39 protein-coding genes and 2 pseudogenes are annotated in these 42,041 nt (G+C 61.5%); 26 read left to right on the forward strand and 15 right to left on the reverse strand.

The features are described from left to right. Window positions 1-41: 41 nt before the first annotated feature. The 6 genes from VLA07_RS19575 to VLA07_RS19600 form a co-directional block, all read right to left on the reverse strand. Entirely contained in the window at window positions 42-221 is a 180-nt protein-coding gene (locus tag VLA07_RS19575) for a hypothetical protein (protein WP_097087152.1), read from the reverse strand. A gap of 157 nt (window positions 222-378) precedes the next feature. Then, window positions 379-1,554: a lactonase family protein gene (locus VLA07_RS19580; protein ID WP_333990720.1), complete on the reverse strand. Its 1,176-nt coding sequence runs from the start codon at window positions 1,552-1,554 to the stop codon at window positions 379-381. Continuing rightward, window positions 1,551-1,853, reverse strand: coding sequence for a DUF5629 family protein (locus VLA07_RS19585; protein ID WP_330206136.1), 303 nt, complete (start codon window positions 1,851-1,853; stop codon window positions 1,551-1,553). Before VLA07_RS19585 ends, VLA07_RS19580 begins: the two co-directional genes overlap by 4 nt. Window positions 1,854-2,022: 169 nt before the next feature. After that, window positions 2,023-3,603 (reverse strand): aldehyde dehydrogenase (NADP(+)), encoded by a 1,581-nt coding sequence (locus VLA07_RS19590; protein ID WP_333990721.1) that lies wholly within the window; start codon window positions 3,601-3,603, stop codon window positions 2,023-2,025. Between the two features lie 9 nt (window positions 3,604-3,612). Continuing rightward, on the reverse strand, window positions 3,613-4,605 hold the full coding sequence (gene araD1 / locus VLA07_RS19595; RefSeq protein WP_333990725.1) for an AraD1 family protein: 993 nt from the start codon (window positions 4,603-4,605) through the stop codon (window positions 3,613-3,615). A gap of 146 nt (window positions 4,606-4,751) precedes the next feature. Next, window positions 4,752-6,074, reverse strand: a complete 1,323-nt coding sequence (locus VLA07_RS19600; RefSeq protein ID WP_007968618.1) for an MFS transporter — start codon at window positions 6,072-6,074, stop codon at window positions 4,752-4,754. Between the two features lie 194 nt (window positions 6,075-6,268). Between VLA07_RS19600 and VLA07_RS19605 the strand changes: the two genes are divergently transcribed. Together VLA07_RS19605 and VLA07_RS19610 are read left to right on the forward strand one after the other, a co-directional pair. Then, window positions 6,269-8,005, forward strand: a complete 1,737-nt coding sequence (locus VLA07_RS19605; protein ID WP_333990728.1) for an IlvD/Edd family dehydratase — start codon at window positions 6,269-6,271, stop codon at window positions 8,003-8,005. A gap of 186 nt (window positions 8,006-8,191) precedes the next feature. Continuing rightward, entirely contained in the window at window positions 8,192-8,911 is a 720-nt protein-coding gene (locus VLA07_RS19610) for a FadR/GntR family transcriptional regulator (protein WP_007917986.1), read from the forward strand. Between the two features lie 181 nt (window positions 8,912-9,092). On the opposite strand, the gene VLA07_RS19615 is transcribed toward VLA07_RS19610, so the two are convergent. Both VLA07_RS19615 and VLA07_RS19620 read right to left on the reverse strand, forming a co-directional pair. After that, entirely contained in the window at window positions 9,093-11,477 is a 2,385-nt protein-coding gene (locus VLA07_RS19615; protein ID WP_049827910.1) for an efflux RND transporter permease subunit, read from the reverse strand. Continuing rightward, window positions 11,474-12,517, reverse strand: coding sequence for a WD40/YVTN/BNR-like repeat-containing protein (locus VLA07_RS19620; RefSeq protein ID WP_027613078.1), 1,044 nt, complete (start codon window positions 12,515-12,517; stop codon window positions 11,474-11,476). The genes VLA07_RS19615 and VLA07_RS19620 overlap by 4 nt, the downstream gene beginning before the upstream one ends. A gap of 436 nt (window positions 12,518-12,953) precedes the next feature. Here VLA07_RS19620 and VLA07_RS19625 point away from each other — a divergent pair, with 436 nt between their 5' ends. From VLA07_RS19625 to VLA07_RS19660, 7 genes are all read left to right on the forward strand, one after another. Beyond that, window positions 12,954-13,544 (forward strand): amino acid synthesis family protein, encoded by a 591-nt coding sequence (locus VLA07_RS19625; RefSeq protein ID WP_333990736.1) that lies wholly within the window; start codon window positions 12,954-12,956, stop codon window positions 13,542-13,544. A gap of 31 nt (window positions 13,545-13,575) precedes the next feature. After that, window positions 13,576-14,409, forward strand: a complete 834-nt coding sequence (locus VLA07_RS19630; protein WP_333990738.1) for an alpha/beta fold hydrolase — start codon at window positions 13,576-13,578, stop codon at window positions 14,407-14,409. Further along, entirely contained in the window at window positions 14,406-15,887 is a 1,482-nt protein-coding gene (locus VLA07_RS19635) for an aldehyde dehydrogenase (protein ID WP_096797225.1), read from the forward strand. The genes VLA07_RS19630 and VLA07_RS19635 overlap by 4 nt, the downstream gene beginning before the upstream one ends. A gap of 12 nt (window positions 15,888-15,899) precedes the next feature. Next, entirely contained in the window at window positions 15,900-16,385 is a 486-nt protein-coding gene (locus VLA07_RS19640; RefSeq protein WP_115989588.1) for a flavin reductase family protein, read from the forward strand. 136 nt (window positions 16,386-16,521) lie between these two features. Next, window positions 16,522-16,911, forward strand: coding sequence for a carboxymuconolactone decarboxylase family protein (locus VLA07_RS19650; protein ID WP_330206144.1), 390 nt, complete (start codon window positions 16,522-16,524; stop codon window positions 16,909-16,911). Between the two features lie 58 nt (window positions 16,912-16,969). Further along, the gene (locus VLA07_RS19655; protein WP_007968636.1) at window positions 16,970-17,722 is read left to right on the forward strand and encodes a GntR family transcriptional regulator; all 753 of its coding nucleotides are present in this window, start codon (window positions 16,970-16,972) and stop codon (window positions 17,720-17,722) included. Between the two features lies 1 nt (window position 17,723). Then, window positions 17,724-18,287, forward strand: coding sequence for an NUDIX hydrolase (locus VLA07_RS19660; protein ID WP_041062549.1), 564 nt, complete (start codon window positions 17,724-17,726; stop codon window positions 18,285-18,287). Window positions 18,288-18,411: 124 nt separating this feature from the next. Here VLA07_RS19660 and VLA07_RS19665 read toward each other — a convergent pair whose 3' ends face one another. Further along, window positions 18,412-18,708 (reverse strand): DUF1330 domain-containing protein, encoded by a 297-nt coding sequence (locus tag VLA07_RS19665; protein WP_027613071.1) that lies wholly within the window; start codon window positions 18,706-18,708, stop codon window positions 18,412-18,414. A gap of 68 nt (window positions 18,709-18,776) precedes the next feature. Here VLA07_RS19665 and ribBA point away from each other — a divergent pair, with 68 nt between their 5' ends. From ribBA to VLA07_RS19695, 6 genes and pseudogenes are all read left to right on the forward strand, one after another. Then, a complete protein-coding gene (ribBA, locus tag VLA07_RS19670; protein WP_333990745.1) occupies window positions 18,777-19,886 on the forward strand; it encodes a bifunctional 3,4-dihydroxy-2-butanone-4-phosphate synthase/GTP cyclohydrolase II in 1,110 nt (369 codons plus the stop codon). A 320-nt stretch (window positions 19,887-20,206) separates the two neighbouring features. After that, the gene (locus VLA07_RS19675; protein WP_135295989.1) at window positions 20,207-21,232 is read left to right on the forward strand and encodes an ABC transporter substrate-binding protein; all 1,026 of its coding nucleotides are present in this window, start codon (window positions 20,207-20,209) and stop codon (window positions 21,230-21,232) included. Then, entirely contained in the window at window positions 21,229-22,143 is a 915-nt protein-coding gene (locus tag VLA07_RS19680) for an ABC transporter permease (protein ID WP_097087131.1), read from the forward strand. Before VLA07_RS19675 ends, VLA07_RS19680 begins: the two co-directional genes overlap by 4 nt. Before the next feature lie 6 nt (window positions 22,144-22,149). Then, window positions 22,150-22,959 carry an ABC transporter permease gene (locus tag VLA07_RS19685; protein WP_025111627.1) on the forward strand — a complete coding sequence of 270 codons (810 nt, stop codon included), beginning with the start codon at window positions 22,150-22,152 and terminating at the stop codon, window positions 22,957-22,959. A 17-nt stretch (window positions 22,960-22,976) separates the two neighbouring features. After that, the gene (locus VLA07_RS19690; RefSeq protein WP_333990749.1) at window positions 22,977-24,131 is read left to right on the forward strand and encodes an ABC transporter ATP-binding protein; all 1,155 of its coding nucleotides are present in this window, start codon (window positions 22,977-22,979) and stop codon (window positions 24,129-24,131) included. Further along, a pseudogene (locus VLA07_RS19695) lies at window positions 24,128-24,250 on the forward strand (metal ABC transporter ATP-binding protein); the annotation flags it as partial. The gene VLA07_RS19690 and the pseudogene VLA07_RS19695, both read left to right, overlap by 4 nt. Window positions 24,251-24,263: 13 nt before the next feature. Here VLA07_RS19695 and VLA07_RS19700 read toward each other — a convergent pair. The 3 genes and pseudogenes from VLA07_RS19700 to VLA07_RS19710 all read right to left on the reverse strand — a co-directional run. Beyond that, window positions 24,264-24,395 (reverse strand): annotated as a pseudogene (locus tag VLA07_RS19700) (type I methionyl aminopeptidase); the annotation flags it as partial. Beyond that, window positions 24,380-25,168 (reverse strand): type I methionyl aminopeptidase, encoded by a 789-nt coding sequence (gene map / locus VLA07_RS19705; RefSeq protein WP_333990752.1) that lies wholly within the window; start codon window positions 25,166-25,168, stop codon window positions 24,380-24,382. The pseudogene VLA07_RS19700 and the gene map, both read right to left, overlap by 16 nt. Then, window positions 25,165-25,392, reverse strand: a complete 228-nt coding sequence (locus tag VLA07_RS19710) for a ParD-like family protein (RefSeq protein WP_333990754.1) — start codon at window positions 25,390-25,392, stop codon at window positions 25,165-25,167. The genes map and VLA07_RS19710 overlap by 4 nt, the downstream gene beginning before the upstream one ends. Before the next feature lie 296 nt (window positions 25,393-25,688). Between VLA07_RS19710 and VLA07_RS19715 the strand changes: the two genes are divergently transcribed. Next, window positions 25,689-26,624, forward strand: coding sequence for a Ppx/GppA family phosphatase (locus VLA07_RS19715; protein ID WP_333990755.1), 936 nt, complete (start codon window positions 25,689-25,691; stop codon window positions 26,622-26,624). A gap of 330 nt (window positions 26,625-26,954) precedes the next feature. Here VLA07_RS19715 and metE read toward each other — a convergent pair whose 3' ends face one another. Further along, on the reverse strand, window positions 26,955-29,243 hold the full coding sequence (gene metE, locus VLA07_RS19720) for a 5-methyltetrahydropteroyltriglutamate--homocysteine S-methyltransferase (RefSeq protein WP_333990789.1): 2,289 nt from the start codon (window positions 29,241-29,243) through the stop codon (window positions 26,955-26,957). Between the two features lie 392 nt (window positions 29,244-29,635). Here metE and VLA07_RS19725 point away from each other — a divergent pair, with 392 nt between their 5' ends. From VLA07_RS19725 to yecR, 5 genes are all read left to right on the forward strand, one after another. Beyond that, the gene (locus tag VLA07_RS19725; protein WP_007965728.1) at window positions 29,636-31,012 is read left to right on the forward strand and encodes a pyridoxal-phosphate dependent enzyme; all 1,377 of its coding nucleotides are present in this window, start codon (window positions 29,636-29,638) and stop codon (window positions 31,010-31,012) included. Continuing rightward, entirely contained in the window at window positions 31,009-32,181 is a 1,173-nt protein-coding gene (locus tag VLA07_RS19730; RefSeq protein ID WP_041062583.1) for a cystathionine gamma-synthase, read from the forward strand. The genes VLA07_RS19725 and VLA07_RS19730 overlap by 4 nt, the downstream gene beginning before the upstream one ends. 532 nt (window positions 32,182-32,713) lie before the next feature. Next, window positions 32,714-33,400: a phage infection protein gene (locus tag VLA07_RS19735; protein ID WP_247268993.1), complete on the forward strand. Its 687-nt coding sequence runs from the start codon at window positions 32,714-32,716 to the stop codon at window positions 33,398-33,400. 184 nt (window positions 33,401-33,584) lie between these two features. Next, entirely contained in the window at window positions 33,585-33,899 is a 315-nt protein-coding gene (locus VLA07_RS19740) for a hypothetical protein (protein WP_027613061.1), read from the forward strand. A gap of 33 nt (window positions 33,900-33,932) precedes the next feature. Continuing rightward, window positions 33,933-34,241 carry a YecR family lipoprotein gene (yecR, locus tag VLA07_RS19745; RefSeq protein WP_027613060.1) on the forward strand — a complete coding sequence of 103 codons (309 nt, stop codon included), beginning with the start codon at window positions 33,933-33,935 and terminating at the stop codon, window positions 34,239-34,241. A gap of 1 nt (window position 34,242) precedes the next feature. Here yecR and VLA07_RS19750 read toward each other — a convergent pair whose 3' ends face one another. After that, a complete protein-coding gene (locus VLA07_RS19750; RefSeq protein WP_333990766.1) occupies window positions 34,243-35,868 on the reverse strand; it encodes an ATP-binding response regulator in 1,626 nt (541 codons plus the stop codon). Between the two features lie 113 nt (window positions 35,869-35,981). Here VLA07_RS19750 and VLA07_RS19755 point away from each other — a divergent pair, with 113 nt between their 5' ends. Beyond that, window positions 35,982-36,596: a LuxR C-terminal-related transcriptional regulator gene (locus tag VLA07_RS19755; RefSeq protein ID WP_135295996.1), complete on the forward strand. Its 615-nt coding sequence runs from the start codon at window positions 35,982-35,984 to the stop codon at window positions 36,594-36,596. Window positions 36,597-36,650: 54 nt separating this feature from the next. Beyond that, window positions 36,651-36,845 (forward strand): PLD nuclease N-terminal domain-containing protein, encoded by a 195-nt coding sequence (locus VLA07_RS19760; protein WP_333990769.1) that lies wholly within the window; start codon window positions 36,651-36,653, stop codon window positions 36,843-36,845. Window positions 36,846-36,928: 83 nt separating this feature from the next. On the opposite strand, the gene VLA07_RS19765 is transcribed toward VLA07_RS19760, so the two are convergent. Continuing rightward, window positions 36,929-37,927 carry a bile acid:sodium symporter family protein gene (locus VLA07_RS19765; RefSeq protein ID WP_333990771.1) on the reverse strand — a complete coding sequence of 333 codons (999 nt, stop codon included), beginning with the start codon at window positions 37,925-37,927 and terminating at the stop codon, window positions 36,929-36,931. A gap of 85 nt (window positions 37,928-38,012) precedes the next feature. On the opposite strand from VLA07_RS19765, the gene VLA07_RS19770 reads away from it, so the two are divergent. The 3 genes from VLA07_RS19770 (at window position 38,013) to VLA07_RS19780 (ending at window position 41,810) form a co-directional block, all read left to right on the forward strand. Continuing rightward, the gene (locus VLA07_RS19770; protein ID WP_285373838.1) at window positions 38,013-38,801 is read left to right on the forward strand and encodes an AraC family transcriptional regulator; all 789 of its coding nucleotides are present in this window, start codon (window positions 38,013-38,015) and stop codon (window positions 38,799-38,801) included. A gap of 138 nt (window positions 38,802-38,939) precedes the next feature. Beyond that, entirely contained in the window at window positions 38,940-40,652 is a 1,713-nt protein-coding gene (locus VLA07_RS19775) for an amidase (protein WP_333990774.1), read from the forward strand. 186 nt (window positions 40,653-40,838) lie between these two features. After that, entirely contained in the window at window positions 40,839-41,810 is a 972-nt protein-coding gene (locus tag VLA07_RS19780; protein WP_333990777.1) for a TerC family protein, read from the forward strand. Window positions 41,811-42,041: the final 231 nt, after the last annotated feature.

Consider the following 42,041-nt stretch of genomic DNA (forward strand, 5'->3'; position numbering starts at 1 on the left):
CCTTCGGCAGCTCCTACAGGGAGTTGTTCGAAGCGGGCATTTCAGTGTTGGGCTTTGTGATCCAGCGCGGCGTAGAAGTTGGCGCTCTGTTGCAGATACTTCTGGGTGTAGCTCTGGGTGTGGGATTTTTTGCTGCTGATTTCAGCGTTGGCACTGGCTGGCAATGCAACGGTCGCGGAGATGGCGGAAGCGGCGATGATCGAGAAGAGATTGAAGTTCATGGCGGTAACCCTCGTGTTCGGTTGGCTTGCTTTGCCCGGTTGGGCCGTGAAGCAAACTTAACGCTCGAGGGTTGATCGCCTGAAATGCTTTGTAGCATTACCGGATATCAGCGCGATTAATACAACGAGACAGGCCCCGCAAACCGGGGCCTGTGGCTTATTGTCGCACTAGAAACTTCAGATCGCTCGGGGCGTCCATCGGCAGTTTTTGCACGGTTTTGCCGAGCAGACCGGTCTTGGCGTCGCGCTCGACGACGACAATTTCGTTGCTCTTCTGGTTGGCGATCAGCAGAAACTTGCCGCTCGGATCGAGGCTGAACTCACGCGGGTGATCGCCTTCAACTGAGCGTTTTTGCAGCTCTTTGAGCTGTCCGTTCGCCGGATCGATGCTGAACACCAGCAGTTGATTGGCGGTGCCACGGTTGCTGACGTAGAGGAACTTGCCATCGGCCGAGGCATGCAGCGCGGCGGCGGCTTTGTCCGAGGTCGGCTGACCGGCGGCCAGATCGACCATTTGCGTCTGGGTCAGCACGCCGTCGTGGTAGTCGAACACCGCGACCTGCGCGCTCATTTCCATGGTCAGCCAGGCATGCTTGCCGTCGGCACTGAATAGCAGATGACGCGGGCCACTGCCGGCCGGCAGGCTCACCGAAGCGGTTTTCGCCGGGGTCAGCGGCAGGTCCGGGTTGGCCTTCGGGTCGAACTGGTAGATGAAGACCTTGTCCGCACCGAGGTCGTTGGAGAACACGTAGCGACCATCCGGCGAGGACACCGTCGAGTGCACGTGGTTCGAGGCCTGACGCTCGGGATTGACCCGGCTCGCCGGGTGCGCACTCATCTGCACCACCGGTTTGAGTTTGCCATCGGCGCCGACCGGCAACACCGCGAGGGTGCCACCCGGATCTTCGACCACCGAATAGTTGCTGACGAACAGATGGCTGGCATCGCCGCTGAGGCTCGAATGGGTCGGCTCGTTGCCCAGGCTCTGCACTTGATTGATCAGGGTCAGGGCGTGGGTCTTGGGATCGATCGAGTAGCTGCTGACACGGCCGACCGGGTCTTTCTGGCCGGGGCCGTTTTCATTGACCACGAACAGTTGCTTCTGGTCTTTGGACAGGGTCAGCCACGACGGGTTTTCGCTCTTCACCACTTGCAGCGGCTTGGCAGCGATCTGTCCGGTGGCGCTATCGAAATTCATTCGATAGATGCCTTGGCTGGTGCCGGCGGTGTAGGAGCCCACCAGCAATTGATAGGTCTCGGCGCTGGCACTGGAAAGGCCCATCGCACCGACACTGCCGGCCATCAGCATTGGCCAGAATTTACGCATGTTCATTGATCATCTTCCTCGTCATCGCTGCTGCTGACTACATCACCGAGGCAGACCAGACGGTGCTCGCCGATGGTTTTGGTATCGCTGGCGTAGCCATTGATGAGCCAGCTCTGCAGGTCTTCATCAAACGTTGCTGCTTCAACCTGAGCCGGCGTGAATTCCCAATGCTTGGCCTCTCGGCCGTCGATGCATTCGATGTGCAGGTTGTCGTCTTCGTCGAGGGCGAATTCGAAGGCGTGCAGGCCGTCGATTTCGACCATGCCGCAGTGTTCGAGGGCGTTGAGAAGGGTTTGGGCAGTCATGGCAAACAGTCTTTCTTAGGGGGGAAAGGGCCAATGATAGCTCATTGTCGTGCCCGGCCCTTGTAGGAGTGAGCCTGCTCGCGATGGCGGTGTGTCATCCAACCAAGATGTCGAATGTGAAACCGCTATCGCGAGCAGGCTCACTCCTACAGGGGATTTGCGGTGTGGGTTAGAAGGCGTCGCGTGAGGGCTTGCCATCCACCAGCCGCTGAATGCGCAACGGATTGCCATTCTTCAGCGGTTCCGGCAACAAGCTGTCGGGGTAATTCTGGAAGCACACCGGGCGCAGGAACCGGTCGATCGCCAGCGTCCCCACCGACGTTCCGCGCGCATCGGATGTCGCCGGATACGGCCCGCCATGCACCATCGAATCACACACTTCCACACCCGTCGGATAGCCATTGAGCAGGATCCGTCCGACTTTCTGTTCGAGCAGCGGTGTCAGTTCCGGGAAGCGTTCGAAGTCGTCCAGTTCGCCGATCATCGTTGCCGTCAGCTGGCCGTGCAGCCCATGCAACGCCGCGCTCAGCTCGGCCTTGTCCGCCACTTCGACGATGACTGTGGTCGGGCCAAATACTTCTTCCTGCAGCACTTCATCGCCGTTGATCAACAGGCTGACGTCTGCCTTGAACAGTTGCGGCTGCGCCTGACTTCCCTGCTGCGCATTACCCGTCAGATGCTCGATGCCGGAATGCGCCAGCAACCTGTGCAGACCTTTGCCATAGCTGCCGAGGGTGCCGGCGTTGAGCATGGTCTGCGCCGGTTGGTCGCCAATCAGCCCGGCGACTTGCTGGACGAAGGCGCTGAATTGCGGCGAGCGGATACCGATGACCAAACCCGGATTGGTGCAGAACTGGCCGCAGCCCTGCACCACTGAAGCGGTCAGGTCGCGGGCAATGGTTTCCGAGCGCTCAGCCAAGGCTTGAGGCAGAACGATCACCGGGTTGATGCTCGACATCTCGGCGAACACCGGGATCGGTTGCGGCCGCGCCGCTGCCATGTCGTAGAGTGCCCGACCGCCCTTGAGCGAACCGGTGAAGCCGACGGCCTGAATCGCCGGATGTTTGACCAGCCATTCACCGACGCCACCGCCGTAGATCATGTTGAATACACCGGCCGGCATCGCGGTTTTTTCGGCGGCACGAATCAGTGCGTCGGCAACAAGTTCAGCGGTTGCCATGTGGCCGCTGTGGGCCTTGAACACCACCGGGCAGCCGGCGGCCAGCGCCGCAGCGGTGTCGCCACCGGCCGTGGAGAACGCCAGCGGGAAGTTGCTCGCACCGAACACTGCGACAGGGCCGAGGCCAATGCGGTATTGGCGCAGATCTGGACGCGGCAATGGCTGACGATCCGGCAACGGCAAATCGATTCGCGCACCATAGAAATCACCGCGCCGCAGGACTTTGGCGAACAAGCGCATCTGGCCGCTGGTACGCCCGCGCTCGCCCTGAATCCGCCCCGCCGGCAGCGCGGTTTCGCGGCAGACCAGCGCGACGAAATCATCACCCAAGGCATCCAGTTCATCGGCAATCGCGTCGAGAAATTGCGCGCGGCGTTCGGCGCTGAGGCTGCGATAGGCCGGGTACGCTGCTGCGGCGGCTTTGGCGGCGGCATCGACTTCGGCTTCAGTCGCTTGAATGAAATCGTACGGCAGCTGTTCGCCGGTGGTCGCGTCGACGCTTTGCAGTTTCACATTGCCCGCTGCGCTGCGCTGTCCGCCAATGTAGTTGTGACCGAGAATCTGAGTCATGGGAGCTCCTTAAAGGGTGCCGATGCTGTCCGGTTGAAAAGCCGCTGCTGCCGGGGCTATGCCGTTGACCAGCGGTGCGCCGAATTCGGCCTGGCTGATTTCAAACCGGTCGCCCGGTTGAGTGCGGATGCCATCGGCGAACGACAGGGTCGCGGTGCCGAAAAAGTGGATGTGCACGTCGCCGGGACGCAGGAACTGGCGGTATTTGAAATGGTGGTATTCGAGGTTGGCGAGGCTGTGGCACATGTTGGCTTCGCCGCTGAGAAATTCATTTTCCCACAGCACTTCGCCGTTACGCAGGATGCGGCTGGTGCCAGCCAGATGCTGCGGCAACTCACCGGTGCGCAGTTCCGGGCCGTAGCTGCAACTACGCAGTTTCGAGTGGGCCAGGTACAGGTAATTCTTGCGCTCCATGACGTGGTCGGAGAACTCGTTGCCCACCGCGAAACCGAGGCGATACGGTTTGCCGTCGTGGCCGATGACGTAGAGCCCGGCCATTTCCGGTTCCTCGCCGGCATCCTCGGCAAACGGTGGCAACGGGAACGCCTCGCCCGGACGCACGACGATGCTGCCGTCGCCCTTGTAGAACCATTCCGGCTGCACGCCCGCCTGCCCCGCCGCCGGTTTGCCGCCCTCCACGCCCCATTTGAAGATGCGCATGGTGTCGGTCATTTGCGCTTCGTCGCCAGCCTGCTGGTGCATCTTGTCCCGCGCCGAGGCGCTGCCCAAATGCGTCAGGCCGGTACCGCTGACCAGCAGGTGCGCCGGGTCCGGGTGATCCAGCGGCGGCAGGATGCGCCGGTCTTTGAGCAACTGCGCATAGTCATGACTGATGCCCAGGCCGTGGGTTTGTACTGCCTGTTCAAGGGTGGTGCGGGCTTCGATGGCGGCCAGCGCGAGATCGCGTACGCTGCGGGCGTCCTGCACTTCGCGGATCAGCCCGTTGTCGACCACGCCGACGCGGCGCTCGCCGTTAATCAATTCGAATTGAACCAGATGCATATGTCCTCTCCTGTTTTAGTGGGAACACCGCAGCCCCCTGTAGGAGTGAGCCTGCTCGCGATTGCGGTGTGTCAATCACCATAAATATTGAATGTGCCGGCCTCATCGCGAGCAGGCTCACTCCTACAAGGGTCGGTACCAGCCAGTCAGGTACGGGTGGCACCGCGCGCACTGGCGGCGAACTGCTCGACCGGCAGCACGTGTTTGCGCTCAAGCACGCGGTAGACGATTCCGGTAAGAATCAAACCGAACACCATCACCCCGCTGAGGAAATACAGCCCCGAAGCCAGATTCCCGGTGTACTCCTTCAACGCCCCGATCACGAACGGCCCGATGTAGCCACCGAGGTTGCCCACCGAGTTGATCAGCGCGATCCCCGCCGCCGCACTCGCACCGGCAAAGAATCGTCCCGGCAAGGTCCAGAACACCGCGGTGCAGGAAAACAGCGCGAACGCCACCAGGCACAGCGCCGCCAGTTGCGCCACCGGCAGGGTCAGCCACGCGCTGAAGAACAGGCCCAGCGCACCCAGTACATAGAGCACCGCCAGATGGCCGTAGCGATCATTCATGCGGTCGGAGCTGCGCGGCACGATCAGCAGGCCGACGATGCCGAAGATGTACGGCACCGCCGAGACGAAACCGGTCACCAGATCGCTGCCGCCGAACTGTTTGATCAGCGTCGGCAGCCACAGGCCGAGGCCATAAATACTCAGGGTCACCGGCAGGTAAAACAGCGCCAGCAGCAGCACGCGTTTGTCCTTGAGTGCATGCAGCGGGTTGCCGTGACGGGTCTGGCCGTATTCCTGCAAATCCTTTTTCAGTTCGCCGGTCAGCCAGTCTTTCTCGGCCTGATCCATCCACTTCACGTTCTGCGGGCCATCGGGCAGCCAGCGCAATACCGGCCAGGTCAGGAGGATCGCCGGGGTGCCGATGACGATGAACAGCCACTGCCAGCCGTGCAGCCCGAGGATGCCGTCCATGCCCAGCAAGCCGCCGGACACCGGGCCGGTGATCATCATCGCGATCGGCTGGGAGAGGATGAACAGGCCGAGGATCTTGCCGCGATGGCGCACCGGGAACCATTGGGTGATGTAGTAGAGAACGCCGGGGAAGAACCCCGCCTCCGCCGCGCCGAGCAGAAAGCGCATCACGTAGAAACTGTGCGGCCCCTGGACGAACGCCATGCCGATGGTGATTGCGCCCCAGGTGATCATGATCCGCGCAAACCAGCGCCGCGCACCGAAGCGTTCGAGCATGAGGTTGCTGGGGATTTCGAGAAGAAAGTAACCGATGAAAAACAGCCCGGCACCGAGGCCATAGGCCGCGTCACCGATGCCGATGTCGGCGCCCATGTGCAGCTTGGCGAAGCCGACGGCGGAGCGATCCACATAGGCGATCAGGTACAGCAGGATCAGGAAGGGAATCAGTTTCAGCGTGATGCGCCGGACAAGCCGCAGTTCCTGGCTCATGGGATCGGTCTCCGATTGTTGTTTTTATAGAACCTCGGGGGACGCCTCTCGCGGAAAACCGCCAGGGCCAATCCCTCCGTCGAAAACGACTATATAGTAATACTAATTAGCCAACAACACTTCCAAAGCGGCGATTTTGCGCTTATGTTTAGCCGTGACTCGCAAACAATAGTCTTACAATAAGAGAACCGATCATGTCTGAGAAGAAACCCACCCTGCGCTCGGCCCAATGGTTTGGCACTGCCGACAAGAACGGCTTCATGTACCGCAGCTGGATGAAGAATCAGGGCATCGCCGACCACCAGTTTCACGGCAAGCCGATCATCGGCATCTGCAACACCTGGTCGGAACTGACCCCGTGCAACGCACATTTCCGCCAGATTGCGGAGCACGTCAAACGCGGGGTGATCGAGGCTGGCGGCTTTCCGGTGGAATTCCCGGTGTTCTCCAATGGCGAGTCAAACCTGCGCCCGACCGCCATGCTCACCCGCAACCTGGCGAGCATGGACGTTGAAGAGGCGATTCGCGGCAATCCGATTGACGGCGTGGTGCTGCTGACTGGCTGCGACAAGACCACCCCGGCGCTGCTGATGGGCGCGGCCAGTTGCGACGTGCCGGCGATCGTCGTCACCGGCGGGCCGATGCTCAACGGCAAGCACAAGGGCAAGGACATCGGCTCGGGCACGGTGGTCTGGCAGCTCAGCGAGCAGGTCAAGGCCGGCACCATCACCATCGACGACTTCCTCGCGGCCGAGGGCGGCATGTCGCGCTCGGCGGGTACCTGCAACACCATGGGCACCGCTTCGACCATGGCTTGCATGGCCGAAGCACTGGGCACGTCGTTGCCGCACAACGCGGCGATTCCGGCGGTGGATGCGCGACGTTACGTGTTGGCGCACATGTCCGGCATGCGCGCGGTGGAGATGGTGCGCGAAGACTTGCGCCTGTCGAAGATCCTGACCAAGGAAGCTTTTGAAAACGCCATTCGGGTCAACGCGGCTATTGGCGGTTCGACCAACGCGGTGATCCACCTGAAAGCCATCGCCGGGCGCATCGGTGTCGAGCTGGATCTGGACGACTGGACCCGCACTGGGCGCGGCATGCCGACCATTGTCGACCTGCAACCGTCCGGGCGTTTCCTGATGGAAGAGTTTTATTACGCTGGCGGCTTGCCGGCGGTGCTGCGGCGTCTCGGCGAGGCCAATCTGATCCCCAATCCGAACGCGCTGACGGTCAACGGCAAGACGCTGGGCGAGAACACCAAGGACGCGCCGATCTACGGCGAGGACGAAGTGATCCGTACCCTTGACAATCCGATCCGCGCTGACGGCGGTATCTGCGTGCTGCGCGGCAACCTGGCGCCGCTCGGTGCGGTGCTCAAGCCGTCCGCCGCTACGCCTGAGCTGATGCAGCATCGCGGTCGTGCGGTGGTGTTCGAGAACTTCGACATGTACAAGGCGCGGATCAATGATCCGGAACTGGATGTCGATAAAGACTCGATCCTGGTGATGAAGAATTGCGGGCCGAAGGGTTATCCGGGCATGGCCGAGGTCGGCAACATGGGCTTGCCGGCCAAGCTGCTGGCTCAGGGCGTGACCGACATGGTGCGCATCTCGGATGCACGGATGAGCGGCACCGCGTACGGCACCGTGGTTTTGCACGTTGCCCCGGAAGCGGCGGCCGGCGGGCCGTTGGCGGTGGTGCAGGAAGGCGACTGGATCGAGCTGGATTGCGCCAGCGGGCGTTTGCATCTGGACATTCCGGATGCCGAACTGGCGGCGCGCATGGCGGATCTGCAACCACCGCAGCAGTTGTTGGTGGGTGGCTATCGTCAGCTGTACATCGACCATGTGCTGCAGGCGGATCAGGGCTGTGACTTCGACTTCCTCGTTGGTTGTCGAGGGGCGGAAGTCCCGCGTCATTCCCACTGACACCACAGATCTACTGTAGGAGTGAGCCTGCTCGCGATAGCGGTCCGCCAGTTGGTACACATGCTGACTGACACACCGCCATCGCGAGCAGGCTCACTCCTACATTTGCTATGCATCAGCCTCAAGATCGCCGCACGCCTGCTATGATGCGCGGCATCTCCATCGCTCAGGATCGCGCCGTTCCCCATGGATTACCGCAAACCTTCCGACCGTAAAAGCATGCACTCGCGCATTGTCCAGGAACTGGGCATGCAGATCGTCTCCGGACGTTTTTTGCCCGACGACAAACTGCCCGCCGAAGCGCTGTTGTGCGAGGAATACGCGGTCAGCCGTCCGGTGTTGCGCGAAGCCACGCGGGTGCTGGTGGCCAAGGGGCTGGTGTATTCAAAACCGCGGGTCGGCACGGTGGTCAAGGCCCGTCGCGAGTGGCACATGCTCGACCCGGACGTGCTGCACTGGCTGATGCAAAGCAGCCCGCAGAATGAATTCTTCAATGTGCTGACCAGTGTGCGCAGCATCATCGAACCGGCCGCTGCCGCCCTCGCCGCCCAGCACGCTACAGAGGCCGACATCGCCGCCATCGGCGAGGCCTATCAACGCATGGAAGCAGCGCCGACACCGGAAGCCTTGCTGCAACCGGACCTGGACTTCCACAGCCGCATCGCCGACGCGACCCATAACGATCTGCTGGCGAACCTGTGCAACATGCTTTCGGTGGCGATTGCCGAGGCGTTGAAGCATTCGAATCAACGGCCGAATCTGCATGAACTGGCGTTGCCGAGGCACAAAGCGATTCTTACGGCGATCGAGAACCGTGATGCGCTGGGTGCAAGGCATGCAACGCTGGTGCAGCTGGATGATGCGCGCAGTGCGCTTAGCGTCGTGCTAGGCACCGAGCTCTCCTGACACACCACAAATCCCCTGTGGGAGCGGGCTTGCTCGCGAATGCGGTGTGTCAGTCGGCACAAACTTATCTGACACACTGCATTCGCGAGCAAGCCCGCTCCCACAGGGGTTCAGCGTGAAGTTCAAGGCATAAAAAAGCCGCAACCCCAAGGTTGCGGCTTCGTCGTTTCAGGCATCCGGATCAGTGAGCAAACAGCGAATTGCCCTTCTGCCCCGCCAGCTTCTCCGGTTTGATCAGGAACTTCGCCAGCGCCGGCAGCAGCCACAGCGCACCGAACATGTTCCACAGCAGCATGAAGGTCAGCATCAGGCCCATGTCGGCCTGGAACTTGATCGCCGAGAAGATCCAGGTGCACACGCCGATGGCCAGGCACAGACCGGTGAACAGCACCGCTTTACCGGTGGATTTCAGGGTCTGGTAATAGGCTTCCTGCAACGGCAGCCCGGCGCGCAGGAAACTTTCCAGTCGGCTGTAGATGTAGATCCCGTAGTCCACGCCGATCCCCACGCCCAGCGCCACCACCGGCAGGGTCGCGACCTTGACGCCGATGCCCATGAACGCCATTAGCGCGTTGCCCAGCACCGAGGTCAGCACCAGCGGCAGGACGATGCACAGGGTCGCCGCCCATGAACGGAAGGTGATCATGCACATCACCGCGACGCAGATGTACACCAGGATCAGGATGGTCAGCTCGGCCTGTTTGATCACTTCATTGGTGGCCGCTTCGATCCCGGCGTTACCGGCAGCGAGGATGAATTCCAGACCGTCCTTGTTGTTGGCCTTGGCGAATTCCTGCACCGCGTGTACCGCGCGGTCGAGGGTTTCGGCCTTGTGGTCGTTGAGGAAGATCAACACCGGCGCCAGCGAACAGCTGTTGTTGTACAGGCCGTCGGCACGGGCAATCGAGTTGTTCAGCACGTCCGGGTTGCGCGACAGGGTTTCCCACTTCAGGTTGCCCTCGTTCATGCCCTTGATCATCTGCTTGGACACGGTCACCAGCGAGATCGCCGACTGCACGCCCTCGGTGTTCTGCATCTTCCACATCAGCTCGTCGATCGGTGCCATCGCTTCGTAGCGCGAACAGCCTTCGGTGGCGGTCTTGACCATCACCACCAGCACATCGGAGCTGGTGGAGTAGTTGTTGATGATGAAATTGTTGTCCTTGTTGTAGCGCGAGTCCGGACGCAGCTCCGGTGCACCCTGGTCGAGGTCGCCGATTTTCAGGTTCTGGCTGTACCAGAGGCCGCCGCCGAAAGCGATCAGCGCCAGAGCGATGGAGATCGGTGCGACTTTCGGGCTGGCGAAGTTCGACAGGAAGCGCCAGAACGGATGTTCGCGATTCGCGTCCTTCTTGCTCTTGGCGATGGCGCGCTTGCTGATGCCGACATAGGAAATCGCTACCGGCAGCAGGATCAGGTTGGTGAACACGATCACCGCCACGCCGATTGACGCACCGATCGCCAGTTCGCGGATCACCCCGATGTCGATGATCAACAAGGTGATGAAGCCCACGGCGTCGGCGAGAATCGCGATCATCCCCGGCAGGAACAGTTGCCGGAAGGTGCGCCGCGCCGCAGTCAGGGCGTTGTCCGCCTCACTCGATTGCAGGGCGATCCCGTTGATCTTCTGCACACCGTGGGAAATGCCGATGGCGAAGATCAGGAACGGCACCAGCATCGAGTACGGATCCAGCCCGAAACCGAAGAAGTGCATCAGCCCGAGCTGCCAGACCACCGCCACCAGCGTGGTGCTCAACACCGCAACGGTGCTGCGCAGGCAGTTGGTGAACCACAGCAGCAGGATCAGGGTGATGACGAAAGCGATGCCGAAGAACATCACCACCATCACCAGCCCGTCGATCAGGTCACCGACCTTCTTGGCGAAACCGACGATGTGGATCTTGACGTTGGGGTTCTGTGCTTCGAACTTGTTGCGGATCTTGTCTTCGAGCTCATGGGAGAACTTCCGATAGTCCAGGGCGAGCAACTTGCCCTGGTCCTGCGGGTCCGGGTAGGACTCCAGCAGCGGGATGTCGACGATGCTCGACTTGAAGTCGTTGGACACCAGCCGCCCAACCTGCCCGGATTTGAGGACGTTGTTGCGCAGCATGTCGAGGCTGTCCGGCGAGCCATCGTAGCTCTGCGGAATCACTTCACCGCCGGCGAAACCCTCTTCGGTCACTTCAGTCCAGCGTACGCTCGGGCTCCACAGCGACTTGAGACCGGAGCGGTCGACGCCGGAGATGTAGAACACCTCGTCGTTGATCTGCCGCAGGGTCTCCATGTACTCCCTGGAGAAGATGTCGCCGTCTTTAGCCTCTACCGAAATCCGTACGGTGTTGCCCAGGTTCGCCAGGTCGTTGCGGTGCTCCATCATCTTTTCGATGAACGGATGCTTGAGCGGGATCATTTTTTCGAAACTGGTGGACGGCCGGATCAGCGTGGCCTGCCAGAACAGGAAGATGCTGACCACCAGGCAGATCAGGATCACGGCCGGGCGGTTGTTGAAAATCAGACGTTCGAGGAGCGTCGCTTTGTCCTGCTGAGGAGTGATCAAGGAAGTCATAGCCCCGCCTTCTTATTATTGATTTCGGCGCCGTTTGGCTGCGTGGTGTGCACGCCGCCCTGCCCGGTCAGAATCAGATTGCCGTCGCCGGCCGCAGTGACCGAGGACAGCGAGATGCGGTCCGGGCGGTTGAACACGCTGAAGGTTTCGCCGTTGTCGCTGCTGCTGATCACCGAGCCGCCGTTGCCGACGATCACAATCGAGCCATCCGCGAGCAGGGTCGCGCCGGACAGACCGAACTCCAGCGCACCGCGCGCGGCCTTGAGTTCGACCTGCTGCCAGGTGCTGCCGAAATCGCTGGAGCGGTAGAGGTTGCCGCGCAGGCCGTAGGCCAACAGAGTCTGCGCCTGCGCGGTGCCGATCACGCCGAACAGCGAGCCTTGATACGGGCCCTGGATTTTCTCCCAGGTCTGGCCCCAGTCCGGGGAGCGGAACATGCTGCCCTGCTCGCCGACGATGAACAGCCCGGCGTCCTTGACGGCGGCGATGGCGTTGAGGTGGAACTGATCCTGATTGTCGAGGCGGTCGCTGACGTCTTGCCAGTTCTTGCCGCCGTCGGTGGTTTCCAGCAGCGCACCGTAAGCACCGACCGCAACACCGTGATTAACGTCCTGGAACCAGACGTCGAGCAGCGGTGCTTCGCGCTTGAGGTCTTCGAACTGTTTGCTCCAGGTCAGGCCGCCGTCTTCGCTGGCGAGAATCTGCGCGTCGTGACCGACCGCCCAGCCGTGCTTGTCGTCGACGAAATACACCGCCGTCAGCAGTTGCCGGGTCGGCACCTTGGCCTGGGTCCAGGTCTTGCCCTGGTCATCGGAATAGAGAATGTGCCCGCGATCACCCACCGCCACCAACCGGGTGCCGGCGTGGACTACATCGAGTATCAGGCTTTTGGCGGCTTTGGCCGATTCGGTGGAATACACCCCGTCGGCGGGCGCTTCGGCGGCCAGCACGGGTGCCGACAAGGCAGCACAGCCCAGCAGTGTGAGGGCTGTGGCCAGCAACGCGGTGTTGCGAAACGCCGGCGGGCGGCAACGACTCATAGACCTTCCCCTATTTATTATTGTTAGGCCATTGGGCCTTAGGGCGCCGCAAGGGTGCTCGTGGTGACTGACAGGTCACAAGCATAGCCGTGAAACCCGCAGTCCAGAGCGCCTTGGGAAGCTGGCTCATCCTATCGGGCTTTGGAAACGTCTGACAATCGGCGCCACGTTATCTTTTGTTAACCAAATCGGCGGGTGATTTCACTGTAGGAGTGAGCCTGCTCGCGATAGCGGTGGATCAGGTTAGAAATTGCCGTCTGACACACCGCTATCGCGAGCAGGCTCACTCCTACAGGGGGTGTGGGTGTTGTGGGATTTGAATACACCGCCATTCGCCGGATGGATCCGGCAAATCTTGCGTGGGGGACTTGCACGATCGGTATTATGGTATACCATCAGACGCACAGACACTCTCAATCCCCCTACGGAGCAGCTCATGAGTTTCGAAATTCGCAAGATCGTCAGCTATGTCGAAGAAACCTTCATCGAAGGCGGCAAGGCCACTGACAAGCCAGTGACCATGGTTGGCCTGGCCGTGGTGATGAAGAACCCGTGGGTCGGCAACGGTTTCGTCGAGGATCTGAAACCGCAGATCCGCGCCAACTGCTCCGACCTCGGCGCCATGATGGTCGAGCGTCTGGTGGGCATCATCGGCGGCGCCGAGAAGATCGAGGCGTACGGCAAAGCGGCAGTGGTCGGCGCCGACGGTGAGATCGAACACGCCTCGGCGGTGATCCACACCTTGCGCTTCGGCAACCACTACCGCGAGGCGGTCAAGGCCAAGAGCTACCTGAGCTTCACCAACAAGCGCGGCGGCCCGGGCACTTCGATTCAGATCCCGATGATGCACAAGGACGACGAAGGGATGCGCTCGCACTACATCACTCTGGAAATGCAGATCGAAGACGCGCCGCGTGCCGACGAAATCGTCGTGGTGCTCGGTTGCGCCGACGGTGGCCGCCTGCACCCGCGCATCGGCAACCGCTACATCGATCTGGAAGAACTGGCCGCCGAAAAAGCCCAGTAATCACAATAAAAAGGCATTGCAGGAGCGCTCCATGATTCGGCTCACCGCTGAACTCACCCCGGCTGGCACCAGTTACCTGGCGACCGGCCAAGGCCAGCCCGTGGTCTTGATCCACGGCGTGGGCCTGAACAAAGAAATGTGGGGCGGCCAGATCGTTGGCCTGTCTGCCCAATACCAGGTGATCGCCTACGACATGCTCGGCCACGGCGCCAGCCCGCGCCCGGCCAGCGGCACCGGCCTGCTCGGTTATGCCGATCAGTTGCTGGAGCTGCTCGATCACCTGAATCTGCCCCAGGCAGCGGTGATCGGTTTCTCCATGGGCGGACTGGTGGCACGGGCGTTTGCCCTGCACTACCCGGAGCGCCTGCAAAGCCTGGTGGTGCTCAACAGCGTGTTCAACCGCAGCGAAGAACAGCGTGCCGGGGTCATCGCGCGCACTGCACAAGCTGCGGAACACGGGCCGGATGCCAATGCCGAAGCGGCGCTGTCGCGCTGGTTCAGCCGTGAATATCAGGCGGCCAACCCGGCGCAGATCGCAGCCATTCGTCAGACCCTGGCCGGCAACGACCCGCAGGGTTACCTGACCACCTACGAATTGTTCGCCACGCAGGACATGTACCGCGCCGACGACCTCGGCAGCATTCAGGCGCCGACGCTGATCGCCACCGGCGAACTCGACCCCGGTTCCACCCCGGAAATGGCCGAGCAACTGGCCCGACGCATCCCCGGCGCGAAGGTTGCGGTGCTGCCCGAGCAACGGCATATGATGCCGGTAGAGTCGCCACGGCTGGTCAATCAGACGCTGCTGGAATTCCTCGAATACGCACACTCCCGACAAAACCATATAAAGGGGATCGTTGCATGACACTCGCACGCTTCCAGATGTGCATCGGCGGAGAATGGGTCGACGCCCTCTCCGGCAAGACCTTCGAAAGCCTCAACCCGGCCAGCGCGCAAGCCTGGGCCGAACTGCCCGATGCCGATGAAGCCGACGTCGAACGCGCGGTGCAAGCAGCACAAAGCGCATTCGACAGCCCGGCCTGGCGCGGCCTCACCGCCACCGCACGCGGCAAACTGCTGCGGCGTCTCGGTGACCTGATCGCAGAAAACAAGGAACAACTGGCGCAGCTGGAAAGCCGCGACAACGGCAAGCTGATCCGCGAAACCCGGGGTCAGGTCGGCTATCTGCCGGAGTTCTTCCACTACACCGCAGGCCTGGCCGACAAGCTCGAAGGCGGCACCCTGCCGCTGGACAAGCCCGACCTGTTTGCCTACACCGTGCACGAAGCGATGGGTGTGGTTGCCGCGATCATTCCGTGGAACAGCCCGCTGTACCTGACCGCGATCAAACTGGCGCCGGCCCTCGCGGCCGGCAACACCATCGTGATCAAGCCGTCCGAGCACGCCTCGGCGACCATCCTTGAGCTGGCGCGTCTGGCCCTCGAAGCCGGGATTCCGCCGGGCGTGGTCAACGTCGTCACCGGTTACGGCCCGAGCACCGGCGCCGCCCTCACCCGTCATCCGCTGATCCGCAAGATCGCCTTCACCGGCGGCGCGGCCACGGCCCGGCACGTGGTGCGCAGCAGCGCCGAGAACTTCGCCAAGCTGTCGCTGGAACTCGGCGGCAAATCGCCGAACATCATCTTCGCCGACGCCGATCTGGACAGCGCGATCAACGGCGCGATTGCCGGGATCTATGCGGCCTCGGGCCAGAGCTGCGTGTCCGGCTCACGTTTGTTGGTACAGGACGAAATCTACGACGAGTTCGTCAATCGCCTGGTCGAACGCGCCCAGCGCATCCGCATCGGCAACCCGCAGGAAGACCACAGCGAAATGGGTCCGATGGCCACCGCGCAGCAATTGGCGGTGGTCGAAGGTCTGGTGGCTGATGCCCTTGCTGAAGGCGCGCGGTTGCGCACCGGCGGCAAGCGTCCGACCGATCTCGGTGACGGCTGGTTCTACGAGCCGACGCTGTTCGAGTGCGACCGCAACTCGATGAAGATCATGCAGGAAGAAGTCTTCGGCCCGGTGGCATCGGTGATTCGCTTCAAAGACGAAGCCGAGGCGCTGGCAATCGCCAACGACTCGCAATTCGGCCTCGCCGCCGGCATCTGGACTCGCGACCTGGGCCGCGCCCATCGTCTGGCGCGGGATGTGCGTTCGGGAATCATCTGGGTCAATACCTACCGTGCGGTGTCGGCGATGGCGCCGATCGGCGGCTTCAAGAACAGTGGCTATGGACGCGAAAGCGGCATCGATTCGGTGCTGGCCTACACCGAACTGAAAACGGTGTGGATCAATCTCTCTCAGGCTCCGATGCCTGATCCGTTTGTGATGCGCTAGGAGTCCTGCGACATGATCGAACCCGGCATTTACAAAGACGTCATGAGCTCGTTTCCGTCAGGGGTCACGGTGGTCACCACCCTCGACCCGGAGGGCGCCATCGTCGGCATCACCGCCAGCGCCTTCAGCGCGCTGTCGATTGATCCGGCGCTGGTGCTGTTCTGCCCCAACTACGCTTCCGACACCTACCCGGTGCTGCGCGACAGCAAGAAGTTCGCGATCCATTTGCTGTCCGCCGACCAGACCGCCGAGGCCTACGCTTTCGCCGGTAAAGGCAAGGACAAGGCTAACGGCATCGAGTGGCATTTGAGCGAGCTCGGTAACCCGATCCTCGCCAAGGCCACGGCGATCATTGAGTGCGAGTTGTGGCGTGAATACGACGGTGGTGATCACGCGATCATTGTCGGCGCGGTGAAGAACCTGATCCTGCCCGAGCAACCGGTGACGCCGATGATTTATCACAAGGGCAAGCTTGGGCCGTTGCCAACCCTGGCCTGATTAACACACCCAAATCCCAATGTGGGAGCGGGCTTGCTCGCGAATGCGGTGGATCATTCAACATTGATGTCGACTGACACGACGCATTCGCGAGCAAGCCCGCTCCCACAGGGGAAACAGGGTGACAGGAGGAATGATGAGCATCGAAAAGTACGAAAAAGGTCTGAAAATCCGCACCCAGGTGCTGGGCGAAGCCTACGTGCAGCGCTCCATCGACAACGCCGACGACTTCACCCGCCCGCTGCAGGAAATGGTCACCGAATACTGCTGGGGCCACGTCTGGGGCCGTGAGGGTTTGTCGCTCAAGGAGCGCAGCATGATCAACCTGGCGATGATCTCGGCGCTCAACCGCCCGCACGAACTCAAGCTGCATGTGCGCGGCGCCTTGCGTAACGGCCTGAGTCGTGAGCAAATACGCGAAATTCTGCTTCAGGTCGGTATTTATTGCGGCGTCCCGGCAGCCGTGGACAGTTTCCGGCTCGCCCGTGAAGCCTTCGCCGAAGCCGACGCCGAGGCCTCCAGTTAACCCCTCGGCTGTTTAGATGCCCGTCTGGCATGGACAGCCAACTTCAAGAGCGGACCCCATGAAACGCCAGCCACTCGACGACAGCTTCAAGGTCAATCGCAACCCCGTTACCCTGCGCGAAATCGTGCTGGATAAACTGCGTAGCGCGATCATGAATTTTCAGCTCATGCCCGGTGATCGTCTGGTCGAACGCGATCTGTGCGATCGCCTCGGTGTCAGCCGCACGTCGGTGCGCGAAGCCTTGCGTCACCTGGAGTCTGAAGGTCTGGTCGAGTTCGCCGATGCCAAAGGCCCACGGGTGGCGATCATCACCCTCGCCGATGCGGTCGACATCTACGAGCTGCGCTGCGTGCTCGAGGGTCTGATCGTCCAGCTGTTCACCCTGCGTGCCAAGGCCAAGGACATCAAGGCCCTGGAAAAAGCCCTCGACGAGAACCGCAAGGCGCTCAAGGACGGCGAGCTACAACAGGTGATCGACTCGGTACAGGGCTTCTACGACGTGCTGCTCGAAGGCTCGGGCAACCACGTTGCGGCCACTCAGTTGCGCCAGTTGCAGGCGCGCATCAGCTACCTGCGGGCGACCTCGGTGTCCCAGGAAAACCGGCGCGGCGCCAGTAACCACGAGATGGAAAAAATGGTCGAGGCGATCAAGAGCGGCGATCCGCTGGCGGCGCATCAGGCCTGTGTCGATCACGTACGCGCCGCTGCCGCCGTGGCCCTCGATTATCTCAAGCGCAAACAGGAAGAGACCGGCGCCACGCCGAACATCACCCTGCCGATCGCGCTGAAAGAACCGCGTATAGGTCACTGACATGTTCAGCCCGAGCTTTTGCCCGAAATGCGGTGGCCCTGACCTCGGTCAGCAGGTACCGCCGGGCGATACGCACGAGCGCCTGATGTGCCGCGGCTGCGGCTACATCCACTATGTGAACCCGAAAATCATCGCCGGCTGCATCATCGAGCAGGACGGCAAATATCTCTTGTGCCAACGGGCGATCCCCCCGCGCCCGGGCACCTGGACGCTGCCGGCCGGCTTCATGGAAAGCGGCGAGACCACCGAGCAGGCGGCGCTGCGCGAAGTCTGGGAAGAAAGCGGCGTGCGCGCGGAAATCGTCTCGCCATACTCGATTTTCAGCGTGCCGAAGATCAGCGAGGTGTACATCATCTTCCGCGCAATCGCGCTGGAGATCACCGGGCAGTACGGCCCGGAAACCCTCGACTACAAATTCTTCGCCCCTGAAGACATTCCGTGGGAGCAGATCTATTACCCGGCGATCCGGCAGATTCTCGAGCGTTACATCGAGGAGCGTCAGGCCGGGGTGTATGGGATCTACATGGGCAATGATGACAGCGGCAAGATCCACTTTATCCGCTGAGGATCACCTTCGCCCCTGTGGGAGCGGGCTTGCTCGCGAAGGCGGTGTGTCAGTCGATAGAAATGTTGAATGATTGACCGCCTTCGCGAGCAAGCCCGCTCCCACAGGGGATTTGTGGTGTTGCTTAAAGTGGGGCGATGCCTTCTACGATGACGATCTCCGCCCTCGCCCATTCCTCGCGATAACGTTTCGCCTCCTGATACGCCGCCGAGTGGTAGCACGCCACGGCCTTCTCATAGCTCTCGAATTCGATCACCACGCTACGCTGAGGAGTAGCCCTGCCCTCCAGCGCTTCGCTGCGTCCGCCCCGGGCCAGAAATTTCGCGCCGAACGCGGCGAAGGCTGCCGGTGCGCGCTGGGTGTATTGGCTGTAGTGCTCGGCATCGTCGACATCCACGTGGGCAATCCAGTACGCCTTCATAGTGACCTCTTTGTTGATTTTGTATTATGGTATACCAATATATTTCCAACAAACCCTGAGAGTCCAGCATGGCCTTCAACAGCATCGAAGAAATCCTCGAAGATTATCGCCTCGGCAAAATGGTCCTGCTGGTCGATGACGAAGATCGGGAAAACGAAGGCGACCTGCTGCTGGCCGCCGACTGCTGCACGCCCGAGGCGATCAGTTTCATGGCGCGTGAAGCGCGCGGGTTGATCTGCCTGACGCTGACCGACGAACACTGCCAGCGCCTGGGCCTAGAGCAAATGGTGCCGAGCAATGGCAGCGTGTTCAGCACCGCGTTTACCGTGTCGATTGAAGCGGCGATCGGGGTCACCACTGGCATTTCTGCAGCTGACCGCGCCCGCACGGTCGCGGCCGCTGTGGCCAAAGACGCCCGCGCTGAAGACCTGGTGCAGCCTGGGCACATCTTCCCGCTGCGCGCCAAGGAAGGCGGCGTGCTGACCCGCGCCGGCCACACCGAAGCCGGCTGCGACCTCGCCCGCCTCGCCGGTTTCACCCCAGCCTCGGTGATCGTCGAGGTGATGAACGATGACGGCACCATGGCCCGCCGCCCGGATCTGGAAGTGTTCGCGCGCAAGCACGGAATCAAGATCGGCACCATCGCTGACCTGATTCATTATCGCCTGAGCACCGAGCACACCATCGAACGCATCGGCGAACGCGAACTGCCGACGGTGCATGGCACTTTTCGTCTGATCACCTTTGAAGACCGCATTGAGGGTGGCGTGCACATGGCGATGGTCATGGGCGATCTGCGCCGCGAAGAGCCGACGCTGGTGCGTGTGCATGTCATTGATCCGCTGCGTGATCTGGTCGGCGCCGAGTACAGCGGGCCAAGCAACTGGACGCTGTGGGCGGCGTTGCAACGGGTCGCGGCGGAAGGTCATGGCGTTGTGGTGGTGTTGGCCAATCATGAATCGTCGCAGGCGCTACTCGAGCGCGTGCCGCAACTGACCCAGCCGCCTAGGCAGTTCAGTCGCTCGCAATCGCGGATTTATTCGGAGGTGGGCACCGGGGCGCAGATTCTGCAGAACCTGGGGGTGGGCAAGCTGCGGCATCTTGGGCCGCCATTGAAATATGCGGGGCTGACCGGGTATGACCTGGAAGTGGTCGAGAGCATCCCCTTCAGCGAATAATCCACGCCAACCACAATTCCAACTGTAGGAGTGAGCCTGCTCGCGATAGCGGTGGATCAGCCAACATCATCGCAGAACGTCACACCGCTTTCGCGAGCAGGCTCACTCCTACAGGGTTTTGCATTTCAATTTAATTCCCTCGAGCTCACAAAAAGCCCATCCGCCAGATAACCGGTAAGGCAAAGTGCTTGCACAAAGTTTGGAATACCATAATATGATATTCCATAGACCGGACGACCTGAAAAACCGTCCGGCTACTGCTCCCGACAGGCGGGCAACAACGCAAGCCCGCTCAAAAACACAACAATGAGGGCGTAAAAATGGTGTTGAACAAAGCTGCAACCGCAATCCTTTTTGCGGGACTGCTGAGCGTGACCGGCCAGGCTGCAATGGCCGCCGAAAGCGTGAACTTCGTCAGCTGGGGCGGTAGCACCCAGGATGCGCAGAAACAGGCCTGGGCCGATCCATTCAGCAAGGCCAGCGGCATCACCGTGGTGCAGGACGGCCCGACCGACTACGGCAAACTCAAGGCCATGGTCGAAAGCGGCAACGTGCAATGGGACGTGGTCGATGTCGAAGCCGACTTTGCCCTGCGTGCCGCTTCCGAGGGCCTGCTCGAACCCCTCGATTTCAAAGTCATCCAGCGCGACAAGATCGACCCGCGTTTCGTCAGCGATTACGGCGTCGGCTCGTTCTTCTTCTCCTTCGTCCTCGGCTACAACGAGGGCAAGCTCGGCGCCGCCAAGCCGCAAGACTGGACCGCGCTGTTCGACACCAAGACCTACCCCGGCAAACGCGCCCTGTACAAATGGCCGAGCCCCGGCGTGCTCGAACTGGCGCTGCTGGCCGACGGCGTAGCGGCTGACAAGCTCTACCCGCTGGATCTGGATCGCGCCTTCAAGAAACTCGACACCATCAAGAAAGACATCGTCTGGTGGGGCGGCGGCGCGCAGTCGCAACAACTGCTGGCCTCCGGTGAAGCGAGCATGGGCCAGTTCTGGAACGGCCGGATTCATGCCCTGCAAGAAGATGGCGCACCCGTCGGTGTGAGCTGGAAACAGAACCTGGTCATGGCCGACATTCTGGTGATTCCAAAGGGTTCGAAAAACAAGGACGCGGCGATGAAGTTTCTGGCCAACGCCAGCAGTGCCAAAGGCCAGGCCGACTTCTCCAACCTGACCGCCTACGCCCCGGTCAACGTCGACAGCGTGGCGCGCCTGGACTCGGTGCTGGCCCCGAACCTGCCGACGGCTTACGCCAAGGATCAGATCACTCTTGATTTCGCGTACTGGGCCAAGAACGGTCAAGCCATCGCGACACGGTGGAACGAATGGCTGGTCAAATGAAAATGGCGGCTGCTGCGCCTCGTCCTGCAACGGTGACCGGGAGCGCCACCGGCGCTACCGGCTCGACCCACACCTTCAGACAACGCTGGAAAGGTGCCGGCAACCTGGTCCCGGCACTGCTGTTCCTCGGCCTGTTCTTTCTCGCGCCGTTGATTGGCCTGCTGTTGCGCGGCGTGCTCGAACCGACCCCGGGCCTTGGCAACTATGAACAACTGTTCGCCAACTCGGCGTATGCGCGGGTGCTGCTCAACACCTTCTCGGTGGCCGGGCTGGTGACGATTTTCAGCCTGTTGCTGGGCTTTCCGCTGGCTTGGGCGATCACGTTGGTGCCGCGCGGCTGGGGCCGCTGGATCCTCAATATCGTGCTGCTATCGATGTGGACCAGCCTGCTCGCCCGCACCTATTCGTGGCTGGTGCTGCTGCAAGCTTCGGGGGTGATCAACAAGGCGCTGATGGCGCTGGGCATCATCGATCAGCCGCTGGAAATGGTGCACAACCTGACCGGCGTGGTGATCGGCATGAGCTACATCATGATCCCGTTCATCGTGCTGCCGTTGCAGGCGACCATGCAGGCCATCGACCCGATGATCCTGCAGGCCGGCTCGATCTGCGGCGCCAGCCCGTGGACCAACTTCTTCCGGGTGTTCCTGCCGCTGTGCCGGCCGGGTCTGGCCTCCGGTGGTTTGATGGTGTTCGTGATGTCGCTCGGGTACTACGTCACCCCGGCGCTGCTGGGTGGGGCGCAGAACATGATGCTGCCGGAGTTCATCATTCAGCAGGTGCAATCGTTCCTCAACTGGGGCCTGGCCAGTGCCGGCGCCGCGTTGCTGATCGCGATCACCCTGGTGCTGTTCTACTTCTACCTGAAGCTTCAGCCGGAATCCCCGGTTGGCGCCAGCAACGCGAGGTAAGCCGAGATGCTCCTGACTCCCAATGCCATGAGCCGGCGGATGCGTTTCGGGCTCTACGCAACCACCGGTTTGATCGGCCTGTTCCTGCTGTTGCCGATAGTCTTCATCGTCCTGCTGTCGTTCGGCTCATCGCAGTGGCTGGTGTTCCCGCCGCCGGGCTGGACGCTGAAATGGTACGGCCAGTTCTTCTCCAACGCCGACTGGATGAACGCTGCGGCGGCCAGCCTCAAGGTCGCCGTGTTGACCACAATCTGCGCCGTGGCCCTCGGTCTGCCAACCGCATTTGCTCTGGTGCGCGGGCGTTTTCCCGGACGGGAAATGCTCTACGGCCTGTTCACCCTGCCGATGATCGTGCCGCTGGTGATCATCGCCGTGGCGGTGTACGCGCTGTTTCTCAAGCTCGGTTACACCGGGACCATGTTTGCGTTCGTGGTCAGCCATGTGATCGTCGCGCTGCCGTTCACCATCATCTCGATCATCAACTCGCTGAAGCTGTTCGATCAGTCGATTGAAGACGCGGCGGTGATCTGCGGTGCCTCACGCCTGCAAGCGGTGTTCAAGGTGACGTTCCCGGCGATTCGCCCGGGCATGGTGGCCGGCGCCCTCTTCGCCTTTCTGGTTTCGTGGGACGAAGTAGTGCTCAGCGTGATGATGGCTAGCCCGACCCTGCAAACTCTTCCCGTGAAAATGTGGACCACCCTGCGCCAGGACCTGACCCCGGTGATCGCCGTCGCTTCGACGCTGCTGATCGGCCTGTCGGTATTGGTCATGGTGATCGCCGCCGCGCTGCGCCGGCGCAACGAAATCAGCGCCTGAGCGCCCAGGAGTACGACATGAGTGCCGTGATCAAAGACGCATCCCAGCAGAACGACAAACCCCTGGTCAGCCTGCGCAATCTGAACAAGCACTACGGCGACTTTGCCGCCGTCGACAACATCTCGCTGGACATCAAGGACGGCGAGTTCCTGACCTTCCTCGGCTCCAGCGGCTCGGGCAAAAGCACCACGCTGTCGATGCTCGCCGGGTTCGAAACCCCGAGCTGCGGCGAGATCCTGGTCAACGGTCAGTCGCTGGTCAACGTGCCGCCGCACAAGCGCGACATTGGCATGGTGTTCCAGCGCTATTCGCTGTTCCCGCATCTGTCGGTGCGCGACAACATCGCCTTTCCGCTGGCGATCCGCAAACTCGCCGCCGCCGAACGTGACAAGCGTGTCGATGCGATGTTGAAACTGGTGCAGCTCGAACAATTCGCCCATCGCCGCCCTTCGCAACTCTCTGGCGGGCAACAGCAACGCGTCGCCATCGCCCGGGCGCTGGTCTACGAGCCACGCATTCTGCTGATGGACGAACCGCTCGGTGCGCTGGATAAAAAACTGCGTGAAGACTTGCAGGATGAACTGCGCCAGCTGCATCGACGCCTGGGCATCACCATCGTCTACGTGACCCACGATCAGGAAGAAACCATGCGCCTGTCGCAGCGCATCGCGATTTTCAGTCACGGCAAGATTGTTGGTTTGGGCAGCGGTTATGACCTTTATCAGAATCCGCCGAATGCGTTTGTCGCGTCGTTCCTCGGCAACTCGAACTTCCTCAAGCTCAAGGCCCAAGGCAACGCGGCGGCGAGTTTCGAGGGGCAGTCGTTGTCGATTCGCCTGACTGCCGGGTTGCACACCGATCAGGACGTATTGTTGATGGTGCGGCCGGAAAAGGCTGTGGCACTGAGCGTGCAGCAGGCGAGCGATGAGCCGCTGGCAGCGGGTTGGAATGAGGTGTCGGCGCAGGTGGTGGAAGTGTTGTTTCTCGGCGAAAGCCAGACCTGCAGCGTGATCACTGCGGGCGGTACTTCGATGACGGTGAAAGCGCTGTCGGCGGCGGGCATGCCGCTCAAGGCTGGCGACCCGGTGCGGGTGCGCTGGGCCACGGCGGATGCCTGCGTCTACACCGAATGGACTGAAAGCGACCTCAACAAAGCGGCCGGTTCTCACTGAGAATCTCGGCAGCACCGCGAATCCCCCCTGTGGGAGCGGGCTTGCTCGCGAAGGCGACGTGTCAGTCACTGTTTATGTTGAATGACACACCGCATTCGCGAGCAAGCCCGCTCCCACAGTTTTTTGTGGCGCTTAGCTAATTGGTGCAAACCCTTCAATCTGATCCGGCCAGGCGGTGAGGATTTCGAAGCCGGTTTCGGTCACCGCGACCATATGCTCCCACTGCGCCGACAGCGAGCCATCCTTGGTCAGCACCGTCCAGCCNCTTCAATCTGATCCGGCCAGGCGGTGAGGATTTCGAAGCCGGTTTCGGTCACCGCGACCATATGCTCCCACTGCGCCGACAGCGAGCCATCCTTGGTCAGCACCGTCCAGCCGTCCGGCATGTTCTTCACATGGCGCTTGCCGGCATTGAGCATGGGTTCGACGGTGAAGATCATCCCCGCCTTGAGCTTCATGCCCTGATTGGGAAAACCGTAATGCAGGATCTGCGGTTCATCGTGATACACCTTGCCAATGCCATGCCCGCAATACTCGCGCACCACGCTGAAACCTTCGCTCTCCGCCAGGCTCTGGATCGCATGACCGATGTCGCCCAGTGTCGCGCCCGGACGCACCCTGCGAATGCCGGCGCACATGGCGTCGTAGGTGGTCTTGATCAGGTGTTGTGCTTCAGGCGTCGCCTCGCCGACCACGTACATGCGGCTGGTGTCGCCGAACCAGCCATCCTTGATTACCGCGATGTCGAGATTGACGATGTCGCCGTCTTTCAGCGGTGTGCCCGACGGGATGCCGTGGCACACCACGTCGTTGACCGAGGCGCAGACGGTTTTCGGGAAACCGTGATAACCGACGTTGGCCGGAATGGCTTTCTGCACGTTGACGATGTAATTGTTGCACAACCGATCCAGCTCATCGGTCGTCACCCCAGCCTTGACGTGCGGCACCAGCATCGCCAGCACTTCGGCGGCGAGTTTGCCCGCCGCACGCGACTTCGCGATTTCCGCAGGGGTATTGATCTTGATCTGGTTTCTCATGCGCTGACGGCTTCCTGAGTCAGTTGATGCAGATCCAGCCCGCCGTTCTGTTCGGCGCGGATCAGCAAGCGGCAAATGGCGTTGTGGTCGAGGTTGGGGTGCAGCTCGGCGAGCATGCCGATGCGCATCCAGTGCTCGGCCTGCGCGTTGATCGAGCGGCTGAGCGCGGTGCTGGAGATACGCAGGTTCTCGTGCATGTCTTCTGAAATCTTTACGATGCCCATATCCGAATCCGATACGAAGTGTATATGAATCGTATATTAGCCAAGGGACGCCCACGATTGCAAACCTTGCGCACGGCTTGCCAAATCGCGGGCAAAAAAAAGCTGCCCAATGAGGCAGCAAAAACTTTAAGAACACGCGATGTATTGGGGTCAGGATAGTCGCCGGATAATGGCAGAGTCATGACAGCCAACAATTCACCGAACCGTCCCTGCCCCGTCATCAGGATGTCATCAAGCGCACCGCAGAATCCTCGCAAACCGTCTTGAGCCTTCGACGGATGCTTGCAGGGATTCCCATGAAAGAAGACGCCTCGCTGTTTGCCGCCATCGACCTGGGCTCGAATGCGTTTCGCCTGATGATCGGCCAGTCGGTTCGCAGTCGAAAAGGCTTCATGATTCAGGAAGTCAAAACCCTGCGTGAACCGGTGCGGCTGGCCGAGGGCTTTGACGGCGGTGCTCTGGATGAAATGGCGCTGGATCGAGGCTGGCAGGCATTGGCGCGGTTCGGCAAGAAACTGCGCGGCTTCGAGGCCGGCAAGGTGCGGGCAGTGGCGACCAGCGCGGTGCGCGAGGCCGACAATGCGCAGTTGTTTCTGCACAGTGCCGAACGCCATCTGGGTTTTCGCATCGACGTCATTTCGGGCCATGAAGAGGCGCAACTGGTGTATGCCGGCGTCGCTCATTCCCTGCCGGATGCAGAAGACATGCGCCTGGTGGTCGATATCGGTGGAGGTTCTACCGAGCTGATTCTCGGCCAGGGGTCGCAGCCGCTGCTCACCGAAAGCATCGCCATCGGCAGCGGCAGCCTGGGTGCACGCTATTTCCCTGACGGACGCATCGCGCCCGGCGCACTCCAAGAAGCCGAACGCGTGGCGATCCTGCAATTCGAAAAAGTCGCCCGCCGCTATCGCGCGCAGGGCTGGCAACAGACCATTGGTTCCTCCGGCACGGCGCGGATGCTGGCGAAGGTGCTTAAAGCCAATCGCTTGAACGATTTCGGTCAGGACGGCATTACCTATGGCGGGTTGTTGCGCCTGTCGCTGTTGCTGCTGAAGGTGAAGAACGTGCAGCAGTTGAAACTCGCCGGTCTGCAACCGCATCGCCAGAGCATCCTCCCGGGAGGGCTGGTGCTGATGCTGGCGGCGTTCAAGGCATTCGGGATTTCGCAGATGGCACCGTCGGAACCGGGGCTGCGCCTCGGTGTGCTGCATGGTTTGATGAGCCGTCACTGACACCCTACACACTCCAGTGTGGGAGCGGGCTTGCTCGCGAAGGCGGAGTGTCAGTCGAAAATTATTTAGCTGACAATCCGCTTTCGCGAGCAAGCCCGCTCCCACAAGGACGGGGTTCTTTGCGCAACTCGGGATTTCGCAGATGGCGCCGTCGGAACCGGGTTTGCGCCTCGGTGTGCTGCATGGTTTGATGAGCCGGCACTGACCGATCACTTAACCCATTGTGGGAGCGGGCTTGCTCGCGAAGGCGGAGTGTCAGTCGAAAATTATTTAGCGGACACACCGCTTTCGCGAGCAAGCCCGCTCCCACAGGTTTTGGTGGTTTTCCTCTCAGGCCAGTTCTTTGCGGAGCTGGCGGGCGGCGGTGACCATGTGTACCAGCGCCGCTTCTGTCTCCGGCCAGCCACGGGTTTTCAGACCGCAATCCGGGTTGACCCACAACCGCTCGGCCGGAACTCGCTGAGCCGCCTTGCGCAGCAGGTTGGCCATTTCCGAAGCATCCGGCACCCGCGGCGAGTGAATGTCGTAGACGCCCGGCCCGATCTCGTTCGGGTAGTCGAATGCTTCAAAGGCATCGAGCAATTCCATGTCCGAGCGCGAGGTTTCGATGGTGATCACATCGGCGTCCATGGCGGCGATGGACTCGATCACATCATTGAATTCGCTGTAGCACATGTGCGTGTGGATCTGCGTTTCGTCGCGTACACCGGAGGCACTCAGGCGGAACGCTTCGGTTGCCCAGTCCAGATAGTGCTGCCATTGCGCGCGGCGCAGCGGCAGACCTTCGCGGAATGCGGCTTCGTCGATCTGCACGATCTTGATCCCGGCGGCTTCCAGATCCACCACTTCGTCACGAATCGCCAGCGCCAGTTGCCGTGCCTGCACTTCACGGGACACGTCTTCGCGGGGGAACGACCACATCAGCATGGTCACAGGTCCCGTCAGCATGCCTTTCATGACCTTGTCGGTCAGGCCCTGGGCGTAGCGGATCCAGTCCACGGTCATGGCTTGCGGGCGGCTCAGATCACCGAAGATCACCGCAGGTTTCACGCAGCGCGAACCGTAGCTCTGCACCCAGCCGAAACGGGTGAACACGTAGCCGTCGAGTTGCTCGGCGAAGTACTCGACCATGTCGTTGCGCTCGGCTTCTCCGTGCACCAGTACGTCGAGGCCCAACTGTTCCTGGATTTGCACGGCGTGGCGGATTTCGCTGTACATCGCTTCGGTGTATTCGGCTTCGCTTAGCTTGCCCTGCTTGAACGACTGACGCGCCAGGCGGATCGACGCGGTCTGCGGGAATGAGCCGATAGTCGTGGTCGGGAACAGTGGCAGATCGAGGCCGGCGCGCTGCTTGGCGATGCGCTGGGTAAACGGCGATTGGCGCTGGCTATCCTGCGCGGTAATGGCCGCCACACGGGCCTGCACTGCCGGTTTGTGAATACGAGGCGAGGCGGCGCGGCTGGTCTGTACCGAGCGGCTTTGGGCCAAGGCGCGCAGCACTTTCGGCGCCTCCGGCTCGTTGACCGCCTGCGCCAGCACGGCGACTTCCTCGCACTTCTGCACGGCAAACGCCAGCCAACTTTTCAGCTCGGCATCGAGCTGGTCTTCGCGGCCCAAATCCACTGGGCTGTGCAGCAACGAGCACGATGGCGCGACCCACAACCGATCCCCCAGACGCTCATGCGCATGCTGCAACGTCGCCAACGCATGTTCCAGGTCGCAGCGCCAGACGTTGCGGCCGTTGACCACACCCAGCGACAGCACCTTGTAGGCCGGCAGGCGATCAAGGATGGTCGGGTACTGTTCCGCTGCGCGCACCAGATCGATGTGCAAACCATCGACCGGCAGATTGGCGGCCAGACCGAGGTTCTCTTCCAGACCACCGAAGTAGGTGGCGAGCAGTTTTTTCAGCGGATCACGCTGGATCTGGTTGTACGCACGCTCGAAAGCGTTCTTCCATTCCTGCGGCAGGTCGAGCACCAGAATCGGCTCGTCGATCTGCACCCATTCCACACCGAGTGCGGCCAGCCGGGCGAAGATCTGCCCATACAGCGGCAGCAAACGATCAAGCAATTCCAGCTTGTCGAACTCGGCGCCTTTGGCCTTGCCCAGCCATAGATAAGTCAGTGGACCAATGATCACCGGTTTGACGTTATGGCCCAGTGCGCGGGCCTCTTCGACTTCTTCGAACAACTGTTCCCAACCGAGCTGGAACTGTTGATCGACGCTGAATTCCGGGACCAGATAGTGGTAGTTGGTGTCGAACCACTTGGTCATTTCCTGCGCATGGGCACCGCCGCAGCAACTGTCGCTGACGCCACGGGCCATGCCGAACAAGGTTTGCAGCGTGGCTTTGCCGTCGTGCGGTCGGAAGCGCTCGGGAACCACGCCGAACATCAGCGAATGGGTCAGCACCTGGTCGTACCAGGCGAAATCGCCCACTGGCAGCAGCTCGATGCCGGCGTTCTTTTGCAGGTCCCAGTGGGCCTTGCGCAGTTCACGACCCACTTCACGCAGGCCGGCCTCGTTCAGTTCTCCTTTCCAGAACGCCTCTTGCGCTTTTTTCAGTTCGCGGTCGCGACCGATGCGCGGAAATCCGAGGGAATGGGCCAGTGCCATGACAAACAACTCCAATGTCTTGTTGATGGCGGCCATTGTCAGGATCAGCCTCTAGTGAGACAAACTCATTTTAATCTTGATGATCACAAGTTTCCCTCATGATCAGTTGTCGGCCGTATGCCCGCTGAAAACACGATTCGCCCTGCAGGATATTCCTACGCAGATCAAGCTTTGAGGGACGCTTGCGACGCCCTTTCAATACTTGATGGCGCCTTGATGTAAACCCTCTGAAACCGCGCCGTTACAGGCTTCGATTCTGTTCTATGGTTAGATCGAAATGGCTGGCGCAGCGGCTGACTAAAGGTTGCGACAGATCATGTCTGCGCCTATGTTGCACGCGAGCTTTTCCCCGCGAATGGAACGCGATCAACACCACTACAAGAGGTGAAGAAATGTCAAAGGATTCACGCCCTGCCGTACTTGGGCTGATCGGCAATACGCCGCTGGTACAGGTTACCCGCTTCGATACCGGCCTCTGCACACTGTTTCTCAAACTGGAATCACAAAACCCCGGCGGCTCGATCAAGGATCGCATCGGTCTGGCGATGATTGATGCCGCTGAACGCGACGGGCGCCTGCAACCGGGTGGCACCATCGTCGAGGCCACCGCCGGCAACACCGGTCTGGGCCTGGCGCTGGTCGGCCGGGCCAAAGGCTACCGCGTCGTACTGGTAGTCCCGGACAAGATGTCCACCGAGAAAGTCCTGCACTTGAAAGCCATGGGTGCCGAGGTGCACATCACCCGCTCCGATGTCGGCAAGGGCCATCCCGAGTATTACCAGGACGTGGCCGCACGCCTGGCCAAAGACATTCCCGGCGCGTTTTTCGCCGACCAGTTCAACAACCCCGCCAACCCGCTGGCCCACGAATGCAGCACCGCGCCGGAGATCTGGGCACAGACCGAACATGATCTGGATGCGATCGTGGTTGGCGTCGGTTCCGCCGGCACCCTGACCGGGCTGAGCCGCTTCTTCAAACGGGTACAACCGGATCTGGAAATGGTCCTCGCCGACCCGGTCGGTTCGGTGATGGCTCAGTACAGCCGCGACGGCACCATGCCGACGCCCGGGTCGTGGGCGGTGGAAGGCATCGGCGAAGATTTCATTCCATCGATCACCGACCTCACCAGCGTGCGCCACGCTTACTCGATCAGCGATGAAGAAAGCTTCGATCACGCCCGCCAGTTGCTCAAGGCCGAAGGCATTCTCGGTGGCTCGTCGACCGGCACCTTGCTCGCCGCCGCGCTGCGTTATTGCCGCGAACAGACAGAGCCGAAACGCGTGGTCAGTTTTGTCTGCGACACCGGCACACGCTATCTGTCGAAGGTCTACAACGACCAGTGGATGACCGATCAAGGCCTGTTGCAGCGCAAACGCTATGGCGACCTGCGTGATCTGATCGCCCGCCGTTTCGAAGACGGCCGCGTGATCAGCGTCGGTCCCGATGACACCCTGCTGACCGCGTTCCAGCGCATGCGTCTGGCGGATGTTTCGCAGCTGCCGGTGCTGGTGGAAGGCAAACAACTGGTCGGGGTGATCGACGAGTCGGACATCCTGCTGCCCGTGCACGAAGACGCTGCGCGCTTCAGTCAATCGGTGTCCAGCGTGATGACCGACAAACTGCAAACCCTCGCCCCCGGTGCCAACCTCGCCGAGCTGGAAGCGGTGCTCAGTCGCGGCCTCGTCGCGATCATCGCCGATGCTTCGGGCTTCCACGGCCTGATTACCCGCACCGACATGCTCAACCAATTACGGAGATCCCTCGCATGAGTCAGCACGACGATAAATCCCAAGGCTTCGCGACCCGGGTGATCCATGCCGGGCAAACGCCTGACCCGACCACCGGCGCGCTGATGCCGCCGATCTACGCCAACTCGACGTACCTGCAAGACAGCCCTGGCGTGCACAAGGGCTTCGACTACGGGCGCTCGCACAACCCGACGCGTTTTGCCCTGGAGCGTTGCGTGGCGGATCTGGAAGGTGGCACCCGCGCGTTCGCGTTCGCTTCCGGGCTGGCGACCATTTCCACCGTGCTCGAACTGATCGATGCCGGTTCGCACGTGATCTCTGGCAATGACCTGTACGGCGGCACATTCCGCCTGTTCGACAAGGTGCGCCAGCGCAGTGCCGGGCATCGTTTCAGCTATGTCGATCTGACTGACTTGGCGGCGTTCGAAGCGGCGCTGCAGGACGACACCCGCCTGGTGATTGTCGAGTCGCCGACCAACCCGCTGCTGAGCCTGTCGGATCTGGCCGCGATTGCGCGCATCTGCCGCGCACGCGGGATCATCAGCGTTGCCGACAACACCTTCGCCAGCCCGTACATTCAGCGCCCGCTGGAGCTGGGTTTCGACATCGTGCTGCACTCGACCACCAAGTACCTGAACGGTCACTCCGACGTGATCGGTGGTATCGCGGTGGTTGGGCAGAATGCCGAGCTCGCGGACAAACTCGGCTTCCTGCAAAACGCGGTCGGCGCGATTTCCGGGCCGTTCGATGCGTTCCTGACCTTGCGCGGGGTGAAGACCCTGGCGCTGCGCATGGAGCGTCATTGCAGCAACGCGCTGGAACTGGCCAAGTGGCTGGAGCAGCAACCGCAGGTCAAACGTGTCTACTACCCGGGCCTGCCGTCGCACCCGCAGCATGAGTTGGCCAAACGGCAGATGCATGGTTTTGGCGGGATGATCTCGGTGGATCTGAACAGTGATCTGGAGGGCGCACGGCGCTTTCTGGAAAACGTGAAGATCTTTGCCTTGGCCGAGAGCCTGGGCGGTGTTGAAAGCCTGATCGAGCATCCGGCGATCATGACCCACGCGACCATTCCAGCTGAAACCCGCGCGAAACTGGGCATCGGCGATGGTCTGGTGCGTCTGTCGGTGGGGGTCGAAGATCTCGAAGACCTGCGCGCCGATCTGGCGTACGCGCTGACCAAAATCTGACCCTGCAACAACGACAAAGCCCGCAGTAATGCGGGCTTTGGTGTTCGAGTAGGCGGCCAGTGCTGGTCTCTGGCTTACAAGGTTTATCGGGCCTCTCACAGTACAAAAGCAACCATGGAAAAAGAGCGGTGCTTTGCTGCCTCACACGGCATAAGGGCTGGATCTCAGCGCGGAGATCTTTCTAACCGTGTACCCTTCGGAACGCGCCCCACGTCCCCTTGCTATCCGCTTGCGCATCAGTCTGCGTCTTCGCCTACACCTTTGAGGCTAGCAAAATCCATCGAATGATGGTCAGGTGTTTTTAGACTGATTTCCTTCAAGCGCCCCTGTGCAAGGAAGTTAACCGACTATCGCTTGCATGTTGTCGCACCTGCGCCTGCATTTTGCCGATCTATACTTTTCAGTTCGCTAACGCGGTTTCATGCAAAAACGTCGACACCCGTGCGCCCATCGAGCGCGCCCGTGCCAATTGCCAACCTGGTCAACCCCGGGCCAACGAATGCTGTGTGGCTGATGGGTCGTGGAGAAAATCATGAAACACACGCTTTTGTCAGGCGCCATTCTTGCGGTCGCGGCGACCGTGATGTTGCCAACGGTTTGGGCTGCGCAGCCGCAGGCGGTGGCCTCTGATGGTTCGGATCATGTCAGCGCTGGCGCAGTGGCGTCCGATGGTTCCGACCATGTCGGGGCTGGTGCAGTCGCCTCGGACGGTTCCGATCATGTCGGCGCTGGCGCAGTCGCCTCGGACGGTTCGGATCATGTCGGGGCTGGCGCAGTCGCCTCGGATGGTTCGGATCATGTCGGCGCTGGTGCAGTCGCCTCGGACGGTTCGGATCATGTCGGCGCTGGCGCAGTCGCCTCGGACGGTTCCGATCATGTCGGCGCTGGTGCTGTCGCCTCGGATGGTTCGGATCATGTCGGGGCTGGTGCAGTCGCCTCGGACGGTTCCGATCATGTCGGCGCTGGTGCAGTCGCCTCGGACGGTTCCGATCATGTCGGCGCTGGTGCAGTCGCCTCGGATGGTTCCGATCACGTCGGGGCTGGCGCAGTAGCCTCCGATGGCTCCGATCACGTCGGCGCAGGCACACTGGCTTCCGACGGCACCGACAAGGTCGGCGCCAATCGTTATGCCTACTCACGCGTTGGCGTCGGTTCTGATCGCGTCGCTTCGGCGCTGATGACCGGCAGCTATTCCGACCAGTTCAACTCCCCTCAGTAATCGGCGCGAGGCGACCCATTGGGTCGCCTCTCCCTCCGCCGCACTAGCACATTTGTGCTAATCGACCGCCCCGCCACCCGGCGTTATATTCCCTCGCAACCCCCGATGCTCCCCAACATTGCCGCTGTGCAGTGCGCGGGATCGTCGTGCCTGGAAATCAGAACAACACCAAGGAAGAAACACCATGAAACTGCATTCCAACTTGTGCAAGGTGGCCATCGTCAGCGCTCTGCTGCTTGGTGCCAGCGGCTGCCAGACCGCCAAACCTACAGAAGCCAGCATGAAAGAACGGGCCCAGACGGTCATCGGTAAACCGGTGTCGAAAATCGACAACATCCGCAGCGACAGCACCCTCACCTACTACACCGCCTACACCCCCGCCGGCGAGTACAACTGCGAGTTGCCCAGCGGCGCGATTATCGCGGTGGCGAGCATGGGCATCATGACCCCGCCGCTGTCGTGCCTGCCCAAAGGCGCCTCGCCGATTCCGTTCCAGTAAACCTTCATCCCCGGTAAAGGACTACGTTCCATCATGAAAATCCTGATCGCAACTCTCACTCTCACCGCCCTCGCTCTGACAGGCTGCGCCACGCCCAAACAATGGGAGGCCACCGGTGGCAGCAAGAACGACGGCGTGGTCCAGGTCTCCTACGAATTGGGTCAGTTCGAAAGCGGCCAGACCAACGCCGCGCAAGGCCTGACTGTGGCGATGGAGCGCTGCAAGACCTGGGGTTACAAGAACGCCGAGGTGACCGGTTCCGAGAAGAACATCTGCCGCACCATGGGCCAGTTCAACTGCCTGCAAACCACCATCACTCAGGACTACCTCTGCAAGCGTTGAGTCAAACCTGCTCGGCCGGCTCGGTTTGCCGGTCGCGCAGGCTGCGCAAGGTCGCGCGCAGCTCGGCCGGGCGTACCGGTTTGGACAGGATGGCAATTTGGCGGTCGTGCAAGGCCGCCTGTATTTTCTCGATGTCATGCCCGGTGATGATCATCGCCGGCACCGCAAAACCCCGCTGGCGCCGCACCTCGTCAATGCACTCGATGCCCGTGGAATGCGTACCCAGATCGTAATCGGCGACGATGATGTCGCAATCGGTGACCAGCCCCTGCCCGCTCAACTCGCCTTGCACCACGCAGCCCCAGCGCTCGAGCAGCGCCGAGGTCGCCAGCAAGACGTTGCGATCATCCTCCACCAGACACACCTTCAGCCCGGTCAACAGGCCGGCCTGCCGCACATCGTCACGCATGACCGGCAACTGCGGCGCCACGGCCACCGGCAAGCCATACAGGGAGACCGCTGTGCCGCGCCCAAGCTGCGAGCGCAAGGCCACATCGACGCCGATCAACTGCCCCAGACGCTTGACGATCGACAGCCCGAGGCCGACGCCTTCCACGTCCTTGTCGCGCACCTGACGCACTCGATAAAACTCCTCGAAGACCTTCGGCAGATGCTCCTCGGCAATGCCGTTGCCGCGGTCATAAATCACGATGGCCAGCCCGTTGCCACGCTTGCGCACGCCGATCAGTACCGGGCGTTGCGCGCCGTATTTGAAGCAATTGGAAAGCACGTTCTGCACCATGGTCGCGAGCAACGCCGGATCGCTCTCTACCCAGTGCTGGCACGGACGCAGGCGCAATTCCACACCGGCCCAGCGCGCCGCCTCGGCGTTCTGGCGGATCAGGTCGGCCAGCCACTCGCCGAGATTGAACACCTGCAGCCTCGGCAGAATGCGCCCGTTGTCGAGGGTGTAGAGGTCAAGAATCGAACGGAACAACTGCGAGACGTTGAGCAACGAACGGTCGATGTTGTCGACCAGTTGCCGCTCCTGCTCGCCCAGACGCGATTCACGCAGGCACGCCGTGAACAGACCGATGGAGTGAATCGGCTGGCGCAGATCATGGCTGGCCTGGGCGAGAAACCGCGACTTTTCCAGATTGGCCGCGACCGCCTCTTCGGAGGCCTTGCGCGTGCGCTCCAGCAGCAAGTGCGCGTAGAACGGAATCACGGTGCTGGTGAGCATCAACATCAGCACCATGTACGGCTGCGCCTGCCACACCGGCGTCAACCGATAGACCGCCAGCAACGCCAGCAGCGCCAACCCGGTGGCAATCGCCAGATAGCGCGAGCCGTAGCGCATGCCGTTGCCCAGGTTGACCCAGATGATCACCGCGTACAGCGGCAACGCCGCTTCACCGCCGAGCACCAGGCCGAAACAGGTGCCGGTGTAATCGTGGATCATCGCGAATATTCGTCGCGCCGGGTAATGCCCCGGCCAGCGCGCGATGGCCTGGCGCAGGACAATCGACGCCAGCAGAAACAGCGTGATGTAGACCACCACCGGCAGATAGACATCGAAGCGCTGACCCGGCAATACACCGAGCACGCAGATGTAAACCATGGCAATGCTGGCGATGATGATCCGCAGATTGGCCTGATCCAGCTCGGTGTTTTTCTCGAACTTCATGGGCAACGTCCTTGTGCGACAGTCGTCAGATTCAGCAGCGGCCGGCAGGCAATCTGCGTACGCGGTGCTAAGGTGCATGCCGTAAACCACGCTGATCCAGGGAGGGTCACGTCATGACATGCCGCATCATCATAGCCGACGATCACCCGTTGTTTCGCGAAGCCATGCGGCGCACCGTGCAGCGCCTGTTGCCCGAGGCGACTATCGAGGAGGCCGGCGACCTCGACGCCGTGCTGGCCTTGCTGCCCGACGGCAGCGAGCCGGACACACTGATTCTCGACCTGCGCTTCCCCGGCCTGACCTGCATCAGCCAACTCGCCGAACTGCGCCGAAAACTGCCGCGCACCACGCTGATCGTGGTGTCGATGGTCGACGACGAGGCATTGATCGGCGAAGTGATGGCGGCCGGCATCGACGGTTTCATCGGCAAGAACATTGTCCCGGATGAGATCGGTCAGGCCATTCTGGCGATCCGCGAAGGCGAAGTGCTGGTCAGGTTCGCGCCTTCCGGGCTGCTGCCGCTGGAGACCGGCACCGCCCTCACCCCGCGTCAGCAGGATGTGTTGCGGCTGATCGCCCAAGGCAAGACCAACAAGGAGATCGCCCGGGAACTGGATATCTCGCCGTTCACCGTGCGCATCCATGTGTCGTCGCTGTTGCGCACGCTCAACGTGCCGTCGCGGGCGGCCGCTGCGGTGAAGTATTCGGGAGGCAGCGGCGCAATTTAAATGAACCCTGCGCGCTTGGGGTCACCTAACTGAAAGACCATCAGGAGGTAGCCCATGCAAATTGAACCCGTCTGGATCGTACTCGCCGTCGTTCTTGTGATCGTTGAATTGTGGGCGATCAACCGCGTGCGCAAGAGCGCAGGCAAAGGCAGCAACAAAGGCGTGTGGATTATCGCCATCGTGTTCGTGCCGTTGTTTGGCCTGATTGCCTGGGCACTGGCCGGCCCGAAACAAGTGACTCAGGACTGAAGGATTCTTGCGCTGTAATGCCCTGCGCGGTCAACTGTGGGAGCGAGCCTGCTCGCGATGGCTGACCGCCGGGCATCACTGCATTATGGATCAACCTGCGCCATCAGCTCCGGCACCGATTCCGGCCGCTTGGCATAACGCTGCGCCAGCACCGCACAGACCATCAGCTGAATCTGATGGAACAGCATCAGCGGCAGAATCAACACGCCGATGGTGCTGCCGGCAAACAACACCTGCGCCATCGGCACGCCGGTGGCCAGACTCTTCTTCGAACCGCAGAACAAAATGGTGATGCGGTCTTCCTGGCTGAAACCGAACGCCTTGCCCAGCAAGGTCGACGCCAACAGCACCAGCCCCAGCAGGATGCAGCAGACCACCACCAGCCCCAGCAGATCCACTACCGGAATCTGATGCCAGATACCTTCGTTGACCGCCTCGCTGAACGCGCCGTACACCACCAGCAGAATCGAACCCTGATCGACAAACTTCAGCCAGTTCTTGTTGCGCCCGACCCACGCGCCGATCCAGCGCCGAGCGATCTGCCCGGCAATGAACGGCAGCAGCAGTTGCACGCTGATTTTCAGGATCGCATCCAGGGTCGAACCGCCGTCGCCGTGCACGTTCAGCAGCAGCGTCACCAGCAACGGCGTGAGGAAGATCCCGAACAGGCTCGACGCCGCTGCACTGCAGATCGCCGCCGGGATATTGCCTCGGGCCAGCGAGGTGAAGGCAATTGCCGACTGCACGGTGGCCGGCAACGCGCAGAGATACAGCATGCCCATGTACAGCTTGTCGCCGATCAGCGGTGACAGCAGCGGTTTCAACGCCAGCCCGAGCAGCGGGAACAGCACAAAGGTCAGACCGAACACCAACAGGTGCAGGCGCCAGTGGCCGGCACCGGCGATGATCGACTCACGCGAGAGCTTGGCGCCATGCAGGAAAAACAGCAGCGCGATGGCGATATTGGTCAGCCAGCCGAACCCGACCGCGATCTGCCCGCTGGCCGGCAGAAAACTGGCCAGCAGCACGACGCCGATCAGGGTCAGGGTGAAGTTGTCGGGCAGGAATCTTGGGCGAGTCATGGGTCTGTTCATCCGGGGGTTGCCAGTACGTGACTGCGACTCTAACGTGAGCAGAAATTACCGACTAACGCCGAAGAGCCAACAGATGCCGCCTAAAGGACATGAGAAAAGCTTCCGGCGCAGCATTCCCGGGCTGCCCAGCCTGCCCCGTGCGCTGTATGGGCGCACCGAATCGCTGCCCAATCGCGCACTGACCCGGCGTCACAGCCACCCGTGGGTGCAATTGTCGTACGCGATTCAGGGCGTGCTCGAAGTGCAGACCAGCGCCGGGCGTTTCGTCGCGCCACCCGAGCGCGCGGTGTGGATTCCAGCGGGCGTCCCGCACCGAGTGTTCAGCTCGCCGCACACCGAAATGCGCAGCCTGTACATCGATTGCAGCGTGGCCGGCTGGGCGCTTGAACGTTGTCATGTGCTGGGCGTCAGCGACCTGCTGCGCGAACTGATCCGCGCGTTCAGTCTGGTCCCGGTGGAATACGACGAGAGCGGCGCGCATGGCCGCCTGGCCCAGGTGATCCTCGATCAACTGGCTGAGGCGCCGCAGATCGACCTGATGCTGCCACTACCCCAGGACAGCCGTCTGCGACAGATCTATCAAAGCCTGGAGCAACATCCGGAACAGCAGACCACACTGCAGCACTGGAGCGAAAAATTCGGCGTCACCGAAAAAACCCTCAGCCGCCTGTTTTTACGCGACACCGGCCTGACCTTCCGCGCCTGGCGTCAGCGCTTGCGTCTGCTGGGCGCGCTGACCCCGCTGGAACGCGGCGAACGCGTCACCGACGTGGCTCTGGCCTGCGGTTATGACTCGACCTCGGCGTTCATCGCGGCCTTCCGGCAACAGTTTGGCGAGACACCGGGGGAATTTTTTCGTTGAGATTGTCGATATTTATCGAATTAGCACATGCCATTCGGCAAAGTTCAGGGTAGAGTTTCGTCTATACGCAATTATCTACACGTTTCGACCATAACCATAATGACCCACCCCTTTAGCGAACCTGTCGGCGGTAACAGCATGATCGAAGTCACTGAAGTCTCCATTGCTCAATTACGCGCGGCGCTCGACGCCGGCCAGACCACCGCGGTTGAACTGGTGCAGGCCTATCTGGCCCGGATCGACGCCTATGACGGCCCGAACACGACCACTGCACTGAACGCCGTGGTCGTACGCAATCCCGAAGCACTGGCAGAGGCCCAGGCGTCCGACGCGCGCCGGGCCAAGGGCGAAACCCTCGGCCCGCTCGACGGCATCCCTTACACCGCCAAGGACAGCTATCTGGTCAAGGGTCTGACCGCCGCCTCCGGCAGCCCGGCCTTCGCCGATCTGGTGGCGCATCGCGACGCCTTCACAATCGAACGCTTGCGCGGCGCCGGGGCGATCTGCCTGGGCAAGACCAATATGCCGCCGATGGCCAATGGCGGCATGCAGCGTGGCGTCTATGGCCGGGCCGAAAGTCCGTACAACGCGGCCTACCTGACCGCGCCGTTTGCCTCCGGCTCGTCCAACGGTGCCGGCACCGCCACTGCCGCGAGTTTTTCGGCGTTCGGCCTGGCGGAAGAAACCTGGTCGAGCGGTCGCGGCCCGGCGTCGAACAACGGTTTGTGCGCCTACACGCCGTCGCGCGGGGTGATCTCGGTACGCGGTAACTGGCCGCTGACGCCGACCATGGACGTGGTGGTGCCGTACGCACGGACCATGGCCGATCTGCTTGAAGTGCTCGACGTGGTCGTCGCGGAAGACCCCGACACCCGTGGCGACCTGTGGCGCCTGCAGCCGTGGGTGACGATCCCGAGCGTCACCTCGGTACGCCCGGCGTCCTACGCCGAACTGGCGGTGAATTCCGATGCACTGGCCGGCAAACGCCTCGGTGTGCCGAAGATGTACATCAATGCCGACCCCGAAGCCGGCACCAGCGAAGCCCCAGGCATCGGCGGCCCGACCGGGCAGCGGATCAACACCCGCGCTTCGGTGATCGACCTGTGGAACCAGGCCCGCACCGCGCTGGAAGCGGCCGGCGCCGAAGTCATCGAAGTGGATTTTCCGCTGGTTTCCAACTGCGAAGGCGACCGCCCCGGCGCGCCGACCGTGTTCAATCGCGGAATCGTCTCCAAGGAATTCCTGCACCACGAACTGTGGGATCTGTCGGCCTGGGCCTTCGACGATTTCCTGCGCGCCAACGGCGATCCGAAGCTCAATCGCCTGGCCGATGTCGACGGGCCGAAGATCTTCCCGCACGACCCGGGCACCCTGCCCAACCGTGAAGGCGATCTGGCCGCCGGCATGGACGAATACGTACGCATGGCCCAACGCGGCATCACCCCGTGGGACCAGATTCCGACTCTGCCGGACGGCCTGCGCGGTCTGGAAAAGACCCGCAAGCTTGATCTGGAAGACTGGATGGATGCGCTGAAACTCGACGCTGTGCTGTTCCCGACCAACGCCGACGTTGGCCCGGCAGATGCCGATATCAATCCGGAATCGGCGGACACCGCCTGGAGCAATGGCATCTGGGTCGCCAACGGCAATCTGGCGATCCGGCATCTCGGTGTGCCGACTGTCACTGTGCCGATGGGGATCATGGCCGACATCGGCATGCCGGTTGGTCTGACTTTCGCCGGTCGTGCTTACGATGACTCGAATCTGTTGCGTCTGGCCTCGGCGTTTGAGGCTACCGGATCGAAGCGTCAGGTGCCGCCGCGCACTCCGGCGCTGACTGCCGCCAAGTAAGCGAACACGGACGGGATTGAGGCCGCAAAAGGTCTCAATTCCCGTCGCCGCTATTCCCCCTCCCTGATCGCGACACTTCGCTTTTCCCGAACTGTTGCTCAGAAATAAGCGATTTTTCTTGCAACCAAAATCGCCGCTAGCATGGCCCTGCCTGACCCTAATTCAATAAAAGCCAGGGAGCCAGCCATGCCAACCACCAACATCAATATCGGCGAACCATGGATGTGGGGCGCGTTTATCGTCTTCGTCCTCGCCATGCTTGCACTGGATTTGTTCGTCTTCGGCGGACGCAAGGCACACCGCGTTTCAGTGCGGGAAGCGTCCTGTTGGGTGATCGCCTGGTGCGCACTGGCCTTGGCCTTCGCCGGGTTGCTCTGGTGGTACTTGAACGGCGAGTTCGGCGCCGAAATTGCCCAGCGCAAGACGCTGGAATTCCTCACCGGTTATTTGATCGAGCAGTCACTGTCGATCGACAACATGTTCGTCTTCGTGATGATCTTCAGCTATTTCGCCGTGCCACCGGAATTGCAGCGCCGGGTGCTGCTGTACGGCGTACTCGGGGCGATCGTGATGCGCGCGGCGATGATCTTCGCCGGGGTGTGGCTGGTGTCGCAGTTCGAGTGGCTATTGTATGCATTCGGGGTGTTCCTGATCATCACCGGGATCAAGATGCTGATGTTCGCCGAGCAGCAACCGGACCTCGACAAAAACCCGCTGCTGCGCTGGGTGCGCGGGCACATGCGGATCACTCAGGGCTTTCATGGCGAGCGCTTTTTCGTGCTGCAGAACGGCGTGCGCTGGGCCACGCCGATGTTCCTCGTGCTGGTGCTGATCGAGGCCAGCGACCTGATGTTTGCAGTCGATAGCATCCCCGCGATCTTCGCCGTCACCACCGACCCGTTCATTGTGTTCACCTCGAACATCTTCGCGATCATGGGCCTGCGCGCGCTGTACTTCCTGCTGGCGGACATGGCCGACCGCTTTCATTTACTCAAGTACGGACTGGCGATCGTGCTGGTGTTCATCGGCGGCAAGATGACGCTGATGCCATGGTTTCACATGCCGGTGGAGTGGTCGCTGGCGGTGGTGGGCGGGGTGATTCTGGGGTCGGTGGTGTTGAGTCTGGTGATGAGTAAAAACGCGCCACAAAACCTGTAGGAGTGAGCCTGCTCGCGATGCGTCGTGTCAGCCGACATTGATGCTGGATGTGCCGGCCCCTTCGTGAGCAAGCCCACTCCCACCCTTTGATCTCGGCCAGCTCCGGATCCTCCATCCACTGACTATCACCTGTGGGAGCAACTGTCTTACTACCACCGTTCGTCACCGCCACTCTGTGCCGTCTCGCAGCATGGCATTCAATCTGATCAGCAGTATTCGCATGCAGGCGAT

The sequence above is a fragment of the Pseudomonas sp. S3(2024) genome (genome assembly GCF_036861315.1).
GTDB classification, from domain to species: Bacteria; Pseudomonadota; Gammaproteobacteria; order Pseudomonadales; family Pseudomonadaceae; genus Aquipseudomonas; species Aquipseudomonas putida_A.

Bases quoted from the DNA above. Each gene is read 5' to 3' on its own strand.
- VLA07_RS19575 (WP_097087152.1), bottom strand. From the start codon at position 221: ATGAACTTCAATCTCTTCTCGATCATCGCCGCTTCCGCCATCTCCGCG.
- VLA07_RS19580 (WP_333990720.1), bottom strand. From the start codon at position 1,554: ATGAACATGCGTAAATTCTGGCCAATGCTGATGGCCGGCAGTGTCGGT.
- VLA07_RS19585 (WP_330206136.1), bottom strand. From the start codon at position 1,853: ATGACTGCCCAAACCCTTCTCAACGCCCTCGAACACTGCGGCATGGTC.
- VLA07_RS19590 (WP_333990721.1), bottom strand. From the start codon at position 3,603: ATGACTCAGATTCTCGGTCACAACTACATTGGCGGACAGCGCAGCGCA.
- araD1 (WP_333990725.1), bottom strand. From the start codon at position 4,605: ATGCATCTGGTTCAATTCGAATTGATTAACGGCGAGCGCCGCGTCGGC.
- VLA07_RS19600 (WP_007968618.1), bottom strand. From the start codon at position 6,074: ATGAGCCAGGAACTGCGGCTTGTCCGGCGCATCACGCTGAAACTGATT.
- VLA07_RS19605 (WP_333990728.1), top strand. From the start codon at position 6,269: ATGTCTGAGAAGAAACCCACCCTGCGCTCGGCCCAATGGTTTGGCACT.
- VLA07_RS19610 (WP_007917986.1), top strand. From the start codon at position 8,192: ATGGATTACCGCAAACCTTCCGACCGTAAAAGCATGCACTCGCGCATT.
- VLA07_RS19615 (WP_049827910.1), bottom strand. From the start codon at position 11,477: ATGACTTCCTTGATCACTCCTCAGCAGGACAAAGCGACGCTCCTCGAA.
- VLA07_RS19620 (WP_027613078.1), bottom strand. From the start codon at position 12,517: ATGAGTCGTTGCCGCCCGCCGGCGTTTCGCAACACCGCGTTGCTGGCC.
- VLA07_RS19625 (WP_333990736.1), top strand. From the start codon at position 12,954: ATGAGTTTCGAAATTCGCAAGATCGTCAGCTATGTCGAAGAAACCTTC.
- VLA07_RS19630 (WP_333990738.1), top strand. From the start codon at position 13,576: ATGATTCGGCTCACCGCTGAACTCACCCCGGCTGGCACCAGTTACCTG.
- VLA07_RS19635 (WP_096797225.1), top strand. From the start codon at position 14,406: ATGACACTCGCACGCTTCCAGATGTGCATCGGCGGAGAATGGGTCGAC.
- VLA07_RS19640 (WP_115989588.1), top strand. From the start codon at position 15,900: ATGATCGAACCCGGCATTTACAAAGACGTCATGAGCTCGTTTCCGTCA.
- VLA07_RS19650 (WP_330206144.1), top strand. From the start codon at position 16,522: ATGAGCATCGAAAAGTACGAAAAAGGTCTGAAAATCCGCACCCAGGTG.
- VLA07_RS19655 (WP_007968636.1), top strand. From the start codon at position 16,970: ATGAAACGCCAGCCACTCGACGACAGCTTCAAGGTCAATCGCAACCCC.
- VLA07_RS19660 (WP_041062549.1), top strand. From the start codon at position 17,724: ATGTTCAGCCCGAGCTTTTGCCCGAAATGCGGTGGCCCTGACCTCGGT.
- VLA07_RS19665 (WP_027613071.1), bottom strand. From the start codon at position 18,708: ATGAAGGCGTACTGGATTGCCCACGTGGATGTCGACGATGCCGAGCAC.
- ribBA (WP_333990745.1), top strand. From the start codon at position 18,777: ATGGCCTTCAACAGCATCGAAGAAATCCTCGAAGATTATCGCCTCGGC.
- VLA07_RS19675 (WP_135295989.1), top strand. From the start codon at position 20,207: ATGGTGTTGAACAAAGCTGCAACCGCAATCCTTTTTGCGGGACTGCTG.
- VLA07_RS19680 (WP_097087131.1), top strand. From the start codon at position 21,229: ATGAAAATGGCGGCTGCTGCGCCTCGTCCTGCAACGGTGACCGGGAGC.
- VLA07_RS19685 (WP_025111627.1), top strand. From the start codon at position 22,150: ATGCTCCTGACTCCCAATGCCATGAGCCGGCGGATGCGTTTCGGGCTC.
- VLA07_RS19690 (WP_333990749.1), top strand. From the start codon at position 22,977: ATGAGTGCCGTGATCAAAGACGCATCCCAGCAGAACGACAAACCCCTG.
- VLA07_RS19710 (WP_333990754.1), bottom strand. From the start codon at position 25,392: ATGGGCATCGTAAAGATTTCAGAAGACATGCACGAGAACCTGCGTATC.
- VLA07_RS19715 (WP_333990755.1), top strand. From the start codon at position 25,689: ATGAAAGAAGACGCCTCGCTGTTTGCCGCCATCGACCTGGGCTCGAAT.
- metE (WP_333990789.1), bottom strand. From the start codon at position 29,243: ATGGCACTGGCCCATTCCCTCGGATTTCCGCGCATCGGTCGCGACCGC.
- VLA07_RS19725 (WP_007965728.1), top strand. From the start codon at position 29,636: ATGTCAAAGGATTCACGCCCTGCCGTACTTGGGCTGATCGGCAATACG.
- VLA07_RS19730 (WP_041062583.1), top strand. From the start codon at position 31,009: ATGAGTCAGCACGACGATAAATCCCAAGGCTTCGCGACCCGGGTGATC.
- VLA07_RS19735 (WP_247268993.1), top strand. From the start codon at position 32,714: ATGAAACACACGCTTTTGTCAGGCGCCATTCTTGCGGTCGCGGCGACC.
- VLA07_RS19740 (WP_027613061.1), top strand. From the start codon at position 33,585: ATGAAACTGCATTCCAACTTGTGCAAGGTGGCCATCGTCAGCGCTCTG.
- yecR (WP_027613060.1), top strand. From the start codon at position 33,933: ATGAAAATCCTGATCGCAACTCTCACTCTCACCGCCCTCGCTCTGACA.
- VLA07_RS19750 (WP_333990766.1), bottom strand. From the start codon at position 35,868: ATGAAGTTCGAGAAAAACACCGAGCTGGATCAGGCCAATCTGCGGATC.
- VLA07_RS19755 (WP_135295996.1), top strand. From the start codon at position 35,982: ATGACATGCCGCATCATCATAGCCGACGATCACCCGTTGTTTCGCGAA.
- VLA07_RS19760 (WP_333990769.1), top strand. From the start codon at position 36,651: ATGCAAATTGAACCCGTCTGGATCGTACTCGCCGTCGTTCTTGTGATC.
- VLA07_RS19765 (WP_333990771.1), bottom strand. From the start codon at position 37,927: ATGACTCGCCCAAGATTCCTGCCCGACAACTTCACCCTGACCCTGATC.
- VLA07_RS19770 (WP_285373838.1), top strand. From the start codon at position 38,013: ATGCCGCCTAAAGGACATGAGAAAAGCTTCCGGCGCAGCATTCCCGGG.
- VLA07_RS19775 (WP_333990774.1), top strand. From the start codon at position 38,940: ATGATCGAAGTCACTGAAGTCTCCATTGCTCAATTACGCGCGGCGCTC.
- VLA07_RS19780 (WP_333990777.1), top strand. From the start codon at position 40,839: ATGCCAACCACCAACATCAATATCGGCGAACCATGGATGTGGGGCGCG.